This is a genomic window from Luteimonas saliphila, assembly GCF_016774335.1.
In the GTDB taxonomy this organism is placed as follows: domain Bacteria; phylum Pseudomonadota; class Gammaproteobacteria; order Xanthomonadales; family Xanthomonadaceae; genus Luteimonas; species Luteimonas saliphila.
In genome coordinates this window covers 1-57,671 of sequence record NZ_JAETWA010000019.1, presented here as the reverse complement: position 1 = coordinate 57,671, position 57,671 = coordinate 1, and the positions used below count along the sequence as shown (strand labels likewise).

At 70.7% G+C, this 57,671-nt stretch carries 45 protein-coding genes and 1 pseudogene (1 of these 46 running past the window's edge); 25 read left to right on the top strand and 21 right to left on the bottom strand.

Annotated elements, in window-relative coordinates:
• A protein-coding gene (locus JMO03_RS05050) for a M23 family metallopeptidase (protein ID WP_202840988.1) crosses the window boundary here: on the top strand, positions 1-416 show its 3' end. 730 nt of this gene lie to the left of the window's left edge; 416 of the gene's 1,146 nt are visible here — the last part of the coding sequence; its start codon lies beyond the left edge, outside the window; the stop codon is at positions 414-416.
• A gap of 18 nt (positions 417-434) precedes the next feature.
• Here JMO03_RS05050 and JMO03_RS05045 read toward each other — a convergent pair whose 3' ends face one another.
• The 7 genes from JMO03_RS05045 to JMO03_RS05015 all read right to left on the bottom strand — a co-directional run bounded on the left by JMO03_RS05045 (position 435) and on the right by JMO03_RS05015 (position 6,368).
• Positions 435-1,523 carry an MlaA family lipoprotein gene (locus tag JMO03_RS05045; RefSeq protein ID WP_202840986.1) on the bottom strand — a complete coding sequence of 363 codons (1,089 nt, stop codon included), beginning with the start codon at positions 1,521-1,523 and terminating at the stop codon, positions 435-437.
• Positions 1,524-1,558: 35 nt separating this feature from the next.
• A complete protein-coding gene (locus JMO03_RS05040) occupies positions 1,559-1,846 on the bottom strand; it encodes an STAS domain-containing protein (RefSeq protein WP_202840977.1) in 288 nt (95 codons plus the stop codon).
• The gene (locus JMO03_RS05035; protein WP_202840975.1) at positions 1,846-2,520 is read right to left on the bottom strand and encodes an MlaC/ttg2D family ABC transporter substrate-binding protein; all 675 of its coding nucleotides are present in this window, start codon (positions 2,518-2,520) and stop codon (positions 1,846-1,848) included. Before JMO03_RS05035 ends, JMO03_RS05040 begins: the two co-directional genes overlap by 1 nt.
• A complete protein-coding gene (gene mlaD, locus JMO03_RS05030) occupies positions 2,517-3,074 on the bottom strand; it encodes an outer membrane lipid asymmetry maintenance protein MlaD (protein WP_202840974.1) in 558 nt (185 codons plus the stop codon). Before mlaD ends, JMO03_RS05035 begins: the two co-directional genes overlap by 4 nt.
• Positions 3,075-3,308: 234 nt before the next feature.
• A complete protein-coding gene (locus JMO03_RS05025) occupies positions 3,309-4,058 on the bottom strand; it encodes an MlaE family lipid ABC transporter permease subunit (RefSeq protein ID WP_202840972.1) in 750 nt (249 codons plus the stop codon).
• Complete coding sequence (locus JMO03_RS05020; RefSeq protein WP_238345904.1) at positions 4,058-4,852, bottom strand: ABC transporter ATP-binding protein; 795 nt, start codon at positions 4,850-4,852, stop codon at positions 4,058-4,060. The genes JMO03_RS05025 and JMO03_RS05020 overlap by 1 nt, the downstream gene beginning before the upstream one ends.
• Positions 4,853-5,123: 271 nt before the next feature.
• The gene (locus JMO03_RS05015) at positions 5,124-6,368 is read right to left on the bottom strand and encodes a citrate synthase family protein (protein ID WP_202840970.1); all 1,245 of its coding nucleotides are present in this window, start codon (positions 6,366-6,368) and stop codon (positions 5,124-5,126) included.
• 111 nt (positions 6,369-6,479) lie between these two features.
• Here JMO03_RS05015 and prpB point away from each other — a divergent pair, with 111 nt between their 5' ends.
• The 6 genes from prpB (at position 6,480) to prpF (ending at position 14,222) form a co-directional block, all read left to right on the top strand.
• Positions 6,480-7,379 carry a methylisocitrate lyase gene (gene prpB, locus JMO03_RS05010; protein ID WP_202840968.1) on the top strand — a complete coding sequence of 300 codons (900 nt, stop codon included), beginning with the start codon at positions 6,480-6,482 and terminating at the stop codon, positions 7,377-7,379.
• 193 nt (positions 7,380-7,572) lie between these two features.
• Positions 7,573-8,727, top strand: coding sequence for a bifunctional 2-methylcitrate synthase/citrate synthase (prpC, locus tag JMO03_RS05005; protein WP_202840966.1), 1,155 nt, complete (start codon positions 7,573-7,575; stop codon positions 8,725-8,727).
• Between the two features lie 162 nt (positions 8,728-8,889).
• Positions 8,890-11,508: a Fe/S-dependent 2-methylisocitrate dehydratase AcnD gene (gene acnD / locus JMO03_RS05000; protein WP_202840964.1), complete on the top strand. Its 2,619-nt coding sequence runs from the start codon at positions 8,890-8,892 to the stop codon at positions 11,506-11,508.
• 277 nt (positions 11,509-11,785) lie between these two features.
• Entirely contained in the window at positions 11,786-12,238 is a 453-nt protein-coding gene (locus JMO03_RS04995) for an SRPBCC family protein (protein ID WP_337926363.1), read from the top strand.
• Between the two features lie 287 nt (positions 12,239-12,525).
• A complete protein-coding gene (locus tag JMO03_RS04990) occupies positions 12,526-12,927 on the top strand; it encodes a rhodanese-like domain-containing protein (RefSeq protein WP_202840960.1) in 402 nt (133 codons plus the stop codon).
• Between the two features lie 119 nt (positions 12,928-13,046).
• Positions 13,047-14,222 carry a 2-methylaconitate cis-trans isomerase PrpF gene (gene prpF, locus JMO03_RS04985; RefSeq protein WP_202840957.1) on the top strand — a complete coding sequence of 392 codons (1,176 nt, stop codon included), beginning with the start codon at positions 13,047-13,049 and terminating at the stop codon, positions 14,220-14,222.
• A gap of 119 nt (positions 14,223-14,341) precedes the next feature.
• On the opposite strand, the gene JMO03_RS04980 is transcribed toward prpF, so the two are convergent.
• Positions 14,342-16,042: a M28 family metallopeptidase gene (locus JMO03_RS04980; protein ID WP_202840955.1), complete on the bottom strand. Its 1,701-nt coding sequence runs from the start codon at positions 16,040-16,042 to the stop codon at positions 14,342-14,344.
• Positions 16,043-16,329: 287 nt separating this feature from the next.
• Between JMO03_RS04980 and JMO03_RS04975 the strand changes: the two genes are divergently transcribed.
• The 10 genes from JMO03_RS04975 (at position 16,330) to JMO03_RS04930 (ending at position 30,514) form a co-directional block, all read left to right on the top strand.
• Positions 16,330-16,992, top strand: a complete 663-nt coding sequence (locus JMO03_RS04975) for a phasin family protein (protein ID WP_238345903.1) — start codon at positions 16,330-16,332, stop codon at positions 16,990-16,992.
• Positions 16,982-19,756 (top strand): HAD-IC family P-type ATPase, encoded by a 2,775-nt coding sequence (locus JMO03_RS04970; RefSeq protein WP_202840952.1) that lies wholly within the window; start codon positions 16,982-16,984, stop codon positions 19,754-19,756. Before JMO03_RS04975 ends, JMO03_RS04970 begins: the two co-directional genes overlap by 11 nt.
• Positions 19,753-20,610 (top strand): universal stress protein, encoded by an 858-nt coding sequence (locus tag JMO03_RS04965; protein WP_202840950.1) that lies wholly within the window; start codon positions 19,753-19,755, stop codon positions 20,608-20,610. The genes JMO03_RS04970 and JMO03_RS04965 overlap by 4 nt, the downstream gene beginning before the upstream one ends.
• 133 nt (positions 20,611-20,743) lie before the next feature.
• Entirely contained in the window at positions 20,744-22,159 is a 1,416-nt protein-coding gene (locus JMO03_RS04960) for a bifunctional enoyl-CoA hydratase/phosphate acetyltransferase (RefSeq protein WP_202840948.1), read from the top strand.
• Positions 22,160-22,787: 628 nt separating this feature from the next.
• Entirely contained in the window at positions 22,788-23,288 is a 501-nt protein-coding gene (locus JMO03_RS04955; RefSeq protein WP_425491781.1) for a heavy metal-responsive transcriptional regulator, read from the top strand.
• Positions 23,285-25,684, top strand: coding sequence for a heavy metal translocating P-type ATPase (locus JMO03_RS04950; RefSeq protein ID WP_202840944.1), 2,400 nt, complete (start codon positions 23,285-23,287; stop codon positions 25,682-25,684). Before JMO03_RS04955 ends, JMO03_RS04950 begins: the two co-directional genes overlap by 4 nt.
• Positions 25,681-26,910 carry an acetate/propionate family kinase gene (locus tag JMO03_RS04945; RefSeq protein WP_202840942.1) on the top strand — a complete coding sequence of 410 codons (1,230 nt, stop codon included), beginning with the start codon at positions 25,681-25,683 and terminating at the stop codon, positions 26,908-26,910. Before JMO03_RS04950 ends, JMO03_RS04945 begins: the two co-directional genes overlap by 4 nt.
• Before the next feature lie 134 nt (positions 26,911-27,044).
• On the top strand, positions 27,045-27,239 hold the full coding sequence (locus JMO03_RS04940) for a hypothetical protein (RefSeq protein WP_202840934.1): 195 nt from the start codon (positions 27,045-27,047) through the stop codon (positions 27,237-27,239).
• 327 nt (positions 27,240-27,566) lie between these two features.
• Positions 27,567-29,741, top strand: a complete 2,175-nt coding sequence (locus JMO03_RS04935; protein ID WP_425491780.1) for a phosphoketolase family protein — start codon at positions 27,567-27,569, stop codon at positions 29,739-29,741.
• 227 nt (positions 29,742-29,968) lie between these two features.
• Positions 29,969-30,514: a hypothetical protein gene (locus JMO03_RS04930; RefSeq protein WP_202840930.1), complete on the top strand. Its 546-nt coding sequence runs from the start codon at positions 29,969-29,971 to the stop codon at positions 30,512-30,514.
• 303 nt (positions 30,515-30,817) lie between these two features.
• Here JMO03_RS04930 and JMO03_RS04925 read toward each other — a convergent pair whose 3' ends face one another.
• The 6 genes from JMO03_RS04925 to JMO03_RS04900 form a co-directional block, all read right to left on the bottom strand.
• A complete protein-coding gene (locus JMO03_RS04925; RefSeq protein ID WP_202840928.1) occupies positions 30,818-31,978 on the bottom strand; it encodes a serine hydrolase domain-containing protein in 1,161 nt (386 codons plus the stop codon).
• Positions 31,979-32,252: 274 nt separating this feature from the next.
• Positions 32,253-33,092, bottom strand: a complete 840-nt coding sequence (locus JMO03_RS04920; protein ID WP_202840926.1) for an XAC0095 family protein — start codon at positions 33,090-33,092, stop codon at positions 32,253-32,255.
• 609 nt (positions 33,093-33,701) lie between these two features.
• Positions 33,702-34,613, bottom strand: a complete 912-nt coding sequence (locus JMO03_RS04915; protein ID WP_202840924.1) for an SDR family oxidoreductase — start codon at positions 34,611-34,613, stop codon at positions 33,702-33,704.
• Between the two features lie 265 nt (positions 34,614-34,878).
• Positions 34,879-35,958 carry a serine hydrolase domain-containing protein gene (locus JMO03_RS04910; protein WP_202840922.1) on the bottom strand — a complete coding sequence of 360 codons (1,080 nt, stop codon included), beginning with the start codon at positions 35,956-35,958 and terminating at the stop codon, positions 34,879-34,881.
• Between the two features lie 68 nt (positions 35,959-36,026).
• Positions 36,027-36,824 (bottom strand): SDR family NAD(P)-dependent oxidoreductase, encoded by a 798-nt coding sequence (locus tag JMO03_RS04905; RefSeq protein WP_202840921.1) that lies wholly within the window; start codon positions 36,822-36,824, stop codon positions 36,027-36,029.
• A 581-nt stretch (positions 36,825-37,405) separates the two neighbouring features.
• Complete coding sequence (locus JMO03_RS04900; protein ID WP_202840919.1) at positions 37,406-38,197, bottom strand: rhomboid family intramembrane serine protease; 792 nt, start codon at positions 38,195-38,197, stop codon at positions 37,406-37,408.
• Between the two features lie 249 nt (positions 38,198-38,446).
• Here JMO03_RS04900 and JMO03_RS04895 point away from each other — a divergent pair, with 249 nt between their 5' ends.
• From JMO03_RS04895 to JMO03_RS04885, 3 genes are all read left to right on the top strand, one after another.
• On the top strand, positions 38,447-39,616 hold the full coding sequence (locus JMO03_RS04895) for a class I SAM-dependent rRNA methyltransferase (RefSeq protein WP_202840912.1): 1,170 nt from the start codon (positions 38,447-38,449) through the stop codon (positions 39,614-39,616).
• Positions 39,613-41,772: an NHL repeat-containing protein gene (locus tag JMO03_RS04890; RefSeq protein WP_238345902.1), complete on the top strand. Its 2,160-nt coding sequence runs from the start codon at positions 39,613-39,615 to the stop codon at positions 41,770-41,772. Before JMO03_RS04895 ends, JMO03_RS04890 begins: the two co-directional genes overlap by 4 nt.
• Positions 41,773-42,214: 442 nt before the next feature.
• Positions 42,215-43,291 (top strand): DUF5694 domain-containing protein, encoded by a 1,077-nt coding sequence (locus JMO03_RS04885; RefSeq protein WP_202840910.1) that lies wholly within the window; start codon positions 42,215-42,217, stop codon positions 43,289-43,291.
• Positions 43,292-43,724: 433 nt separating this feature from the next.
• Here the strand turns inward: JMO03_RS04885 and JMO03_RS04880 are convergent, their stop codons facing one another.
• The 5 genes from JMO03_RS04880 to JMO03_RS04860 form a co-directional block, all read right to left on the bottom strand.
• Positions 43,725-44,594: a DUF6265 family protein gene (locus tag JMO03_RS04880; protein ID WP_202840908.1), complete on the bottom strand. Its 870-nt coding sequence runs from the start codon at positions 44,592-44,594 to the stop codon at positions 43,725-43,727.
• Between the two features lie 76 nt (positions 44,595-44,670).
• Positions 44,671-45,486, bottom strand: coding sequence for a DUF6597 domain-containing transcriptional factor (locus JMO03_RS21465; RefSeq protein ID WP_202840900.1), 816 nt, complete (start codon positions 45,484-45,486; stop codon positions 44,671-44,673).
• A gap of 49 nt (positions 45,487-45,535) precedes the next feature.
• A complete protein-coding gene (gene putP / locus JMO03_RS04870) occupies positions 45,536-47,023 on the bottom strand; it encodes a sodium/proline symporter PutP (protein ID WP_202840898.1) in 1,488 nt (495 codons plus the stop codon).
• A gap of 177 nt (positions 47,024-47,200) precedes the next feature.
• Complete coding sequence (locus JMO03_RS04865) at positions 47,201-47,632, bottom strand: DUF1801 domain-containing protein (RefSeq protein ID WP_202840896.1); 432 nt, start codon at positions 47,630-47,632, stop codon at positions 47,201-47,203.
• A 70-nt stretch (positions 47,633-47,702) separates the two neighbouring features.
• Positions 47,703-48,092 (bottom strand): YciI family protein, encoded by a 390-nt coding sequence (locus JMO03_RS04860; protein WP_202840894.1) that lies wholly within the window; start codon positions 48,090-48,092, stop codon positions 47,703-47,705.
• Between the two features lie 538 nt (positions 48,093-48,630).
• Here JMO03_RS04860 and JMO03_RS04855 point away from each other — a divergent pair.
• From JMO03_RS04855 to JMO03_RS04835, 5 genes and pseudogenes are all read left to right on the top strand, one after another.
• Positions 48,631-49,626 carry a ligase-associated DNA damage response exonuclease gene (locus tag JMO03_RS04855; protein ID WP_425491778.1) on the top strand — a complete coding sequence of 332 codons (996 nt, stop codon included), beginning with the start codon at positions 48,631-48,633 and terminating at the stop codon, positions 49,624-49,626.
• Between the two features lie 3 nt (positions 49,627-49,629).
• A complete protein-coding gene (locus tag JMO03_RS04850; RefSeq protein WP_202840892.1) occupies positions 49,630-51,354 on the top strand; it encodes a cisplatin damage response ATP-dependent DNA ligase in 1,725 nt (574 codons plus the stop codon).
• Positions 51,355-51,452: 98 nt separating this feature from the next.
• Positions 51,453-54,149, top strand: a pseudogene (locus tag JMO03_RS04845) (ligase-associated DNA damage response DEXH box helicase); the annotation flags it as partial.
• Between the two features lie 109 nt (positions 54,150-54,258).
• Positions 54,259-54,897: a ligase-associated DNA damage response endonuclease PdeM gene (gene pdeM, locus JMO03_RS04840; RefSeq protein WP_202840888.1), complete on the top strand. Its 639-nt coding sequence runs from the start codon at positions 54,259-54,261 to the stop codon at positions 54,895-54,897.
• Positions 54,898-55,162: 265 nt separating this feature from the next.
• Positions 55,163-55,696 carry an outer membrane beta-barrel protein gene (locus JMO03_RS04835; protein WP_202840886.1) on the top strand — a complete coding sequence of 178 codons (534 nt, stop codon included), beginning with the start codon at positions 55,163-55,165 and terminating at the stop codon, positions 55,694-55,696.
• Between the two features lie 291 nt (positions 55,697-55,987).
• Here JMO03_RS04835 and JMO03_RS04830 read toward each other — a convergent pair whose 3' ends face one another.
• Both JMO03_RS04830 and JMO03_RS04825 read right to left on the bottom strand, forming a co-directional pair.
• Positions 55,988-57,388: an NAD(P)(+) transhydrogenase (Re/Si-specific) subunit beta gene (locus JMO03_RS04830; protein WP_202840732.1), complete on the bottom strand. Its 1,401-nt coding sequence runs from the start codon at positions 57,386-57,388 to the stop codon at positions 55,988-55,990.
• Positions 57,385-57,671, bottom strand: a 287-nt coding sequence (locus JMO03_RS04825; RefSeq protein ID WP_202840734.1) for an NAD(P) transhydrogenase subunit alpha part 2, incomplete at its 5' end; no start/stop codon positions are given. The genes JMO03_RS04825 and JMO03_RS04830, both read right to left, overlap by 4 nt.

Genomic DNA, 57,671 nt, shown 5'->3' with positions numbered 1-57,671 from the left:
ACTATCCGGAGGCGGCACGCATCTCGCAGAACGGCCGGCACCCGCTGACGGCGGGCAGCGGGAACTACGTGGTGCTGGCGCTGGGCGAGGGACGCCACGCGATCTACGAACATCTGCGCCCGGGCAGCGTGCGGGTCGCGGCCGGACAGCGGGTGCGGCGCGGCGAGGTGATCGGCGAGGTCGGCTACAGCGGCAGCGGCAACTGGCCGCACCTGCATTTCCACGTGGCCGACGATGCCTCGCTGCTCGGCGGCGATGGCCTGCCGTTCGCGTTCGAAGGCTTCAGCGTGCTCGGCCGCTACACCGACATCGAAGCGCTGGGCGCGCGACCGTGGACGCCGCACGCCGATCCCGACACCGTGGTGCGCCGGCACGAGCGCCCGGCCGACAACAGCGTGCTGCGCTTTCCCGACTGATCGCCCCCGGCCCGCCCGTCAGGGCGTCGGCGACAGCGGCACCACCGGCATCACGTCGACCGGGACGGTGGGCGTGGTGTCGTCCTCGCGCAGGTAGTCCGGCAGCTCGTCGTCTTCCGGGCGACGGCGGTCGGCCTGGATCTGGTAGTTGCGGCGCTGCAGCCAGGCATCGCGCACCAGCGCGTACTCGTCGGTGGCGCCCTCGCGCATGCCGTCGAGCGCGAACAGCTGGGTGCGCAAGTCGACCAGTTGCAGGCCCTGCAGGAAAATGCGGGTGCCGTCGTCTTCGACCTGGCGGATCGGCGAAAGCGGTGCGTCGCCGACCAGGCCGAAGGTGTCGCGCAGCGTGCGCGGACCGAACAGCGGCAGCTCGAGGTAGCGCGAGCTCTTCCAGCCCCACACCCCGAGCGTCTGGCCGAAATCCTCGCTGCGGTAGGGGATGTTCGCGGCCGAGGCCGGGTCGAACAGGCCGCCGATGCCGACCGTGCTGTTGAGCAGGAAGCGGCCGAGCGACTGCCCCGCCTGTCCCGGCCGGCCCTGCAGCAGCGCGTTGAGCGCGCTCACCGGCTGGCCGAGGTTGTTGAAGAAATTGCCCACGCCCAGCCGCACGGGACGCGGCACGACCGTGACGTAGGCGCGCGCCAGCGGCGTGGCGATGGTGCGGTCGACGGCGTTGTTGAAGCGGTGGACCTTGCGGTTCCAGTTTTCCCACGGGTCGTAGCTGGCGGGCAGCTGCGCCGGCGCAGGCAGGGTGGGATCGGCGACCGGGTCGTAGGGCGTCGGGCCGTAGATCGCCGCGTAGTCGTACTCGGCCTGGGTAGGAGGCTCGCCGGCAGGCGCGACGGCGTTCGCGGCATCGGCGGCAGGCATCGCTTCGCCGGGGGGCGGCGCCGGCGTGGCGGCCATCCCGTCCGCAGCAGGCGGCGCGGATACCGTCGCGCTCGCTGAGGCGGGTCCGCCGGTCGCGCCTGCGTCGGTGAACGCGCTTTCGGGTGCGATCGTCACCGGATCGGTCGCGGTATCGCGCGTGCCGCCGCTGCCGGCGCAGGCGGCGAACAGCAACGGCAGCAGCAGGACAGACAGGCGCAGGCGGGGGGTCGGCGTCATCGTGGCGATCCGTCGGACGTATCGGCGCGCAGGCGTCATGCCTGCGCGAAGGACAGGGCGGGAGAGAGGCGGTAGGCGCGCCGCAGGCCGTCGAGTCCCGGTGGGTCGCCGGCAACGGACACGCCGCCGCTACGTTGCGCGAGTTCCACCAGCAGCGCAAGACCGGCACTGTCGACAGACGACACTGCCGACAGATCGAAGCGTTGCGCCTGCGGCAACAGCGCCAGCGCCTGCGGCCACAGCACGGCTGCCGCCTCGCGGGTCAGCGCGCCGGCGAATGCCAGCGCGTCGCCCTCGCGGCGCACGGTGGCCGGCGTCGCCATCAGTCGGTACTCGCGTCCACCGCGAGCTGGCCGCTGCGCAGCTCCTGCGTCACCTGCGCGATCGACTTGCGCTGCAGCTCGGGGTCGAACTGCTGGCGGAAGGTCTGCACGAACGACACGCCCTCGACCATCACGTCGAATACGCGCCAGCCGCTGCCGGCGCGGCGCATCAGGTAGTCGACCGGGATCGGCTCGCCGCCCTGGCGCACCAGCTCGCTCGATACCTTCACCCCGAGCCCGCGCGGCAGCGCCGTCTCGGACTTGATGCGGACCTGCAGGCGGGTGTTGAAGTCGATCAGCGAGGAGCCGTAGCGGCGCATCAGGTTGTCGGCGAGCGCGTCGCCGAACGCCTTGACGTCGGCGTCGGAGGCGCCGCGCCCATGGCGACCGAGCACCTGGCGCGCGGCGTAGTCGCGGTCGAACATGGTGGTGAATTCGCCGCTGACGAAGCGCTGCAGCGCGGCGCGGTCGCGGGCGAATTCGGTGCGGCGCGCCTCGATCGTCTCCAGCACGCGCCGGGTATTCTCGAGCACCAGTTCGCTCGGCGAGCCCTGCATGTTGGCGGGTGCCGGCGCAGCCGCGGGCGCGGTCTGCGCGAACGACACGACCGGCGCGGCGACGGACAGGCTCGCGGCGAGCGAGAGCACGAGGAACTTGCGGGTGGGGGTGTTCATGGGGTCGTTCCTTCTTCGGGAGCGGGTGTCGCGGGGGGCGCGGCGGCGGGCTGCGCAGCATCGCCGGGCGGGGGGGGCGGAGGCGGCGCGTCGTCGCCGCCGCCGCTGAACATGTACTTGCCGACCATCTGCATCAGGTCGACGGCGGGCGTGGTGAATGCGATCTCCTCGCCGGGTTGCAACGACTCCATGTCGCCGCCGGGCTGCAGGCCGACGTAGCTCTCGCCGAGCAGGCCGCCGGTGAGGATGCCGGCCGAGGTGTCGAGCGGGATCTCGGCGAAGCGGCTGTCGATGGCCAGGGTGACGATGGAATCGAACTTCAGCGGATCGAGGTCGATCCGCGCCACCCGGCCGACGGTCACGCCGCCGATCTTGACCGGCGCGTTCGGTCGCAGCTGGCCGACCTGGGTGAAACGCGCGACCAGCTCGTAACTGTCGCGGGCGAAACCGAACTTGCCGTTGGTGGAGGCGATCGCCAGTACCAGCAGCGAGCCCAGCGCCAGCACCAGGAAGGCGCCGACGGCGAATTCGAGACGGGGTCCGCGGGTGCTCATGAGTGGATCTCCGGATCCTTGCGGTCGTCCCGCACGGACCTGTCATCCCGGGCGCAGCGAGGGATCTGCCCATGCTGTTGCGGAAAACCAGATCCCTCGCTGCGCTCGGGATGACAGCGGCAGGTGGCGAGGTGGCGGCGAATTGGCATTGTCTGGGGGCTCGTCTGAATGAACCGCGATGGGTGTGAACGAATCAAGATGGGCATGAATGAACCGGGATGGGCCGCTCTCCGGCTATCGGAACAGGAACGCCGACAGCACGAAGTTGAACATCAGCACCAGCAGCGAGGCGTTGACCACTGCGCGCGTGGTGGCGACCGAAGTGCCTTCGATCGTCGGCTCGGCGTGATAGCCCACGTACGAGGCCACCAGCGCCGCGGTGCCGCCGAACACGGCCGCCTTGACGAACGCGGGCACGAAGTCGTCGCGGAAGTCGACCGAGTCCTTCATCGTCTGCCAGAACATGCCGTTGTCGATGCCCAGCACCTGCACCGCCTGGAACCAGCTGGCGGCGATCGCGAAGCTGGCGAAGAAGCCGACCAGCAGCGGCACGGTCAGCACCGCCGCCCAGAAGCGCGGCGCGACCGCCTTGGCCACCGGGTCGATGCCCATCAGCCCGAGCGCGGTGATCTGGTCGGTGGCGCGCATCAGGCCCAGCTCGGCGGCGATCGACGAGCCGGCGCGGCCGACGAACAGCAGCGCGGTCAGCACCGGCGCCAGTTCGCGGTACAGGCCCAGCCCGATCAGCACGCTGACCTGGTTGCTGGCCCCGTAGGTCTCGAGGGCGCGGAACCCGAGCAGTGTCAGCGACAGGCCGACGAAGGCGCCGCCGACCGCGATGATCGGCAGCGAGCGCGCGCCCACCTTGTAGATCTCGCGGACGAGCTCGGCGAAGAAGTCGGCCGTGGGCTTCGACGCGCGCAGCACCGACAGCGAGAACAGTCCGCCGCGCCCGACCGAGCGGATGGATTCGGCGAGCGCCATCACGCCGCCTCCCGGTGCGGGCTGCTGTCGAACGCGATCGGACCATCCGGCTTGCCCTGCAGGAACTGCTGCACCAGCGGATCGTCGCTGGCCCGGAGTTCGTCGGGCGTGCCGGAGTAGACCACGCCGCCGTTGGCCATCACCACCGCGCGGTCGGCGATCGGCAGGGTCTCGTGCACGTGGTGGGTGACGATGATGCTGGTCAGGCCGAGGCGGTCGTTGAGTTCGGATATCAGGTTGATGATCACGCCCGTGGCGATCGGGTCGAGGCCGGTCAGCGGTTCGTCGTAGATCATCAGCGGCGGGTCGAGCGCGATCGCGCGCGCCAGCGCGACCCGGCGCGCCATGCCGCCGGACAGCTCGCGCGGATAGGCGTCGCCGGCGGCGCGCAGGCCCACCGCATGCAGCTTCATCTCCACCAGCCGGTCGATCACCGCGCGCGGCAGCCGGGTGTGGGTGCGCAGCGGCAGGGCGATGTTCTCGGCGGCGGTGAGGTCGGTGAGCAGGCCGTTGCCCTGCAGCAGCACGCCGATGGACTTGCGCAGTTCCAGCAGCTCGCGCTGGCGCCTGGGCACCGGCCGTCCCAGCACCTCGACGGTCCCCGCGGCCGGCACCAGTTCGCCGGTCAGCGCGGCGAGCAGGGTCGACTTGCCGCAGCCCGAGGGCCCGAGCACCGCGGTCACGCTGCCGCGCGGCACCTCGAGGTCGAGGCCGGACAGGATGGTGCGCGTACCGCGGTCCAGGCGGACCCCGGCAAGGCGCACGGCGGGAGCGTCGTTGGCGTCGATGGACATGGGGGACAACGAGGAGGCCGGTCGGGACCGGCAAGCGCGACAGGATCGCCAATGGCGGCTGAACCGGGCCGGAGTCACTGAACCGGAAGGTACAGGAATGCCGGCGCGGGTAAGTGTGCCGATGGTGGGGGTGTGCGGGGCCCGGGTGATACGCGGCAACCGGCCCAGGTGGGGTCCGCCGATGGCCCAGGACGGCGCCGAGCTCGGGCGGGGGCTGGTTGCAGAGCGACGAGGCGACCAGGCTGGAAGTCTCGGCCCGCCGGCCTCCCGGTCAGCCCGGCGGCGGGTCGTCCGCCGGCTCCGGCACCACCCCGACATACTGCGCGCGAGGCCGGATCAGGCGGCCGCGGTCCTGCTGCTCCTGGGCGTGGGCGAGCCAACCCGCCAGGCGGCCGGCGGCGAACAGGACCAGGGCCGGCGCCGGGCCGAGTCCGTGCACATGGCAGAGCGCGGCGAGCATGCCGTCGATGTTGGGCAGCCGGCCACTGGTGTCGGCCGCGGCGGCGACCAGGGCCTCGACCTCGGCCATGCGCGGGTTGCCCGCGCAGCGCGCTCGCAGCATCGCCAGCAGTTCCGCGCCACGCGGGTCGCCATCGGGATAGAGCACGTGGTGGAAGCCGGGGAGTTCGTCGCCGCGCTGCCAGCGTTCGTGGACCAGGGCCCCGGGCGAGCGTGCCTCGGCGCCATCTGCGAGCAGGGCGTACGCGCGCGCGGTGGCGCCGCCATGGCGTGGTCCGGACAGCGCGGCCAGGCCGGCGCAGACGGTGGCGTGCAGGTGCGCGCCGGTGGACGCGACCACGCGCGCGGCGAAGGCGGAGACGTTGAGTTCATGGTCGGCGCACAGCACCAGCGCGGCGCGGACGAGCTCGACGAATCCGGCATCGCCCGGTCGCCAGGCATCGGCCAGCAGCTGGTGCACCGGGCGCGCATCGGGCGTGCCGGCCACCAGCAGCGCGGCGTTCTGGCGCAGCAGGGTGGCGGCGATGCGGCGCTTGATCGCCGGCGCGGCGTTGAGGGTGTGGCGCTGGTCGACGGCCAGCAGCGGGATCGCCGCCATCGCGCGTTCCAGCGGCGGCAGCGTCGCGTCGGTGGCCAGCGGCGCCACCCGCGCCGGCCAGCCGATCGCTGGCGGCGGGTCGAAGGGATCGAGCTCGCCGCAGTCCCACAGCAGGCGCGCGGCATCCTCCAGCGTGGCCCCGGCGCGGACCAGCGCCACCGCGGGGCGGCCGCGGTAGCAGGGCCCGTCGGGGCGGATCAGCGAGATCGCGGTTTCCATTACCGGCAGCCCGCGGTCGAGGCTCTGCGCCGCCCCGCGCGCCGCCCCGCGCCCGGCCTGCTTGCGCTGGGCCAGGCGCTCGACGTCGCGGCGCAGGTAGACCCGGCTGCGATGGTCGGGGCCCGGCCGCGATTCGATCAGGCCGCGGCTGACGTAGGCGTACAGCGTCGACGCGCTGATCCCGAGCAGGGCGCAGGCCTCGGGGGCGGGGATCAGCTCGGCGTCGGCAGGCGTGTGCATCGGCAGGCTCGTCGGAAGACAGGTTGATCTGTCCGATCAAGATTGATCAACCCGAGGAAGAGTGCCACATTGCGTGGCATCCGGGAATCCCCGCCGCCAGACGCCACGCCGATGAGCCACGATCCCGCCGCCGTCCCCGCGTCACCGGGCGCCCGGTTCCGCGCCGCCCTCGCCGCCGAGTCGCCGCTGCAGGTGGTCGGCGCGATCAACGCCAACCACGCCCTGCTCGCGCAGCGGGCCGGTTATCGCGCCATCTACCTGTCCGGCGGTGGTGTCGCCGCGGGTTCGCTGGGCCTGCCCGACCTGGGCATCAACACGCTCGAGGATGTGCTGATCGATGTGCGCCGCATCACCGATGTCTGCGCGCTGCCGCTGCTGGTCGACATCGACACCGGCTTCGGCCCCAGCGCCTTCAACATCGAGCGCACCGTCAAGTCGCTGATCAAGGCCGGTGCGGCCGCCTGCCACATCGAGGACCAGGTCGGCGCCAAGCGCTGCGGCCATCGCCCGGGCAAGGAGATCGTGTCGCAGGGCGAGATGGTCGACCGGGTCAAGGCCGCAGCCGATGCGAAGACCGATGCGGACTTCTTCCTGATCGCGCGCACCGATGCGATCCAGGTCGACGGCGTGGACGCCGCGATCGAACGCGCCATCGCCTGTGTGGAAGCGGGCGCCGACGGCATCTTCGCCGAGGCTGCGTACGACCTCGAGACCTACCGCCGGTTCGTGGATGCGGTCGAGGTGCCGGTGCTGGCCAACATCACCGAGTTCGGCGCGACGCCGCTGTTCACGCGCGAGGAACTGGCCTCGGCCGGCGTGGCGATCCAGCTCTACCCGCTGTCGGCGTTCCGCGCCATGAACAAGGCCGCCGAGACGGTGTACGAGGCGATCCGCCGCGACGGCCACCAGCAGGCCGTGGTCGGGATGATGCAGACGCGCGAGGAGCTGTACGAGCGCATCGGCTACCACGCCTTCGAACGCAAGCTCGACGCGCTGTTCCGGAAGCAATGAGCGCCACGCGAACGACGCGCGAGGGCGAATGGTCGGCCGGCGGGCCGGACACGACGGGGGCCGTGCCCGGTGCCCTCCGGCACGTTGCGGCGCGGCCCGCGGGCCGCTTCCTCCATTCCAACGCAGCGCCCCGCGGCAAGCGGACATCGCCGCCACCGAACACAACGCACACAGGCCGTCCCAGGAGCATCCCATGAGCCAAGCCCATCCCGCCACGCCGTTCAAGCCGAAGAAGTCGGTGGCCCTGTCCGGCACCGCCGCCGGCAACACCGCGCTGTGCACGGTCGGCCGCACCGGCAACGACCTGGCCTATCGCGGCTACGACATCCTCGACTTCGCGCAGACCGCCGAGTTCGAGGAGATCGCCTACCTGCTGGTGCACGGCAAGCTACCGAGCGCGGCCGAGCTGCGCGGCTACAAGGCGAAGCTGAAGTCGCTGCGCGGGCTGCCGGCCGCGGTCAAGGCCGCGCTGGAGGAGCTGCCGGCCTCGGCGCACCCGATGGACGTGATGCGCACCGGCGTGTCGGTGCTGGGCTGCGTGCTGCCGGAAAAGGACGACCACAACCATCCGGGCGCGCGCGACATCGCCGACAGGCTGATGGCCTCGCTCGGCTCGATGCTGCTGTACTGGTACCACTGGAGCCACAACGGCCGCGTCATCGACGTCGAGACCGACGACGATTCCATCGGCGGCCACTTCCTGCACCTGTTGCACGGCCATCCGCCGAAGGACAGCTGGGTGCGGGCGATGCACACCTCGCTGATCCTGTACGCCGAGCACGAGTTCAACGCCTCGACCTTCGCCGGACGCGTCATCGCCGGCACCGGCAGCGACATGTACAGCGCGATCTGCGGCGCGATCGGCGCGCTGCGCGGGCCGAAGCACGGCGGGGCCAACGAGGTCGCGTTCGAGATCCAGAAGCGCTACGACACGCCCGACGAGGCCGAGGCCGACATCCGCGCGCGGGTCGAGCGCAAGGAAGTGGTGATCGGCTTCGGCCATCCGGTCTACACCGTGTCCGATCCGCGCAACCAGGTGATCAAGCAGGTGGCGAAGGACCTGTCCGAGGAAGCCGGCAGCACGAAGATGTACGACATCGCCGAGCGCCTGGAGACGGTGATGTGGGACATCAAGAAGATGTTCCCGAACCTCGACTGGTTCAGCGCGGTGAGCTACCACATGATGGGCGTGCCGACGGCGATGTTCACGCCGCTGTTCGTGATCTCGCGCACCAGCGGCTGGAGCGCGCACGTGATCGAACAGCGCATCGACGGCAAGATCATCCGCCCGAGCGCGAACTACACCGGTCCGGAAGACCGGACCTACGTGCCGATCGGCGAGCGCTGAGCGCTCGCAGGGAATCGGGAATGGGGAATCGGGAATAGCAGGAATGCGCCGGATTCCCCACGCAAGTCCGCACTGGAGCCGAGGTGCATGTCCAGCGGAGCATCACGCTTCCCGCTCTCCATTCCCTATTCCCCATTCCCTATTCCCCGCATCAAGCCAGCCATGAACAGCCAGCACCGAAAATCCCTTCCCGGTACCACGCTCGACTGGTTCGACGCGCGCGAAGCCGTCGAGGCCGTCCGCCCGGGCGCCTGGGCCACGCTGCCGTATACCGCGCGCGTGCACGCCGAGAACATCGTGCGGCGCGCGGATCCCGAACGCATCGACGACTATCTCGTGCAGCTGGTCGAACGCCGCCGCGACCTCGACTTCCCCTGGTTCCCGGCGCGCGTGGTGTGCCACGACATCCTCGGCCAGACCGCACTGGTCGACCTGGCCGGCCTGCGCGATGCGATCGCCGACCAAGGCGGCGATCCGGCCCGGGTCAATCCCGTGGTGCCGGTGCAGCTGATCGTCGACCACTCGCTGTCGGTGGAATGCGGCGGCAGCGATCCGGACGCGTTCGCCGGCAACCGCGCGATCGAGGATCGCCGCAACGCCGACCGCTTCCACTTCATCGACTGGACGAAGCGCGCGTTCCGCAACGTCGACGTGATCCCGCCGGGCAACGGGATCATGCACCAGATCAACCTGGAGAAGATGTCGCCGGTGGTGTACGTGCAGGACGGCGTCGCCTTCCCCGACACCTGCGTCGGCACCGACAGCCACACCCCGCACGTGGATGCGCTGGGCGTGATCGCGATCGGCGTCGGCGGGCTCGAGGCCGAGAACGTGATGCTCGGCCGCGCCTCTTGGATGCGCACGCCGGACATGATCGGCGTCGAACTCACCGGCAGGCCCGCGCCGGGCATCACCGCCACCGACGTGGTGCTGGCGCTGACTGAATTCCTGCGCCAGCAGAAGGTGGTCGGCGCCTATCTCGAATTCCGCGGTCCGGGCGCGGCGGCGCTGACCGTCGGCGACCGCGCCACGATCTCGAACATGGCGCCCGAGTACGGCGCGACCGCGGCGATGTTCTTCATCGACGACAACACCCTCGACTACTTGCGCCTGACCGGCCGCGAGGACGCGCAGGTGGCGCTGGTGGAAACCTACGCGAAGGCTGCCGGACTGTGGGCCGACGACCTCGCGCACGCGCGCTACGAGCGCACCCTGCACTTCGATCTCTCGACGGTCGTGCGCAACATGGCCGGTCCGTCGAACCCGCACCGGCGGCTGCCGACCAGCGCGCTGGCCGAGCGCGGCATCGCCGACGCCGCCAAGCGCGACGCCGGCGTGGCCGGCGAAGCGCAGGGCCTGATGCCCGACGGCGCGGTGATCATCGCCGCGATCACCTCCTGCACCAATACCTCCAATCCGCGCAACGTGATCGCCGCCGGCCTGCTTGCGCGCAACGCCAACGCGAAAGGGCTGGTTCGCAAGCCCTGGGTCAAGAGCTCGCTCGCGCCGGGTTCGAAGGCGGTGCAGCTGTACCTGGAGGAAGCCGGCCTGCTCGGCGAGCTCGAACGGCTCGGCTTCGGCATCGTCGGCTTCGCCTGCACCACCTGCAACGGCATGAGCGGTGCGCTGGACCCGGCGATCCAGAAGGAGATCATCGAGCGCGACCTGTACTCGGTGGCGGTGCTCTCGGGCAACCGCAACTTCGATGGCCGCATCCACCCCTATGCGAAGCAGGCCTTTCTCGCCTCGCCGCCGCTGGTGATCGCATACGCCATCGCCGGCACCATCCGCTTCGACATCGAGAAGGACGCGCTGGGGTTCGACGCGGACGGCAACCCGGTCACGCTCAAGGACCTGTGGCCGGACGACGCCGAGATCGACGCGGTGGTCAAGGCCAGCGTCAAGCCGGAACAGTACCGTCAGGTGTACGGGCCGATGTTCAAGCTGCAGGTCGACAGCGGCGAGCGGGTGAGCCCGCTGTACGACTGGCGCCCGCAGAGCACCTACATCCGCCGCCCGCCGTACTGGGAAGGCGCGCTCGCCGGCGAACGCACGCTGCGCGGCATGCGCGCGCTGGCGGTGCTCGGCGACAACATCACCACCGACCACCTCTCGCCCTCGAATGCGATCCAGGCCGGCAGCGCGGCCGGCGAGTACCTGGCGAAGATGGGCCTGCCGGAGGAGGACTTCAATTCCTACGCCACCCATCGCGGCGACCATCTCACCGCGCAACGCGCGACCTTCGCCAACCCGAAGCTGCTCAACGAGATGGTGCGCGACGCCGGGGGCAACGTGGTGCAGGGCTCGCTCGCGCGGATCGAGCCGGAGGGCGAGGTGGTGCGGATGTGGGAGGCGATCGAGACCTACATGCAGCGACACCAGCCGCTGCTGATCGTCGCCGGCGCCGACTACGGCCAGGGCAGTTCGCGCGACTGGGCGGCCAAGGGCGTGCGCCTGGCGGGCGTGGAGGCGATCGTCGCCGAGGGCTTCGAGCGCATCCACCGCACCAACCTGGTGGGGATGGGCGTGCTGCCGCTGGAATTCGAACCGGGCACCACGCGGCTGACCCTCGGCATCGACGGCAGCGAGACCTTCGACGTGGTCGGCGAGCGCTCGCCGGGCTCGTCGATGACGCTGGTGATCCACCGCAAGGATGGCGAGACGGTCGAGGTCCCGGTGACCTGCCGCCTGGATTCGGACGAGGAGCAGTCGATCTTTGAGGCCGGCGGCGTGCTGCAGCGCTTCGCCCAGGATTTCCTGGCCCAGACAAAGGCGGCGTAACCGTAGCCCGGATAAGCGCAGCGCATCCGGGACCCCGCGCATGCGTCCGGTGCCGCATGTGGGATCGCGGGAACACGAGGACGGCGCGTTCGCGGCCGGGGCCGCGGAGGCTGGCCTGCAGCGCTGGGTTATCCCCGGATGCGCTGCGCTTATCCGGGCTACGGGGGAAGGAGACGACCCGCAACGGGGCAACACACGGAGGATGTCGAAGGCGGGTACGGAGGTTCGTCGTGGGAAGACATCCACTCGCAAGGAGACAAGCGTGAGCGAATCCACCATCACCACCGGCACCGTCCGCCTGCACCGCGTGCTGCGCGCGCCGCCCGAGCGCGTCTACCGCGCCTTCCTCGACGCCGACGCGATGGTGAAATGGCTGCCGCCGAACGGCTTCACCGGGACCATGCACGCGTTCGACCCGCGCGTCGGCGGCGGCTACCGGATGTCGTTCACCAATTTCGGCACCGGGTCCAGCCACTCCTTCCGCGTGACCTACGACGAGCTGGTGCCCAACGAACGCATCCGCCAGACCGATACCTTCGACAATCCCGGGTTGCCCGGCGAGATGCAGGTGACGGTGACGCTGAAGAAGAGCATCGCCGGCACCGAACTGCAGGTCGAGCAGGCGGGCATCCCGGCCGCGATCCCGGTGGACTTCTGCTACATGGGCTGGCAGGAATCGCTGGACATGCTGGCGAAGCTGGTCGAACCCGAGATCCCCGATGGCGCGTGAACAGGCGCCCGCAGAAGCAGCCGGTGCTGGTCCCCGGCGTCGCCCCCAGGCAGGGCGAGGGCCCGCCGCATGAGAATGCAGCGGCGGCTCATGTGCAGGATGTCACCCCGAGCGCAGCGAGGGGTCTGGCTGGGCCGTAGCAGATCCCTCGCTACGCTCGGGATGACAGGGGTCTTGATGGTGCGGCCACCGGCGGGATTCACATCGACCAAACCCTGGAGCCGGCGGAGTATTCGCACAATTGGAAGACCCGCACCAATGGACCACCAGCAAAGGGAGACAACGACATGGCACTGAAGTACGGCGTCAAACAACTGGTCGCAGCGGCCAACGCGCGCATCACCACCCTGCCGGTGGAGGATGCGAAGGCGTTGCTCGGCGATCCGGGCGTCGTGTTCGTCGACCTCCGCGACGTGCGCGAGCTCGAGCGCGAGGGCATGGTGCCCGGCGCCTTCCACGCGCCACGCGGCATGCTCGAGTTCTGGGTCGATCCGGACAGCCCCTACTTCAAGCCGGTATTCGGCGAGCAGCGGCGGTTCGTGCTGTATTGCCAGTCGGGCTGGCGTTCGGCGCTGGCGACCGCGACGCTGCAGGACATGGGGCTGCCCGACGTGGCCCATGTCGCCGGCGGCTTCCATGCCTGGAAGGACGCGGGCGGCGAGGTCGCGCCGCGTCCGTCGCGTGACTGAATCCAGGAACGACCTTCGGCGCGCCCCGGAGCGGATCGCCGCCGCGGCGCAGGACGCGTCGCATCCCGCAAGCTGCTCCCGCCCGCTGCATCTCTGAACTTCCCTCGGAACGCCTCGCCATGACAGACCAGCTCCGCATCCCCGCCACCTACATGCGTGGCGGCACGTCCAAGGGCGTGTTCTTCCGCCTCGAGGACCTGCCGGAGGCGGCACGCGTGCCCGGCCCCGCGCGCGATGCGCTGCTGATGCGGGTGATCGGCTCGCCCGATCCCTACGGCAAGCACACCGACGGCATGGGCGGCGCGACGTCCAGCACCAGCAAGTGCGTGATCGTCTCGAAGGCCTCGGTGCCGGACCACGATGTCGACTATCTCTACGGCCAGGTGTCGATCGACTCCGCCTTCGTCGACTGGAGCGGCAACTGCGGCAACCTGTCCTCGGCGGTCGGACCTTTCGCGATCGCGGGCGGCCTGCTCGACCCAGCACGCGTGCCGCAGAACGGTACCTGCACGGTGCGCATCTGGCAGGCCAACATCGGCAAGACCATCCTCGCCCGGGTGCCGGTGGTCGACGGGCATGTGCGCGAGCTCGGCGATTTCGAACTCGACGGCGTGGCCTTCCCCGCGGCGGAGATCGTGCTGGAGTTCCTCGATCCGTCCGACGAAGGCGAGGATGGTGGCGCGATGTTCCCCACCGGCCAGCTGGTCGACACGCTGGACGTGCCCGGCGTCGGCCCGTTGCGGGCGACGATGATCAGCGCCGGCATCCCTACCGTGTTCATCGACGCGGCCGACCTCGGGTTCGAGGGCACCGAGCTGCAGCCGGCGATCAACGAAGCCCCGGCGGCGCTTGCCAGGCTGGAGGCGATCCGCGTCGCGGGCGCGCTGCGCATGGGCCTGATCCGTACGCCGGAGGAAGCGCTCAGGCGCCAGCACACGCCGAAGGTCGCGTTCGTCGCGCCGCCGAAGGACTACGTGTCGAGCAGCGGAAAACGCGTGGCCGCCAGCGACATCGACCTCAACGTACGCGCGCTGTCGATGGGCAAGCTGCACCACGCGATGATGGGCACCGCTTCGGTCGCGATCGCCACGGCCGCCGCGATCCCCGGCACGCTGGTGAACCTCGCCGCCGGCGGCGGGCCGCGCGACGTGGTGCGCTTCGGCCACCCCTCCGGCACCCTGCGCGTGGGTGCGGCGGTGGCGCAGGTGGACGGCCGCTGGACGGTGACGAAGGCGGTCATGTCGCGTTCGGCGCGGGTGCTGATGGAGGGTGCGGTGCGCGTGCCTGGCGGGTGATCTCACGTATGTCACCCCGAGCGCAGCCAGGGGTCTGGCTCCGGGCTGCTGCAGATCCTTCGCTGCGCTCGGGATGACAGGGGGAAATACCAACGCCGCCCCCGCCACGCCACTACCCACTACGGATCCCGCTGCCCGAACCGCTCGCCGAAGAAGTCGCCGTCGTTCCAGCGCGGCCGCTGCGCCACGTCGCCGACGATGCGGCCGATGCGCGCGTTGAGCGTGGCCAGGCGCGCGGCGTCGCCGTACTGGATCGGCAGGTCCACCTGGTCGCAGGGCTGGTGGTAGCAGTGGCGCAGGAACCAGGTGGCCGCCAGCTTGGGATCCTGGTCCGGACGCGCGCCGACCACGCCGCCCATCAGGTACACCGCCGGCACGCCGCTGCGGACGAAGGCGTACTGGTCGCTGCGCACGAACACGGTTTCCTCGGGGAACGGATCGGGCGAGAGCGCGACGCCCACGTCTTTCGCCGCGGCGTCCAGCGCATCCTTCAGGGAAGAATGCTCGACCCCGATCGGCACGACGTCGGTGGTCGGCGCGGTCAGCATCGGCATGTCCATGTTGATGTTGGCCACCAGAGCGCCGTCGACCGAAGGCCGGCGCGCGAACCACTCCGCGCCCAGCAGCCCCTTCTCTTCCGCGGTCAGCGCCACGAACACCATCGAGCGCTTCGGCGCCGGGCCGGCCGCCAGTTCGCGGGCGGCCTCGAGCAGGATCGCCACGCCCAGCGCGTTGTCGATCGCGCCGTTGTGGATGCCATCGCCCTCGACCTCGGCGCCGACGCCGATATGGTCCAGGTGCGCGGTGTAGACCACGTGCTCCGGCGCCAGCCCGGGATCGCTGCCGGGGATGCGCGCGACCACGTTGCGCGAGTCCAGCGGTTCGATCCGGGTGCGCGCGCCCAGGCGCAACGTGCCCGCCAGCGGGAAGCCTTTCAGCGTACCCTCGCGCGCGGCATCGAACAGCTGCGCCGCGGTGCGGTCGCCGCCCGCGAACAGTTCGTCGGCCGCCGCGGCGCTGACCACCGCGCCGGCCTGCAGTTGCGGCCAGGTGTCGATGCCGCGGCCATCGGCGTCGCGCAGCCGCATCGAGGGCTTGTCCGCGTTCTGCACCGTGCGTGCCCAAGGCTGGCGCACCTCGTCGTCGGCGGTGTTGACGTAGACCACGCCGACCGCGCCGCGCTCCACCACGTTGCGCAGCTTCTCGCGCGTGGACGAATGGAAGGCGCGCCGGGTGTGGTCGAAGCGCGCCGGCGCGCCGCCGAACATCACCGCGATCGCGCCGCGCAGGTCGAGCCCGGCGAAGTCGTCGTGGCCCAGCTCCGGCGCGTGCACCGCCTGGCCGACGAACACCGCCGGCGCTTCGAGCACGGCCTGCGGCGCGTTGTAGTTCGGCATCGGCAGGAACTGCCCGCGATAGGCCAGCGCGCTGCGCCTGCCGTCGCGCACGATCTCCATCCGCGCGCCGTCCTCGACCAGGGTCGCCCGCAGCAGCGGCACCGACTGGAAGAACGTGCCGTCGTCGCCGGCGGGCGCCAGGCCGATCTGCGCATAGCGCTTCGCCACGTACTCCGCCGCGCGGTCGTAGCCGGGCGTGCCGGTTTCGCGGCCTTCCATCGCGTCGTCGGCCAGCGCGCGCACGTCGGCTTCGATGCGCTGGCCCGCGGGTGTGTCGTTGGTCGGCGGCGGGGTGGCGGGCAACGCGGCGCCGTCCGCGGGCGCGGCGGCGGGCTGCGCTGCGCCGGCAGGCGTGGCGTCGCGCTGGCAGGCCGCGAGCGGCAGGCACAGCAGCAGGAGGGCGGTGGCGGGGTGCAGGCGCATCGGCGTTGAACGGGTGCGGGAGTGCCCGGACGCTAGCATCGGCACCGGCGTGCGACAACACGTCCGCCGCCGCGAAAAACACGCTGCGGCAACATCCCCTGCCTATGATGGCGGGAGCGCCCATCGCGCGCCGGCTTGATCATGGTCAATGCCGCCACAGCGGATGTGCGCGAACCTGGCGCCGACGCGCCGCTTCGGGGAAAGTCCGAAGCGATGCCGGCCGATGCGGACACCGCAGGCGCGGCCTGCGACCACCTTCCCGATGACCCGACGCACGAGGTGACGACATGGGCAATGCCTCCGATCTGCCGATGCAGCTGTGGAAAGCCAATCTCGACCTGCAGCTGCGGCTCGGCCGCCTGCTCCAGGACAGCGGGCGCGAATGGATGGAACTGGGCACGCGCGCCGCCGGCGAAGGCGCAGCGGAGCTCGATGCCGAGTTCCGCAAGCTGCTGGGCGGCGGCGACTGGCAGGGCCTGGCCGCACTGCCGGTGGAGGCGTTCTGGCGCCAGGCCGAGCAACGCGTCGGCGACGGCCAGGCCATCAACCAGCTCGCGCTGCAGGTGCAGGACGGTTTCGTCCGCGGCGTGGTCGAGGCGCTGCAGGACTGGCAGGCGCAGCTCGCCGACGCCTGGTCCGGCGCGGGCGTCGCCGTGGGCGCGACCCCGGACCTGGCGCAGGCATGGGAGGGGCTGGTCGCGAACTGGGAATCCGGCCTGGCGAGTCTGGTGCCGGTCCCCGCGCGCGCGGCCACGGCGCGCAGGACGCCGGCCGCCGCCGCGGGCAAGCCTGCCGCGAAGCGCACTTCCGCCGGGAAGCCTGCCGCGAAGGGCCCGGCCGCGAAGAAGGCCGTCGCCGCGAGATCCGCCGCGAAGAAGCCGGCCGCGAACAGGTCCGCATCCCGCAAGACCGCCCCGGCGAAGAAGGGATCGCGCAAGCGTGGCGGTTGACCCCGCGGCGATCGCAGCGCCGGCGGTGGCCGAATCCACCCCCTCCTGGCATGCGATCGAAGCGGACGAGGCCCTGCGGCGACTCGCCGCGAGCCCGGAGGGGCTGGCGCCGGACGCCGCCGCGCGGCGGCTGCACGAACACGGCGCCAACGCGCTGCCGCCGCCGGCGCACACGCCCGGCTGGTGCCGCCTGCTGCGCCAGTTCAACGATCCGCTGATCCTGTTCCTGCTCGCCGCCGCGGTGGTCGCGGCGGTGCTGGCGCACTATGTCGACGCCGGCGTGATCGCCGCGGTGGTGCTGGTCAACGCCATCGTCGGCTTCGTGCAGGAGGGGCGCGCCGAGCAGGCGCTGTCGGCGTTGCGCTCGATGCTGGCGCCGTCGGCGCGGGTGCTGCGCGGCGGCGCCCGGATGCAGGTGGCGGTGGAGAGCCTGGTGCCCGGCGACGTGCTGCTGCTGGAGGCCGGCGATCGCATCGCCGCCGACGCGCGCCTGCTGCGCGGGCGCGGCCTGCGCGTGGACGAATCGGTGCTCACCGGGGAATCGGTGCCGGTGGAGAAGTCGGTCGAGCCGGTCGCTGCCGGCGCCGATCTCGGCGGCCGCACCTCGATGCTCTACTCCGGCACCCTGGTCGCCGCGGGCCAGGCGACGGCGCTGGTGGTGGCCACCGGTCCGCAGACCCAGATCGGCCACATCGGCACCCTGCTCGGCCAGGTCGAGTCGCTGACCACGCCGCTGCTGCAGCAGATCGCGCGCTTCGGCAAGATGTTCACCACGGTCGCGCTGGTCGCGGCCGCCGCCCTGCTGCTGTTCGCGGTCGGCGTCCGCGGTTACGGCTGGCTCGATGCGCTGATGATCGTGGTCGCGCTCGCCGTCGGCGCCATCCCCGAAGGCCTGCCCGCGGTCATCACCATCACCCTGGCCATCGGCGTGCGGCGCATGGCCGCGCGCAACGCGATCGTGCGCCGGCTGCCGGCGGTGGAGACGCTGGGCGCGACCACCGTGATCTGTTCGGACAAGACCGGCACCCTGACCCGCAACGAGATGACCGCGCGCAGCATCGCCACCGTCGCCGGGCGGGTGGAAGCCGAAGGCGGCGGCTACGCGCCGAACGGGGCGTTGGCGGCCCGCGAAGGCGGGGACGCCGCGCTGGCCGCGGCGCAGCGCGTGGCGCGGATCGGCCTGCTGTGCAACGACGCGCAGCTGCATGCCGCGGACGATGGCCACTGGCGCATCGACGGCGATCCGATGGAGGCGGCGCTGCTGGCGCTGGCCGGCAAGGCCGGCTTCGACGGCGCGGCGATGCGCAACACGCATCCGCGGCTGGACGAAGTGCCGTTCGACGCCGCGCACCGGTTCATGGCGACGCTGCACGCCGATGCCGAGGGCGCGGGCGCGCTGGTGTGCGTCAAGGGCGCGCCGGAGCAGGTGTTGGCGCTGTGCACGGCGCAGGCCGGTCGCGACGGTGCCGCCGCGCGGCTCGAACCCGCGTTCTGGCAGCAGGCGATCGATGCCGCCGGCGCCGAGGGGCAGCGCGTGCTCGGCTTCGCCTGGCGCCGGGTCGAGCCGGTGCCGGAGCGCTTCGCGCTCGATGACATCGGCGAGCTGGTGTTCGCCGGCCTCGTCGGCTTCATCGACCCGCCGCGCGAGGAGGCGGTCCGCGCGGTCGCCGACTGCCGCGCCGCCGGCATCGCGGTGAAGATGATCACCGGCGACCACGCCGCCACCGCCGCCGCGATCGCCGCGCAGCTGCGGCTCGCCGACGACATCCGCGTGGTCACCGGGCAGGAGCTCGAGGGCGTGGCGGACGCCGACCTGCCCGCACTGGCCGAGCGCGCCAGCGTGTTCGCCCGCACCACGCCCGAGCACAAATTGCGGATCGTGCGCGCGCTGCAGTCGCGCGGCCACACCGTGGCGATGACCGGCGACGGGGTCAACGACGCGCCTTCGCTCAAGCAGGCCGACATCGGCGTGGCGATGGGCCACAAGGGCACCGAGGCGGCGAAGGAGGCCAGCGGCATGGTCCTGGCCGACGACAACTTCGCCTCGATCGCGGCCGCCGTGCACGAAGGCCGCGCGGTCTACGACAACATCCGCAAGGTCATCGCCTTCACCCTGCCCACCAATGGCGGCGAGGCGCTGGCGGTGATCCTGGCGATCATGTTCGGCTGGGTGCTGCCGATGACGCCGCCGCAGATCCTGTGGATCAACATGGTGCTGGCCATCACCCTGGGCCTGGCGCTCGCGTTCGAACCGCCGGAACGCGGGGTGATGGCGCGCCCGCCGCGCCGTCGCGACGCGCCGCTGGTCTCGGCCTTCATGCTGTGGCGGATCGTGCTGGTGTCGATCCTGTTCAGCGTCGGCGCCTTCGGCATCTTCGCCTGGGCACAGGCGCGCGGGCACGACGTCGCCACCACGCGCACGATGGTGGTGAACATGTTCTGCGCGATGGAGATCTTCTACCTGTTCAGCGTGCGCTACCTGTACGGCACCTCGTTCTCGCTGCGCGGGCTGCGCGGCACGCCCGCGGTGCTGTGGGCGATCGTGGCGGTGGTGCTGGCGCAACTCGCCTTCACCTACCTGCCGTGGATGCACCTGCTGTTCGACAGCCGGCCGGTGCCGCTGTTCGAGGGCATCGTGATCGTGGCATCCGGGGCGGCGCTGATGGGTCTGCTGGAACTGGAGAAGGCGCTGCTGCGGCGGCTCGGCGTGTTCGAGGAACTGAGGCCGCTGGCGGTCCCGCCGGCGGCGAGGGAAGCGGCATGAGCCATATCCGCGGCATCCTGCTCGCCACCGACCTCGGCGCGCGCTGCGACCGTGCGACCGAACGCGCACTGCGGCTTGCCCGCCAGTTCGGCGGTCCGGCGCTGGCCGCCACCGTGGTCGAGCCCTCCGCGCAGCTGGCCCGACGCGTGCCGCGCTACGAGCTGCCGTCCTGGTACCGCGAACCGGCGCCGTTGCTGCAGGCCGAGCGCCGGCTGCGCCGCGACCTCGATGGCGGGGCGCAGCCGTGGGAGGTGTGGGTCGGCGAAGGCCGCGCCGGCGAACAGGTCGCGGGCCTGCTCGACGCGATGCCGGCGGACACGCTGCTGCTCACCGGACCGGTGCGCGAGGGTGTGCTCGGGCCGACCGCGCTGGGTTCGACGGTGGATCGGCTGCTGCGTCGCGAGTGCGCGGCCCTGCTGATGGTGCGCGCGCGCGTCCACGCCGACTACCGGCACCTGCTGGTCGCCAGCGATTTCTCTGCGCCGTCGGCACAGGCGCTGCGGCGCGCGCGGGCCCTGTTTCCCGCGGCGCGGATCACCGTGCTGCACGGGGTGACCGTGCCGATGCTGGGCCTGCTCGACTCGACCCGCGACGAGGCGGTCGCGCAGGCGCTGGCCGAGGCGCGTTCGCAGGGCGAGACGTTCCTGGGCGAGGCCGGATTCGAAGGCGCGGAGCTGCTGGTGGAGTACGGCGATGCGGCGCGGCTGGCGCAGCAGTACCTCGAGACCTTCGCGGCGGACCTGGTGGTGCTCGGCACGCACGGCCACGGCGCGCTGTACGAACTGGTGGTGGGCAGCGTCGCGCGACGCCTGCTGGCCACCCTCGATGCCGATACGCTGGTGGTGCGCGGATGATGCCGCTGTACGGGGCCGGCACAGTGGCCGCGCGTGCGCGCACCGGTCGGAAAGCGCAATCGCCGTGGGCAGCGGCAGGCCACGCCGGGCGCGCGATCCAGCCGAGCCCATCACCAGGACCTGAAACGACCGCATGAACGGCCACGACGACGACCTGCGCATCCTGCGCAACCGCACCTTCGACGAACTCGCGGTCGGCGACACCGCGCGCATCGAACGCACGCTCACCGCGGACGACGTCGCGCTGTTCGCGGTGCTGTCGGGCGACGCCGGCCCGCAGCCCCCGGTCGACGCGGCCGCCGCCACCGGCGCCAGCGCGGTGATCGCGCACGGCATGTGGGGCGGCGCGATGATCGCGGCGGTGCTGGGCACGCGCCTGCCCGGCCCGGGCACGATCTACCTGCGGCAGGCGCTGCGCTTCCTGGCGCCGCTGAAGCCGGGCGAGCGCCTGGCCATCCAGGTCACCGTGGCCGCGCTGGATCCTGCGACCCGCGGCGTGACCCTGGCCTGCGCCTGCACCCGCCAGGACGGCACCGTCGCGATCGAGGGCGAGGCCGAAGCGATCGCGCCGGACCAGCGCATCGAACGTCCGCGCGCGACCCTGCCCGGGATCCGCCTCGACGCCGCCGGCAACGATGGCCTGGCGCGCCTACTCGCGCATGTCGCGCCGCTGGACGCGATCCGGGTCGCGGTGGTGCATCCCTGCGATGCGCTGAGCCTGGCCGGCGCGCTGGATGCGCGCGATGCCGGCCTGATCGTGCCGGTGCTGGTGGGCCCGCGCACGCGGATCGAGGCCGCGGCGGCCGAAGCCGGCGTCGACCTCGCCGGGCTAGAGATCGAGGACGCGCCGCACAGCCATGCCGCCGCCACGCGCGCCGCCGAGCTCGCGCGCGAGGGCAAGGTCGAGGCACTGATGAAGGGCAGCCTGCATACCGACGAGCTGATGGGCGCGGTGGTTTCCCCGGCCTCCGGTCTGCGCACCAAGCGCCGGGTCAGCCACTGCTTCGTGCTGCAGACGCCGCACTACCCGCGGCCGTTCATCGTCACCGATGCCGCGATCAACCTCGCGCCGGACCTCGCGCAGAAGGCCGACATCGTGCGCAATGCGATCGACCTGGCGCACGTGATCGGCGTGCAGACGCCGAAGGTCGCGATCCTGGCCGCGGTGGAGACCGTGACGCCGTCGATGCCGGCTACCCTCGACGCCGCCGCGCTGTGCAAGATGGCCGACCGCGGGCAGATCGAGGGCGGCGTGCTCGACGGCCCGCTGGCCTTCGACAACGCGGTTTCGATCGCCGCCGCGCGCACCAAGGGCATCGTCTCCGAGGTCGCCGGCCAGGCCGACATCCTGGTGGTGCCCGACCTGGAAAGCGGCAACATGCTCGCCAAGCAGGTGATGTTCATGGGCGATGCCGCCAGCGCCGGCATCGTGCTCGGCGCCAAAGTGCCGGTGGTGCTCACCAGCCGCGCCGACTCCAGCCAATCGCGCATGGCCTCCTGCGCCATCGCCCTGATGCTCGCCCACCGCTACCGCACCGCCCCCCCCTGACCCGTAGCCCGGATAAGCGCAGCGCATCCGGGGTGGCGCGGGTTTCCCGGATGCGCTGCGCTTATCCGGGCTACGTCTCTGGCCAAGCAGGTGATGTTCATGGGCGATGCCGCCAGCGCCGGCCTCGTGCTCGGCGCCAGGGTGTCGGTGGTGCTCACCAGCCGCGCCGACTCCAGCCAATCGCGCATGGCCTCGTGCGCCATCGCCCTAATGCTCGCCCACCGCTACCGCACCGCCCCCCTGACCCGCCCCGTCCCCGCCGTAGCCCGGATAAGCGCAGCGCATCCGGGACAAGCCGCCACGCACCGCCCATCTCCTTCGCATGCAAGCCGCCGTAGCCCGGACAAGCGAAGCGCCTCCGGGACCGTGCCGCCGCGCGCACCCGCGCCTCCGGCGCGTTCTCATCCGCCCTCGGGACCTCCTCCCGCAAGCGCGAGAAGGAACACCCGGAACCTCGACTCTGTACCCGTCCCGTAGCCCGGATAAGCGCAGCGCCTCCGGGGTCGCGCGGGCTTTCCCGGATGCGCTGCGCTTATCCGGGCTACGGCTCCTGACGCGGCCTTGACTCTGGACCTGGGTCCAGGGTGCAGACTGGCCGTCCTCCCCACCGGAGACCGCCATGTCCAGCATGAGCATCGGACAACTCGCGCAGCAGGCCGGCGTCGCCATCGACACCGTGCGCTACTACGAGCGCAGCGCGTTGCTGGCGCCGGCCGGCCGGCTGGCCTCGGGCTACCGGCGCTACGGCAGCGCCGAGGTGAAGCGGCTGCGTTTCATCCGCCGCGCCAAGGCGCTCGGCTTCTCGCTGGAGGATATCCGCGAATTGTTGTCCCTGGGCGAAGGCTGCACCGATCCCTCGTCGCCCGATACCCACCTGTCATCTCGACCGAAGGGAGAGATCCCCGCCCGGACCCGAAGATCTCTCCCTGCGGTCGAGATGACAACGTGGAGCGACGTCGCCGCCGTCAAGCGCGCCGCGCAGCGCCGGCTGGCTGACGTCGAGGCCCGCATTGCCGAACTCGAACGCATGCGCGACGGCCTCAGGACCCTGGTCGCCGCCTGCCCCGGGCACGGCCGCGCCGAGGCCTGCCCGATCCTCAACGCGCTGGCCGGGGAGGACGCCGAATGACCACGTCGCACCCGCACGCGCCACACGAACCGGGCCCGACGCCCGCGCCGCGCGACCCCGTCTGCGGCATGACCGTCAAGCCCGACTTGCCGCACCGCGTCGAACATGCCGGCCGCACCTGGCGCTTCTGCTCCGCGCGCTGCGCGGAAAAGTTCGCCGCCGATCCGTCCCGCTACGCGGCGGCCACCGCGCCCGCATCGTGCTGCGGCAACTACGCCAGCCACGCCAGCGCGCCGCAACCGCCGCCCGAATCGCTCCCCGCAGGCACGATGTACACCTGCCCGATGCACCCGGAGATCCGCCAGGACCATCCCGGCACCTGTCCGCTGTGCGGCATGGCGCTCGAGCCGGAGATGCCCAGCCTGGACGAAGGCGACAACCCCGAGTTGCGCGACTTCTCGCGCCGCTTCTGGTGGACCCTGCCGCTGACCGCCGTGGTGTTCGTGCTGGCCATGTTCGGCCACCGCCTGCATCTGTTCGGCATGTCTACCCAGAGCTGGATCGAACTGGTGCTGGCCACGCCGGTGGTGCTGTGGGCCGGCGCGCCGTTCTTCGTGCGCGGCTGGCAGTCGATCCGCAACCGCAGTCCGAACATGTGGACGCTGATCTCGCTCGGCGTCGGCGCGGCGTATCTCTACAGCGTGGTCGCCACGGTCGCGCCGGGCGTGTTCCCGGCCGCGTTCGCGTCGATGGGGCGCGTGTCGGTGTACTTCGAGGCCGCGGCGGTGATCATCTCGCTCACCCTGCTGGGCCAGCTGCTGGAACTCAAGGCGCGCGCGCAGACCTCCGCCGCGATCCGTTCGCTGCTCCAGCTCGCGCCGAAGACCGCGCGCCGCCTGCGCGACGACGGCACCGAGGAGGACATCCCGCTCGAACACGTGCACGTCGGCGACCGCCTGCGCGTGCGTCCGGGCGAGAAGGTGCCGGTCGACGGCGTGGTGGTCGAAGGCGGCAGCAGCATCGACGAATCCATGCTCACCGGCGAACCACTGCCGGTGCGCAAGGCCGAAGGCGACCGCGTGATCGGCGCCACCCTCAACACCGCCGGCGCGCTGGTGATCCGCGCCGAGCGCGTCGGCGCGGCGACCCTGCTGTCGCAGATCGTGCAGATGGTGGCGCAGGCGCAGCGCTCGAAGGCGCCGATGCAGCGGCTGGCCGACGTGGTCGCCGGACGCTTCGTGCTGGGCGTGGTGACGGTCGCGATCGTCGCGTTCTTCGCCTGGGGCCTGTTCGGCCCGGAACCGGGCTGGGTCTTCGGCCTGATCGCCGCGGTCTCGGTGCTGATCATCGCCTGTCCTTGCGCGCTGGGGCTGGCGACGCCGATGTCGATCATGGTCGCCACCGGGCGCGGCGCCACCCGCGGCGTGCTGTTCCGCGATGCCGCGGCGATCGAGCGGCTGCGCGAGGTCGACACCCTGGTCGTGGACAAGACCGGCACCCTCACCGAGGGCCGCCCGGCATTCGGCGAGGCGCACGCCGCCGACGGCTTCGATGCCGACCAGGTACTGCACCTGGCCGCCAGCCTCGACCAGGGCAGCGAACACCCGCTGGCCGACGCGATCGTCGCCGCCGCACGCGAACGCGGCATGGCGCTGGCGCCGGTGGAAGATTTCGAATCGAGCTCCGGCATCGGCGTGCGCGGCCGCGTCGAAGGCCAACCGCTGGCGCTCGGCAACACCGCGCTGATGCGCGAGGTCGGGATCGATCCGGCGCCGCTGTCCGCGCGTGCGGAGGCGCTGCGCGGCGAGGGCGCCAGCGTGATGTTCCTCGCCGTCGACGGCGCGCTGGCCGGGCTGCTGTCGATCTCGGATCCGGTCAAGGCCAGCACGCCCGACGCCCTGGCCGCGCTGCGCGATTCCGGGCTGCGCATCGTCATGGCCACCGGCGACGGCCTGACCACGGCCCACGCCGTGGCCGCGCGCTTGGGCATCGACGAGGTGCACGGCGAGGTACGCCCCGAAGACAAGCTCAAGCTCATCGAACGCCTGCAATCGGAAGGACGCGTGGTGGCGATGGCCGGCGACGGCATCAACGACGCGCCGGCGCTGGCGCGCGCCGACGTCGGCATCGCCATGGGCACCGGCACCGACGTGGCGATGGACAGCGCCCAGGTCACCCTGGTCAAGGGCGACCTGCGCGGCATCGCGACGGCACGCGCGCTGTCGCAGGCCACCGTGCGCAACATGCGCCAGAACCTGTGGTTCGCGCTGGCCTACAACGGCCTGGGCGTGCCGATCGCGGCGGGCGTGCTGTATCCGTTCACCGGCCTGCTGCTGTCGCCGATGATCGCGGCGTTGGCGATGAGCCTGAGCTCGGCCTCGGTGGTCGGCAACGCGTTGCGGTTGCGCGGGCAGCGGCTTGCAATCGCGGATGTGCCGCGGGAGGCTGGGGCATGAGTTCGAAGACGGACGACCGCGACGCCACCGGCGGGGATCTCGTGCTGGTTCTCAACTGCGGCTCGTCCAGCATCAAGTTCGCGCTGTTCGATGCTGGCCAGGAGCCATTGCCGCGCACGCCCGCGTGGAACGGCAAGGTGCAGGGCATCGGCGGCCCGTCGCCGACCTATGGCGAGACCGGCATCGATCCCGCGCCGGTGGACCTCGCCGGCGAACACCCGCACCTCGCCGCGTTGCAGCGCATCCGCGAAGGCGTGGTCGCGCGGCTGGACGGCCGTCGCCTGGCCGCCGTCGCGCATCGCGTGGTGCACGGCGGCAGCCGCTACTTCGACCCCGTGCGCGTCGACGCCGGCGTGCTGCAGGACCTCGAGGGCTACATCCCGCTCGCGCCGCTGCACCAGCCCTTCGCGCTGGAGGCCATCGACATCCTGCTGCGCGAGAACCCGGACCTGCCGCAGGTCGCCTGCTTCGATACCGGCTTCCACCACACCCTGCCCGACGTTGAGAAGATCCTGCCGCTGCCCTGGGACGCCTGGCGGCGCGGCCTGCGTCGCTACGGCTTCCACGGCCTGTCGTACGAGTACATGGCCACCGCCTTGCCCGAGCGCCATGGCGAACTCGCGGAGGGTCGTGTGGTGGTCGCGCACCTGGGCAGCGGCGCCAGCCTGTGCGCGATGCGGGGCCTGGAGAGCGTCGCCACCACCATGGGTTTCTCCGCGCTCGACGGGCTGATGATGGGCACCCGCACCGGCGCGCTCGATCCCGGCGCGCTGCTGTACCTGATGGAGATCGAGAAGCTCTCGCTGGAGGAGGTGGCGCAGACGCTCTACCACCGCTCCGGCCTGCTCGGCGTGTCGGGGATTTCGTCCGAACCGCGCGTGATCGTGCGCCACGAAGGCGACGACGGCGAGCCCGGCGAACGCGCGCGCCTGGCGCTGGCGCTGTACGTGCGCCGCATCGTGCGCGAGATCGGCGCCATGGCCGCGGTGCTCGGCGGACTCGACCTGCTGGTGTTCACCGCCGGCGTGGGCGAGCACAACGCCTTCGTGCGCGAGCGCATCTGCCGCGACCTGGCGTTCCTGGGTGTTGAGCTGGATCAAGGCGCCAACGCCGCCGATGCGGCGATCATCTCCAGCGACGACAGCCGCGTCCGGGTCGGCGTGGAACCGACCAACGAAGAATGGATCGCGGCGCGCGACGCCATCGCCGTGGTGCGCGGACAATGACATGACGCGGCCAGGGAAAACCGGGGTCAGAGTCGAATTTCCCCCAGTAAGTCGACAGCCGTACCGACGTTTGGGGAAATTCGACTCTGACCCCTGTTTTCACCCCGGTTCACACGCGACGGGAGACACCCGCAATGCTGCTCGGCCTCGAAGTCGAACTCTGGAAACTGCTGCTGGCCCTGGTGCTGGTGCCGCTGGCAGCGATCGCGCTGCTGAACCTCGCGCTGCGCCGCCGCGGCGGCGTGGCCATGGTCTGGGGCGGCGTGATCTTCGTGTTGATGGCCGCGCTGGTCGCGGTGCTGGTCATCCTGGACAAGGTGCGCCTGTGAGCGCATGACGCACCGGCGCAATGCATCGCGCGAACACGCGCGCCGCAGGGGTCAGATTCGAATTTCCCCCGTTCTGTCGACAGCTGTATCGATGCCCAGGGAAATTCGACTCTGACCCTGGTTTTCCCGAAGGAGGCAAGACCCATGGCCCACCCCGACACCCCACGCGCCCGCTGGCTCGCCGGCCACGGCCCGATCGCGCACCGCGTCGCCACCGTCGAACGGGTCGACGCGCTGCTCGCGCGCCTGGTCGCCGGTGGCCGCATCGCCGATGAGGACACGGGCTGGGCCCTGTTCGCCGCCGCCGACCGCATCGCCTGCGTGGCGATGAGCGTGGTCGCGCACATGACCTACGCACGCCGCTTCGATCCGGAAGGCACACCGCTGGAAGCCGACGACTTCAAACCCGTGCCCGAAGGCCACACCGGCGGCTCGCTCAACATGGTGCCGGCCTTCGTCGCCTACCTGCTGGCCAACGCGCTCACCGCCACCACCCGCGGCTGGATCATGGGCCAGGGCCACTGCGTGGCCGCGATCGAGGCGGTGAACGCGCTCACCGGCGACGTCTCCCCGAACCAGCGTGGCCGCTACGACCGCAGCGCCGAAGGCCTCTCGCGCCTGTGCGCGGACTTCTATTCCTACGCCATCGACGCCAACGGCCGTCCCGCCGTGCCGCTGGGCAGCCACGCCGGCGCCAATACCGCGGGTGCGGTGTCGGAAGGCGGCTACCTGGGCTTCGCCGGCCTGCAGTACGTGCACATGCCGCTGCCCGGCGAATCGCTGGTGGCCTTCCTCAGCGACGGCGCGTTCGAGGAGCAGCGCGGCGCGGACTGGGCGCCGCGCTGGTGGCGCGCGAGCGACAGCGGCTTCGCGATCCCGGTGATGATCCTCAACGGCCGCCGCATCGAGCAGCGCACCCAGATCGTGCAGGAAGGCGGCGCCGACTGGCTGGCCGAGGACGTGCGCCACAACGGCTTCGAGCCGGTGATCGTCGATGGCCGCGACCCGGCCGCCATCGCCTGCGCCATCGTCGAGAGCGAGGACGCGCTGCGCGCCTTCGCCGCCGATCCCGCCCGCACCTATCCCGCGCCGCTGCCCTACGTGATCGCCGAGACCGAGAAGGGCTTCGGCTTCCCCGGCGCCGGCACCAATGCCGCGCACAACCTGCCGCTGCGCGGCAACCCGCACCACGATGCCGGAACGCGCGCCGTGTTCAACGACAGCGCCGCGCTACTGCACGTGCCGCCGGCGGACCTCGACGCGGCGCTCGCCGCCTTCGCCACCCACGCCGCGCAGGGCCGCCCGCCGGAAAGCGCGCATCCCATGGCGCGCCGCAACCCGCCCGCGCCCACCCTGCCCGAACCGGAATGGGCCGAGCCCGGCAGCACCGGCAGCGCCATGACCGCGCTCGACGACTGGTTCGTCGACTGCGTGCGCGCCAACCCCGGCCTGCGCATCCGAGTGGGCAATCCCGACGAACTGGCCAGCAACAAGATGGGCGGCACCCTGGCGCTGCTGCGGCACCGGGTGAACGAACCCGAGCCCGGTGTGGCCGAGGACCTGCACGGCGCGGTGATCACCGCGCTCAACGAGGAAGCCGTCGCCGCCGCCGCGCTCGGCAACAAGGGCGGACTCAACCTGATCGTCAGCTATGAGGCCTTCGCCATGAAGATGCTCGGGCTGATGCGCCAGGAGATCATCTTCGCCCGCCACCAGCGCGAGGCCGGCCACCCGCCCGGCTGGCTGCCGGTGCCGCTGATCGTCACCTCGCACACCTGGGAAAACTCGAAGAACGAACAGTCGCACCAGGACCCCACCATCGGCGAGGCCCTGCTGGGCGAGATGTCCGACACCGCGCGCGTGCTGTTCCCGGTCGACGGCAACACCGCCGTCGCCGCGTTGCGTGACGTCTACGCCGGCCGCGGCCAGCTCGCCTGCCTGGTGGTCTCCAAGCGCGAGGTGGGGCAGCACTTCGATGCGCAGGCTGCGCAGGCGCTGGTGCGTGATGGTGCGGCGCATGTGGCGGGGGATCCGGCGACGGCGAAGGTGCAGCTGGTGGCGATTGGTGCGTACCAGCTGGAGGAAGCACTGAAGGCGCGGGCGCACCTGGCCGAGCGTGGGTTGGAGGCGTGCGTCAGCGTGATCATCGAGCCGGGGCGGTTGCGGATTCCGCGCGACGAGCTGGAAGAAGCGTTCGTGCTGGACGAGGCGCGACTGCAGGCGCTGTTTCCGCCGGGGCTGCCGCGGGTGCTGCTGACCCACACGCGGCCCGAGGCGATGCTGGGGCTGCTGCGGCGGATCGATGATGGGCCGGCGAAGACGCGGGCGCTGGGATACATCAGTCGGGGTGGAACGCTGGACGTGGCGGGGATGTTGCTCGCCAACCGGTGCACTTGGGCGCATGCGGTGGATTCGGCGGCGGTGGCTGCCGGTTGGTCACGTGAGACGATGCTGGATGCACCGCTGCGTGACGCAGTCGATGGTAGCGGAATCCTAGGCTAGTGCGCGACTTAGAGACTGCTCGCTGCCTCGATAGACGGTCTACTTGCCGACGTATCGACCTCATCGGCCTCCATGCCGGGCGTCGCCGAATGTGCCGGGAGTAGCGGGCAGTCCACGATGCGGGCAACCCCTTGGTTGCCGTAGAAGAATCGGATTGACCCTCCTTGCTCCGGGGAGCATATTCCGCAATACACCCCGGAAAAGGTCCAAACGCTGTTTGGAGGCTTATGGAGAGATTGCTCAAGGCCGTGGATTTCCTGAGCGGCGAGTGGATGCTAAAGAACAGATCGAACGGAGGTGCTCTGATCTTCCTAAGATCCGCCTTAGTTTCTACACTGATCTTTGCTGCTGGCGTCTCCATAAAGTGCGCAGTAGACCCTACAAGCGGCAGCGATCTCTCCTTCTTTCAATTCAGGCTAGAGATCAGAGATCATCTCGGCTGGTTAGGAGCAACCTTTGCGGCAACTTATGCAGGGTTCTACGCGAGGTACGCGAGTCAATGGAGCTACCTAGCGAGCCTGTACAACCAAATCATGGCAACAGCTTCCGGCCTCACTGACGAGCAAAGAAAAAGCAGTAGCTTCCTCAACTGGCAGGCGGCTTTCATTGAAGATAGCTACTTTCTTCATCTAGACAGAAAGAAGGTCTTCTCTGTCATCATTGAGCAGATGCTTGCAGATCAAACGATCCTGAAATGCTTTGTAGAGTCGGCCCCGAGCGATGTTGTGGATGATGTACTCACTCGTTACAAGGTTGAACGACCAGCCGCCTGACAACTCATTTAAGCCAATGCTGCTTCGCGGCGCGGCTTAGCTCTGGGGTAAGGTCGCACAAGGAGCGATGATGGCTATCAAGAAGATCCGTCCTCCCAAGCCCCCAAAACCCCCAGACCGTTTGCAAAACATGCAGACCATACGTCCGCTCGGTAAAACGAAGTGGGTGCGGGCTCATTGGCGTTGGGACTATGAAAGACATGCATGGGAGTGGGTGCTAGGTCACTGGAGCAAGTGACGGGATCAATGGGGGCCGAGGGAATTGATCCTGTTTAGTTCACTCCGTTCCCGTGGGGCCAGTCTTCAGTCCCCAAGTTCTCGCTTGTCCACTGCCACTGCACGCGTTTGCCAAGCGCGGTAGCGCGGGAGATACGGCGACCTTGCGTCCAGGATGGCCATCAGGTCGGCCATGGCTGCCGTGCCCTGGCGGTTGGGTGCGTTGAGGAAGATGATCAGCCCGTCGCCCGAGGGCTGGTAGACATAGCTGATCGTCACTTCCGCCCAGTCGCTGCCGCCGTGGCCGATGACCGAATGGTTCGCGAAGTGCGCGACTTCGAATCCCAGGCCGTAGCCCTGGGCCGTGGGACAAGGCGAGTCCGGGTGGGTGGCACAGTCGATCATCTGGTCCTTGCCGCGTTCGATCTGCACCCGGTCCCGCTCCTGGGCCAGCGTCGGGTCGTAGCCCGCGCCTGAGTGCACGGCATCGAGGAACCTAGCCATGTCCGACACCGTCACGACAAGGTCGTCGGCCGCCGAGTAGTCGCCGTCCGGCCTGCACCAGCCTTCGGGACGACAGTAGGGTTCATGGGCCCTGCCTTCGGCATCGATCGGGCGAGCGATGTTGTCCAGCCGATCCTTGTCCACCGCAATCGATGCACTCGTCATGCCGACGGGATCGAAGACAGTGCGCTGCACGATCCCGGCGTAGGGCTCGCCCAGCTTCCTTTCGATCGCCCTGGCAAGCCACTCGAAGCCTTCCCCGGAGTAGCCGTAGTGCGTGCCCGGGTCATGTTCGAAGGTGAGCTTCCGGTCCTGCCGGAAGAAGCGCCAGTTCGGGAAACCGGTGCTGTGGGTCAGCACCATGCGCGTCGTCAGGTCGTGGTGGCGCGGATCGGTGGCCACGTCGGGGTCTACCCAGTACGGGGACAGCGGGGCGTCCAGGTCCAGATCTCCGGTGGCCACCAGGCGCAGTGCAGTTTCAGCCGCAATGAGCTTGGTGATGGAGGCGACGTTGAAGCGCGTGTTGGCGTCGGCCTTCTTGCCGGGCGATTGGTCGCCGTAGTAGTGCGACCACACGAGTTCGCCGTCCTGCATGACCCCGAAGCCCGCGGTCGCGATGCCGTTGTCGCGCAGCACGGCGTCGATGGCCGCTGCGGATTCGGGTGGTGGGAGCGGCACGCGGTGGTCCGCGTCCTGCTTGATGTCCGTGACTCGCACGGGCGCACAAGCCGCCAGCAAGGCCATCGTCGCAGCAAGCAATATCCGCACGGTTCGGCTCCGGTCGTGTTGTATCGGTCCGTTGACCGATGCCGAAAGCGCCGTCAGGGTTTAACGCCATCGCGTCGAACCGTGCGCGCCGACCTGCAGGAGGCCGGCGGCCAGATTCTCGTCGTGCGGCAAGTGAGTTCTTCGGGGCGACGAAGTCCCGTCATCGCCCCCGTGGCGCCGCTCGAATCTGCAGTCGCGTTCCTGCCGGGAGCGAACGGATCGCTCCCGGCATGGGATCGGAATTGACCGGTCAGTGAAGTCGCTGTCCGGGCGACGCACTCGGCTCCGTCAGCACCAGGCGGGCAGTGCCTGGCAGCGCTGGCCGGGACACACGGCCCGACACCAGCGGTGCCGCCCTTGCGCCATATCCCGCCCGCGCCTCGCGAACGCGGCGCGTCCCCCTCGCGACCTCGGGCAGGCGCTGACCCGCCACCTTGTCCATAAGCTCACTCGCGGCGTCGGCCTCCTCGAAGATCACGTCGCCCAGGGCCGTGAGCGTGCCGTCGGCCAGGTCGATCCGTTCGGCACCGAAGACCAGATCGCCGAAGGCGTAGAGCCGGCCGTGCAGGCGGTTGAGCGTGTCCAGCTGATCCAGGGTCATGCCGAAGACGAGGGGGTCTTTGGTGTCCTTCGCGGTCGCCACGGTGTCCGCCTCGCCAGGTTCGTCGTCCTGGAGCCCGGTGTCCGGCGCCTCGTCGACATCGTCGTCCTGCGAGCCGGCGGCCAATGCCTCCCCAGCCTCCTCGTCCTGTTCACCGGCGGCCAAAGGCTCATTGGCCTGGGTCATTTCTTCCGACGCGCCGTCCTCGTCGCGTGCCTGCGACTGCTCATCATCCACCACCCGCTCGGCCGGCCACGTCACCTCGTCCAGCACGCGTTCGGCCTGCTCGGCCAGCAGTTCCAGGCACACGGCCAGTTCGTCCCCGCTGATCTCGGGACCAAAGCCCGTCTCCTCCTCGTCGTGCCGGCGCGGCTGCGCCAGCTGCGACAGGAACTCCATGTGGCCGTGCAGCTTCTTCAGCCGGAAGTGGCTCTCCTCGGGCAGGAAGTAGCCGGTGGTGTCCATCTCGTCCAGTTCGTACTTCGACATCGTCGCCTCCTCGTTCCATGAAGTGCCCGTCCACCGCGACGCGGCCGACGGGAAGTCGGGAGGTTCGAAACCGCACGTAGCCGGCGGGCGTATTTCCCCGAAGGGTGTTGTATTAGCCGCCCTCCCGACGCAGGCATCGCGTCGGTCTGTGCCCGCAAGAGATGCAGGCACAAAAAACCCACCGGTTTGACGGAGGTGGGGACCGCTACGTGAGGAGTTTCGACGCTCCTTGGATGGGAGTCTGCAATAGCATCGAAGGCCAGGTCAAGACGTTAATCGCGACTCTGTACTCAATTCGGAAAACGCTGCTCTGCGAAGGGTGAGAAGGCGTATCTGCGGCTCGTCATAGATTCGCTTGGCTACTCTGCTGCCGCTGATTACCCGATAGTTACCTTTCAGTTGGCCCGTAATCTCTTGATGATTGTCAGGAAATTACCGCCTAATCAAGCAATAATTTTCAGGAAGTAGATCAAGCCGGGCGCGCTGATCCGACTGCATTACACTGCATGAAAGGCGGTGAGCCATCGGCGCCGCACCACGTACCGCCGGATCAAAGGGGACGGGAATCAAACGGAACGAATTCCCTCTGAGCCTGCCCCGTCTGTGACGTTACCCATTTTCTCTCGCCATCACGTGGCCATCGAGGTCTTCCGGTCGCGCCGTGAAGGTCTCCGCATGATCGGCAGCCCATTCGCGAAACGTGCGGGGCGGCCTTCCGGCGAGTTGTTCGACGGTATGCGTCACTGGCTCTGGCTGGTCGGCCAGGCCTGCCCAGTACGCGAGCGCGCCATCCACGAAGCCTGGATCGCCCAGTTCAGCCAGCAACTGCTGCCTTGCGGCCTCTGCCGGAATCTCTTCCCAGCGGGTGGGCCGACCGATCGCTTCACCGATGATCCGCACCTGATCGGCGAAGGTCAGCTGTTCCGGCCCAGTCAGGACGTACTTCGCGCCCGCATGGCCCGGCTCGGTCAAAACCCTTGCTGCAACGGCCGCAATGTCAGCTTCATGAATGGAGGAGCGAACCGCTCCGCCGTAGGGCCGCCGTACGACGCCGGTGCCGCGGATCTGAGCCGCCCACTCCAGCGCATTCCCCGCAAAGCCTCCGGCCCGCAGGAAGGTCCATTCCAGACCGGACTGCACGATCATGTGCTCGAGCTCGCCCCAGACTCCATTTTGTTCAGGGCTGAGATCATCGCGGACCCCCATGGACGACAGATACACCACGTGCCGCGCATGCTTGGCAATTGCCTCCACCACACGCGGCGCATCCGTGGCGCTGAAGAACGGCCACAACAGGAAGACGCCGCCCACCCCCTGCAGCGCAGGCTCGAGCGTATCCGGCTCTGCCAGATCTCCGCAGACGAGTTCGACGCCCTCCGGCAGCCCTGCCTTTGCCGGGTTGCGGACAAGCGCCCGCACCGCCACGCCCGCCGTCAGCAGCTCATCGACCAGATGCCGGCCGACCTTTCCGGTCGCACCAATGACCAGGACACGATTCGTCCGGGTAATGCTTCCCGTCATAGCGACCTCCTCGCGAGATGTTGGTGGTTCGAAACAGGGCGGGCCGGGCCGCGACTTCCTCCGCCGTCGCGAAGAGGCTAATACCTCAACCAATCTCGAGGTCAAGCATCGCCTATGGGTTCCGGTCAGGCGGTAGCCCGCTCAGGACAGAGAACGCGTGCGTACTTCGGGAGCGTTGGTCGGGCATGAAGGAGTCGTCGCGGCAGCGACGGGTGCCCGTACAGAGAAATGGTCGAAGGCCCGCACGGGCGCCGGGCACCTGCCCTCAGCGTTGGGACTCGGCCGACAGGAACACCTCCGCAATCCGCCGCGCCAGCGCATACGGCTCCGGATCATTGCGGTTCGTGAGCAGCACCACGGTCAGGCCCCGCTCCGGCCAGCGCAGGATCACATTGCGGAAGCCGATGGTTTCGCCCGAGTGCCACAGCAGCCGGTCGGCGCCTTCGCCGTGGATGCGCCAGCCGTAGCCGTAGCCGTCCACGTCGGCCTCGTCGGTGGCGGTGTGCGCGGTGAACGCCAGCGCGCGCGAGGCGTCGGCGAGCAGACGGTCGTCGCGCAGCGCGGCGTCCCATTTCGCCAGGTCGTCGATCGACGAGTAGATGCCGCCGTCACCGAGCACCGCGCTGGTGCCGCTCTGGTCGGTGCGGGTCCAGCCGTCGCCGGCCGCGCTGTGGCCGTAGGCGCGGTGCGGCACGGTGGAGACGCCGTCCTCGAACGCGAGCGTGCTCTCCATGCCAAGCGGCCGGAAGATGCGTTCGCGCAGGAAACTTGCGAAGTCCTGCCCCGAGGCCTGGCCGACGACGAGCGCGAGCAGGGCATAGCCGCTGTTGCTGTAGCGGTAGTCGCTGCCGGGGGCGAAGTACAGGCGGTCCTGCGTCTCCAGCAGGCGCAGCACGTCGGCGTCGCGCAGTTGGCCTTCGATCGCGTCCGGCATCACGTCCTCGTAGTCGACCAGGCCCGAGGTGTGGCTGAGCAGGTGGTGCAGGGTGATGCCGTCGGCTGCGGCGGGCAGCGACGGCAGCCAGCGACGCACGGGATCGTCCAGCGACAGCGCGCCGTCCTGCGCCAACAGCAGGATGGCGGCGGCGGTGAACTGCTTGCTGATCGAGGCCAGGCGGAAGTTCGTCGCGGGGTCGACCGCACTGCCGCGTTCCAGGTCGGCCAGGCCGTAGCCCTTGCGCACCGCCGGCATGCCGTCGTGCACGACCAGCAGCGCCGCGCCGGGCACCTGCCCGTCGTACGCGGCCATCATCGAATCGACCTGTCGGGCCGTGGACTGCATCGTGTCGCCTCCGCTGGCGCAGGCCGCGAGCAGGCAGGAGAGCAGCAGGGCGGCGGTGCGCATGGGCCGATTGTAGCGGCGCGCTTGCCGATCTCCGGATCAGTGACTGGTGCCCGTCCCGGCGTTGGCGCTCACGCCCGCATCTGCCGCGCCAGCATGCGGGCCTGGCCGGCGCGCGACGAGAGCGGCGAGAGCAGCGCCATCAGGCGGTTCAAGCGCCCCGACACCACGCTGGACTTGCGCGCGAACAGGGCTTCGAGCCCGATCTCCGCGGCCGCGTCAGGCGAAATGACCGTCGCCCGTGCCCAGCCGGGCGCCTCGTAGCCGCCGGCCGCCGCGCCGAAGCCCGTGTCCATCAGACCCGGCATCAGCGTGGTGACGGTCACCACGGGCGCGAGTTCGGCATGCAACGCCTCGCCGAACGAACGCACGAAGGCCTTGGACGCGCCGTAGACGGCGAGGCCCGGCGTGGGTCCGAGGGCTGCCATGCTGGCCACCTGCAGGATGTGGCCCTCGCCCCGCTGGCGCATGGCGCGCCCGGCGAGCTGGCTCAGCTCCATCAGCGAGACGATGTTGAGCTCGATCATGTCGCGCAGGTCGGACGCGGACTGGTCGAGCAGCGGGCCCGACAGGCCGCGGCCGGCGTTGTTGATCAGCACGGCCGGGGCGATGCCGGCGGCATCCAGCGCGTCCATCAGCGCTGGCGCCGCTCCGGGCCGGCTGAGGTCCATCGGTTCGACGTGGATCGCGATGCCGGGATGCGCGGTGGTGAGGGTCGTGGCCAGCTCGCGCATCGGCGCCCAGGATCGCGCCACCAGCACCAGCGAATGGCCGCGCCGCGCGAGCGACCTGGCGAAGGACTGTCCCAGGCCGCTGGATGCGCCGGTGACGATGGCCCAGCGGGTGGTACCCAGGTTGCGGGATGGCATGTGTGGTCCTTTTCGGGGCCCGGGGAATCCGGGCGAAGAGGCAGCAGACCATGGTGGGGTTAAGTCCGTTTTAAGCGCGGCGTGCCCGGTTGGGCGCCGCCTCCGCCCTGGATTCCTCGCTGCGCTCGGAATGACAGGTGTTGCTGCATTCCGAACAGGCTTGCTGCCATCTCGAACAGGGCTTCTGTCGTTCAGAACTGGCCTTCTGTCGTTTCCAACAGGCCTGCTGTCATTCCGAACGAAGTGAGGAATCTGCGTTCGCCGCAAGCCGTGCGGTGCCGCTCCGCCCTGGATTCCTCGCTGCGCTCGGAATGACAGGTGTTGGTGCATTCCGAACAGGCTTGTTGCTATTTCGAACAGGGCTTCTGTCGTTTGGAACAGGCCTTCTGTCATTCCGAACAGGCCTGTTGTCATTCCGAACGAAGTGAGGAATCTGCGTTTTCCGCAAGCCGTGCGGTGCCGCTCCGCTCTGGATTCCTCGCTGCGCTCGGAATGACAAGACAAGGTGCGGGGGGACAAGGCAAGGCGGGGGGGACAAGACAAGGTGCGGGGAGACAAGACTAAGGTGCGGGCGCGATGGGTTACCGGTCGCGCGGCGGGAAGCGCAGCACCACGCCGCGTTCTTCCTCGCGTGTCTTCTCCTGGGCGTCGCGATGCCACAGCACCGGCACGTCCTCGGGCGAACCCGGCTCGTAGGTGTCGCGCTCGGCCTGCGCGGCGCGCTCGGCCTCTTCCTCTTCGACTTCCCAGCTGTAGCGCCGGCGCGGTGGCAGCGGATCGGCGTGCCGCAACACGAATGCGGCGACGATCCCGCCCAGGGCGCCGCCCAGGTGCGACTGCCACGACACGCCCGGTTCCTGCGGCAGCACGGTGAGCAGCATGCCGCCGTAGAACAGGAAGGCGATCATGCCGGCGGCGATCGAGGGCCGGTCGCGGCGCAGCAGGCCGAGCACGAACACCAGGAACATCAGGCCGTGGGTCAGGCCGCTGGCGCCGAGGTGGAACGAGCCCGCATCGCCCAGCGCCCAGGCGCCGAGTCCGGAGCCCAGCCACATCAGCGGCAGCGCGCGCAGCGTGGCGCGCGGGTACACCGCCAGCGCCAGGGTGCCGAGCAGCAGCAGGGCGGTGGCGTTCGCGATCAGGTGCTCGGGCGAGCCGTGCAGCAGCGGCGCGGTGAACAGGCCCAGCAGGCCGTCCAGCGCGCGCGGCGCGACCGCGAACGCGCGGTAGTCGCCCAGCCCCTGCAGGCCGAACACGATCACCAGCAACAGCACGAACGCCAGGCTGCCCTTGAGCGCGGCGCCGAGCCGGCGCTTGTCGGCCGCGCGCTGGGCTTCGGGGTCGAGCGGGTCGTCGGGCGTGGGCAGGTGCATGGGGCAAGGGTGGCGGCGGATTGCGGGGATGCAAGGGTTCGGCGGCTGGCGGGGCCCCGCTCCAACCCTCCCCCGGGAACGGGGGAGGGGGCCAGAGCGATTGCGGGAATCAGGCCCCCCTCCCCGCTTGCGGGGGTGAGGGAGGGCCGATTGCACGGCATTGCCGTGCGGCCCTGTCGAACGGCCGGCGCGCTGCGCCGGGCTGGGCGGGCTGGGGTGGGGGCAGCCGCAGCCACGTAAACTGCCGCGATGACCGATGCCCTCCCCACCGTCCACCTGAAGAACGCCTGGCGTTCGAACCACCCCTGGATCTTCCAGAAACTGGTCGAAAAGCCCACGCCGCGTCCGAAGCCCGGCAGCATCGTCGACATCGTCGGCGTCGACGGCGCGTGGATCGGCCGCGGCTTCTACAACGGCCATTCGCGCATCGCGCTGCGGATCCTCGAGACCGACCCCGACGTCGCGGTCGACGCCGCCTGGTTCGCGGCGAAGATCGCCAAGGCGGTGCAGCTGCGTCGCGAAGTGCTCGACCTCGACGCCACCACCAACGCCTGGCGCGTGGTGCACAGCGAGGGCGACGGCCTGTCGGGCCTGGTGGTCGACCGCTACGACGACCTGCTGGTGGTCGAGTTCTTCAGCGCCGGCATGTACCGCCATCGCGAATGGATCCAGGCAGCGCTGCGCGAGCAGTTCCCCGGCTGCCGCTTCCACAGCTTCGCCGACGAGCACGTGCAGAAGCAGGAATCGTTCGACTATGGCGGCAGCCAGCCGGCGTCACCGGCGATCATCGTCGAGAACGGCATCCGCTTCCGCGCCGACCCGGCGGGCGCGCACAAGACCGGCTTCTTCGCCGACCAGCGCGACAACCGCGAGTGGCTCTCGCACCGTTGCGCGGGCAAGCGCGTGCTCGACCTGTGCTGCAACACCGGTGGCTTCGGCGTGTACGCGGCCGCGCGCGGCGCCAGCGAAGTGGTGGGCATCGACATCGACGAGGCGGTGCTCGAGATCGCCAAGGGCAACGCGAAGCTCAACAACGTGCGCCCGCGCTTCGTCCAGGCCGACATCTTCCCCTGGCTGCGCGATGCGGCGAACGCCGGCGAGCGGTTCGACGTGGTGATCCTCGACCCGGCGAAGATGACCCGCGACCGCGACCAGGTGATCAACGCGCTGAAGAAGTACCTCGACATGAACAAGCTGGCGCTGGGTGTGGTGAAGCCCGGCGGGCTGCTGGCCACGTTCTCCTGCACAGGACTGGTGAGCGAGGAGCAGTTCCTCGACATGCTGCGCCGCGCGGCGTTCTACGCCGGCCGCACGGTGCAGGTGCTCAAGGTCTCCGGCGCCGGCGCCGACCATCCGTTCCTGGCCCACGTGCAGGAATCGCGCTACCTCAAGGCGGTGTTCTGCCGCGTGCTGGATTGAACCGGAGAATCGCGCGGACTGCGTCGAACCGGACGCGTCGCGCGCTGGTCGCGGTCGCGGCGCTCACCGCGCTGGCGCTGGCGGCCACGTTCTTCTGGCAACCGCTGCGCGACTGGCTGCGCCCGCCGCCGCCGCCGCTGGCGCCCACCGCGTTCGACTGGCAGCCGCGCATCGAGCCGATCGCCGGCGACGGCCACCGCGGCGCGCGCGACGGCCACGTGCTGGGCGCGCGCTTCGACGAGCCCTGGGGGCTGGTGCGCGGCCCCGACGGCAGCCTGTTCGTGGCCGACGGCGGCGAGGCCAACCGCATCCGCCGGATCGCGCCGGACGGGCGCGTGAGCACGTTCGCCGGATCGACCGAAGGCTTCGCCGACGGCATCGGCGTGGCGGCGAAGTTCCACACCCCTTCCGCGCTCGCGGTCGACCGGCTGGGCAATCTCTATGTCGCAGACACCGGCAACCACGCGATCCGCAAGGTCACGCCGCAGGGGCGCGTCACCACGCTGGCCGGCACCGGCATCGCCGGCTTCCGCGACGGCGACCGCGCGCTGGCGCAGTTCCGCGCGCCGATGGGCGTGGCGGTGGACGCGGCCGGTCGGGTGTACGTCGCCGATACCTGGAACGACCGCATCCGCGTGATCGAACGCGATGGCCGCGTGCGCACGCTGGGCGGCGGCGGCGGCGGCGACGGGCCGGGCTTCGCCGGCGGCGCGGGCAACCCCTCGCGGTTCGACACGCCGACGGCGCTGGCGCTGGCCGGCGACGGCACGCTGTGGATCGCCGACACCGGCAACCGCGCGCTGCGCTGGATCGACCGCGACGGCGCCGCGCATACCTGGCGTGCCTCGTCCTGGAACGCGGAGGCGTTGCAGGGACGGCCGCTGTCGCTGGCCGCCACCCACGACGGACAGGTCTATGTCGGCGAACTCTCGCCGGGGCGGATCGTGCAGGTTGCGCGCGACGGCAACGCGCGCGTGGTTTCCGGCGGCGTGCCGCGGCAATGGTTCGCGCGGCCGGCGGCGCTGTGGCTGGACGCCGACGGCAGCCTGCTGGTGGCCGATGCCGCGGGCCATCGCCTGCACCGGCTGTCGCGCCGCGAGACGGGCGATGCGATGTCGATGTCGCTCGCCGACGGCCCGGTCGGTCCCTCGCCGGCACGCGCGCTGCCGCAGACGCGCCAGCGCTGGCCGTTCGCGCCACAGGACGGCTGGCACGAGGTGGTCGGCACCCTGGGCGAGGTGCGCGGCAACTTCAGCGGCGAAAGCCGCAGCCACCTGCACAACGGTCTCGACGTGCGCGGCGACGTTGGCGCACGCGTGCTGTCGATCGCCGACGGCAAGGTGACCAGCCCGCTGGCGACATGGAGTTTCGGCGGCCAGTCCGAAGGCATCTCGATCGACGAACTGTCCTACGTGCATCTGCGTGCCGGCCGCACGCCGCAGGGCCGCAACCTCGATCCGGCGCGATTCCTGTTCGACCACGACGAGGACGGCAAGCCGGCCCGGGTGCGGATCATGCGCGGCACGCGCTTTCGCGCCGGCGATGCGCTGGGCACGGTCAACGCACAGGCGCACACGCACCTGATCGTCGGCCCCTACGGCCACCAGCACAATGCGATCCGGCTCGGTTTCCACGGCTACCGCGACAGCGTGCCGCCACGCATCGACGGCGTGTCGCTGCTGGACGATGCGGGCCAGCCGCTCACCGCGCGCGAGGATGGCCGCGTGCTGGTGCCGCGCGAAGGCGGCGGGGTGCAGGTGGTGGTCGATGCCTGGGACCAGGTCGACGGCAACCTGCCGCGGCGGCGGCTCGGCCTGCACCGCATCGGCTACCAGGTGCTGCGCGCGGACGGCACGCCGGCGCCGGGTTTCGAAACGCCGTGGATGAATCTCGACTTCTCGCGCATGCCCGCGCACCCGGATGCGGTGCGCATCGCCTACGCCGCCGACAGCGGCATCACCGTGCACGGCGCTTCGCGCACGCGCTTCCTGTACGTGGCGAGCAACGTGGTGCGCGGCGACGAGATCGCCGAGGCGCGCTGGGAGCCGGCGGCGCTGCCCGCAGGCGACTACCTCGTGCGTGCGATCGGCGTGGACGCGGCCGGCAATCGCGCGATCGGCGCCACCGACCTGCCGGTGCGGCTGCTGGCGCACTGACTGCGGTGGCGCCGCGTCGTGCCCGAAGCGACACGCTGCCTCGCGCCCCGACCGCGTCGCCTGCTCCTCTCCCGGAGAAGCTTCCTCCCCCGCTTGCGGGGGAGGGTCGGGGTCGGGGAAAGCAGCGACTGATCCAACACGCCTGCGGCGCGCCCCCATCCGCCTTCGGCACCTTCCACCCGTTAAGGGCGCAATGCCCCGCAGAGCGGAGAAAGGAAGAACCGTAGCCCGGATAAGGCCGCAGGCCGCATCCGGGGAGCCGCGATCCTCGATCGCGCACGCGAACGATCAACCGCGCCCCGAACGATCGGATCCCCGCACGAAACCCGATCACGCCTCGATCGCCACCATGACCATCCGGACATGCCTTCGCCACGAGGATCGCGTGTGATGGCGCGGCCGCGCGGACGCCTCCGCGCCGCGCCATCGCCCGGAGGCCGTGATGCATCGTTCGCTGTTGCCCGCCCTGCTGCTTGCCGTCGCGCCCGCGTGCGCGGCGCTGGCGCAGGCCTCCCCGACGCCGAAGCCCGCTGCGCGCATTTCCGGTGAGCCCACCCGCGTGCTGGTGCTCGGCACGGTGCACCTTGCCCAGGGCGAGCCCGGCGAACTCGCGCCGGGTGCACTGGAATCGCTGCTGCAGCGGCTCGAGGCGTTCGCCCCGCAGATCATCACCATCGAGGCGATGCCCGGCGAGACCTGCGACCTGATGGCGCGGCACCCGGCCGTCTACGATCCGGAGGGCGGCGCGCGCTACTGCCCCGACATCGCCGCGGCACGCGCGGTCACCGGCCTCGACGTGCCAGCCGCGATCGCCGCCGCGCAGGCGCAGCTCGACGCCTGGCCCGACGCGCCCACGCCCGCGCAGCGCCGCCGCCTGGCCGCGACCTTACTCGCTGCAGGCGATCCCCCTTCGGCCGTGGTGCAATGGCTGCATCTGCCCGCGGCGGAGCGCGTGGTCGGCGACGGCCTCGACGCCGCGCTGGTCGACATGCTGGACAAGCGCGCCGCGTCCATCAACGAGGACACCTCGATCGGCGCGGCGCTGGCCGTGCGCCTGGGCCTGCAGCGCGTGTTCCCGACCGACGACCACACCGGCGACAACCTGCGCATCGACGACATGGACGGCTTCGCGAGCGCGATCCGCGGCGCCTGGGACAGCGCGCCCCCGGAGTGCAAGGCGCTGCGCGCGCGCGACCAGGCGCTGCGCGAGGCCCCGGACCTGCTGCCGCTGTACCGGCACACCAACAGCGCCGACTACCAGCGCATGCCCATGGCCTGCGATTTCGCGCTGGCATTGAAGGAGGAATCGCCGCAGCACTTCGGCCGCCAGTACGTCGGCGGCTGGGACCTGTGCAACCTGCGCATGGTCGCCAACATCGGCGCCACCTTCCGCGAACGCCCCGGCGCGCGCGTGCTGTCGATCGTCGGCGCCTCGCACAAGGCCTGGTTCGATCGGCTCCTGGGACAGTTGCAGGGCGTGGAGGTGGTGGACGCTGCGGAGATCCTTGGCGAGGAGTGAGTGGCGGGCGTCGGCGGACGCAGTGATGGAGTCCCGGATGCGCTTCGCTTATCCGGGCTACGGGGGGCGGATTCCTGGCGTAGCCCGGATAAGGCCGAAGGCCGCATCCGGGATGCCCGCAATCGCCAGCGCCCCGGACATGCATCGCCAGCCCTCCGACGACACGCCGCAAGTCGGCGGACGCAGTGATGGAGTCCCGGATGCGCTTCGCTTATCCGGGCTACGGGGGTCCGGATTCCTGCCGTAGCCCGGATAAGGCCGAAGGCCGCATCCGGGACGCCCGCAATCGCCAGCGGCCCGGATATGCATCGCCAGCCCCCCCGGCGACACGCCGCAAGGTGTGGCCGTCGTGGAGGTCATGCGCCCCGGGGATCAAGCGCCGGCGTCGGCCAGCGGGTTGATGGAACTGGTCGCGGTCGCCGGCAGCCCCGGATCAGTTCGGCGAATGCAGGCCGACGCGGTTGCCCTCGCTGTCGAGGAACAGGGCGAAGTAACCGAACTCCGGCGAGATCTGCGTCTTCGGCACGATCACCTTGCCGCCCGCGGCGGCGACCCGTGCCAGCGCCGGGGCCAGGTCCCCGCCCCCGGACAGGTAGACCAGGGCGCCGGTGGTCCCCGGCACGTAGTCCTCGCCGTGCACGATGGCGCCGGAGACGTTGCGGCCGTCGCTGGGGAACATGCCCATGCGGACGCCGTCCATGTCCATCGCCTCCAGCGGCGCGTCCAGCACCGCGCCGTAGAAGCGCAGCGCGCGGTCGAAGTCGGCAACGGGAATCTCGAACCAGTTGATCATGTGCTGCATGGCGGGTCTCGTCGTTGGGTCATGGGGATCGGCTCCGGGGGGCGCGGCGCGCTCGAAGGCGAAGCTCGCCTCGCGGCCGTCGCCGGAAATGGTGGCGCGCAGGCGCTCGCCGTCGCGGCGATAGGCGATGCGCTGCGGGAAATCGTGGCCGGGGTTCTCGAAGGCGACCGCGGACTCCGATTGTTCGACCAGCCGGAACCGCACCGGCGCGGCGTTGCCCGGCACGTCGGCGACGTAGAACACCTCGCGACCGTCCGCCTCGATGCGCAGCTGCTCCTCGAACACCGTCGCGCCGTCCCGCTGCAGCGCGCCGACGCCTGCCAGCCCGCTGCCCGCGGGTTCCCAGCGCTCGTGCCCGGTCCTGCCTTCGGGCAGTCCGGTGCGCCGCCACTGGCCGAGCAGCCAGCCGAGCGCTTCGATGCGGGCGTCGGTATTCGCGACGGCGGACGGTGGAACGAGGGACGCGAGCAGGATGCAGGCGAGCAGCAGGATCGTGCGCATGTGGCCTCCGTTGCGATGGCCGCATCACACCGCGTCCCGCCGGAGGATGTCTTGTACGGAACCGACAGGGCCGGGATCAGGCCCGGTTGAGGAACAGGTTGGCCATGTTCGGCTGCGCGAACGGATACTTCGACGGGGCCTCGCCGGTGAACGCCTTGAACTCCCGGTGGAAGTGCGGCTGGTCGTAGTAGCCGGCGTGGAACGACAGGTCGCTCAGGTTGCCTGCCTCGCCGCTGGCGGCCCTGAAGATCGTGCTGAGGCGGATCACGCGCGAGTAGAGCTTCGGCGTCAGTCCGATCCATCGCGCGAACGCGCGTTCGAGGCTGCGCGGATGGGTGCCGAGGCGGGCGTTGATCTCCGTCACCGGCAGGCGTCCCTGCGTCGCGACGATCAGCGCGATCGCAGACGTCACCATTTCCGGCGGCGCGCCGGCCGGGCAGATTTCGAGCAGGGCACGGGACAATGCCGCGATCCGCGCGCCCGTGTCCGGGCAGCCACCGGCGGCCGTTTCCAGCACGTTGGCACGCTCGCAAACCGCGTCCAGCGCCGGCACTCGGTCCGTCAGCGCGGCCATCGGCCGGGCGCAGAGCTGCGCGAGCGCCCAGGGCCGCAACTTGACCCCGGTGATGTCGGTGCGGCCGGTATTGCGCAGGAAGAAGTAGCGCGAGAGCTGGCCCGCCGCCAGCGCGCGCGGTTGCCGGATCCATGCGCCGTCCGCCAGCCGGATCTCGTAGGGGTCGCCATGGTGGAAGACCAGCTCGGGAAAGCCGTCCGGCACGATCTTGCGTTCGCCGGGCGTGGCGTCGTCGTCCGTCACCACCCAGAAGCAGTCGACCAGGTGGGCCACGCTGGTCTCCGGCGGGATCAACGCATAGGTCGCGGTCGCGCTCACGGCGGTGCGACCGGCTTGCCGACTGCGAACGCGTGCAGGCGATCCACCATCAGTAGCCGTTCTCGCGCAGCGTCAGCCGCACCTGCTCGTGCTGCGTCTGCAGGGCCTGCGACGGCGCCTTGTCGAGCAGGCTGGCGATGACGATGGCGGTCGTCGCCAGTACCACCCCGGGCACCATCTCGTACAGCGGGCTGCCGGTCTGCTTCCACGCGATCACAGTGGCGGCGCCGACGATCATGCCGGCCAGCGCGCCGTTGCGGGTCATCCGCTTCCAGGTGAGCGACAGCACCACCACCGGCCCGAACGCCGCGCCGAACCCGGCCCAGGCATAGGCGACCAGGCCGAGCACGCGGCTGTCGGGGTCGCGCGCGATCCAGATCGCCAGCAGCGCCACCGCCAGCACCATCGCGCGGCCGAACCACACCAGCTCGCGATGGCCCGCCCGCGGGCGCACGAAGCCGCGGTAGAAATCCTCGGTCAGCGCGCTCGAGCACACCAGCAGCTGCGCCGAGAGCGTGCTCATGATCGCGGCGAGGATCGCCGACAGCAGCACGCCGGCGATCCACGGGTTGAACAGCAACCCGGACAGGGCGATGAACACGCGCTCGGGATTGGCGTCGACCGGCCCGGCGGCCTCGGGATGCGCGGCGAACCAGGCGATGCCGAAGAAACCGGTCGCCATCGCCCCGGCCAGGCACAGCATCATCCAGCCCATCGCGATGCGGCGGGCGCGCGGGATCGTGGCCAGGTTGTCGGCGGCCATGAACCGCGCCAGCACGTGCGGCTGGCCGAAGTAGCCCAGCCCCCAGGCCAGCGCGGAGACGATCGCCACCGCGCCGCCGGCGCCGACCCACTGCAGGCGCGACGGATCGACCTGCTCCACCAGCGCCAGCGCCTGCGCCGGTCCGCCGACGCCGAGGATCGCGAACACCGGCACCAGCAGCAGGGCGAAGATCATCAGCGTCGCCTGCACGGTGTCGGTCCAGCTCACCGCCAGGAAACCGCCGATGAAGGTGTAGGCGATCGTCACCGCCGCGCCCCAGAACATCGCCTGCGCGTACGGCAGGCCGAACATGCTCTCGAACAGGCGCGCGCCGGCGACGATGCCCGAGGCGCAGTAGATCGCGAAGAACACCAGGATCACCAGCGCGGCGAGGATCCGCAGCAGGCGGCTGCGATCCTCGAAGCGGTGGGTGAAGTAGTCCGGCAGGGTCAGCGCGTTGCGAGTGCGTTCGGTGTACACGCGCAGCGGGCCGGCGACGTACTTCCAGTTGCACCATGTACCGATCACCAGGCCGATCGCGATCCATACCTCCGACGCGCCGCCGAGGTACAGGGCGCCGGGCAGGCCCATCATCAGCCAACCGCTCATGTCCGAGGCGCCGGCCGCCAGCGCGGTGACGTAGCTGCCCAGCGAGCGCCCGCCGAGGATGTAGTCGTCGAAGGTGCGGGTGCGCCGCCAGGCCACGAAGCCGATCCCGACCATCAGCAGCAGGTAGGCGGCGAAGGTGATGAACAGCGGCGAGCTGAAGGCCATGAGGGCGTCCGGTGGCGTGGCAGCGGCAGAGTGTGGACGAAAGCAGCGACGACCGAAAACCGCACCCGGGCCCGGAGCCGGCATCGGCGCCGCCCCCGGGGAATTCGGGACAGGGCGACCATGCGGGCGGAACGTCGGCCGGGCTCGTGCGTCAGCCCTCCGGCGTCGGCGGGGGGGTCAGACCGCGCGGATCCACTGTCGCAGCACCGCCTGCAGCGCGGGGATGCGCCTGCGAGCGTCGGCCTCGTCGGCGAACACGACCTGCGCCCGGTCCTTGCCGAGCCATGCCAGCAGTCCGTCGGGATCGTCGATGTCGAGGCCGCCTTCGGGCAACGCCCGCGCCTTCGCGCCCAGGTGCAGGATCAGCGCGATCCCGGCCCTCGCGCGCAGGTGGAAGGTGGCGAAGTACTCGCCGGTACGGAAGCTGGGCGCATTCCACTTCACGCCTTCGGCGATCGCGGGATCGACCGCGAGGATCGCCGCGCGCAACGCCTCGATGCCGGGCTTGTGCGGATGCGCAAGCGCGGCGATGAGCGCGTCGACCGCTGCGGTGGTATCGGCGGCGGTGGCGTGGCGGGTGGGCGCCGGACGGGCGGCTTTGCGGGTCATGTCCGCAGGCTCGGAGACTTCGGGTGCGGCGTGGAGGACGGAGTTTCCTCGAAGGTCCGCTGGGCGGCCCTCAGTCGGGCGTCTCGCTGGTGCGCGCATAGGCGCTCGCACCTTCGAGTTCCAGCGGCCGCAGTTCGTAGAACAGGCCGTGCGCCAGGGTCGGGCTGGTCGCGAGCAGGGCCGCGGCTTCCTCCAGCGTGGGCGCGACCACGAACCAGTAGCCGCCGACCAGTTCCTTGGTCTCGCCGAACGGACCGTCGAGGGCGACGCCCTTGCGCGACACCGTCGCACCCGCGCGCGCCAGCCGCTCGCCGGTCTTCATCCGCCCGGCGGCGATGTGGGCTTCGAGCCAGGGATAGAACGCGTCGATCGAGGCCTGGATGGCCTCGGGTTCGGCGTCTCGGTTCCACTGTCCGCGCGAGAGTACGAGGAACTCCTGGCGGTCGCTGTCCTTGGTCATGCGGGCGGTCTCGAAGGCGGAGCGCGGACGCTAACGCGATCCGTGTGCGTGGGGAAGTGCGGGACATGGCGTGATGGCCGGGGTCGCCTGCGCCGGACGGGGAGGAGCGAGGTTGTCCCGGGTGCGCTGCGCTTGCCCGGGCTACATAGGCGTGGCGGGCATCGGGTGGTCGTAGCCCGGATAGGGCCAAAGGCCGCATCCGGGTCGCGGGCGTGGCGGGCGATGAGAGACGGAGACTGCCCCCCGGGTGCGCTGCGCTTACCCGGGCTACGGGGCGTGGTGGCGGATCCGGGGGGGCGAGCCGTGCGAGGTCGACGTCTCGATCTGCGAGACGCAGTCGCGCCAATGATGAACACCCGGCCCCGTCTTCGGGCCACGGCGCGTTCGCCCGGCCTGCACGCGCGCTGGTCCAGTCTCGACGCCCTCACGACCGCGCAAACCGCCCGATGCCCGCCCGCCACGCCTGTCCGCTTTCCAGCGGCGTCTCCATCCTCGCGCCGCCCCCGCACGGCGCACCGGTCGGCGCCTGAGCGCGGAGGTGCGCGTGCGCGAGCTGGTCGAACTGCGTCCCGAAGGCCTGTACTGTCCGGCGGGCGACTTCCACATCGATCCGTGGCGGCCGGTGCCGCGCGCGGTGATCACCCACGGCCATGGCGACCATGCGCGCGCCGGCATGGGCGAATACCACTGCACGCGCGAAAGCCTGCCGATCCTGGAATGGCGGCTGGGCCCGCAGCGCTACCACGCGCGCGAACACGGCGAGCCGTTCGAAGTCGGTGGCGCGCGGGTCTCGCTGCATCCGGCCGGGCACGTGCTCGGCTCGGCGCAGGTGCGGATCGAGGCGCAGGGCCGGGTGTGGGTGGCCTCGGGCGACTACAAGCGCCAGCCCGATCCCACCTGCGCGCCGTTCGAGGTCGTGCCCTGCGACACCTTCATCACCGAGGCGACGTTCGGCCTGCCGGTGTACCGCTGGCCGGACACGGGCGAGGTGGCGCGCGAGATCGCGCAGTGGCGCGAGGACTGCGAGGCCGAGGGCGTGGCCGCGGTGCTGTTCTGCTACGCGCTGGGCAAGGCGCAGCGGGTGCTGGCCGAGCTGGCGCCGCATGTGGATGCGCCGGTGCTGCTGCATGGCGCGATCGCCGCCGGCGTCGAGGTCTACCGGCGCGCGGGCGTGGCCCTGCCGCCGACCGAGCCGGTCTCCGAACTCGCCAAGGGTGCGGACTTCGCCGGGAAACTGGTGCTGGCGCCGCCTTCGGCCGCGGGCAGCGCGTGGATGCGCCGCTTCCGCCGCGCGCAGACCGGCTTCGCCTCCGGCTGGATGCGGATCCGCGGCAACCGCCGCCGCCGCAACTACGACCGCGGCTTCGTGGTCTCCGACCACGCCGACTGGCCCGACCTGATCCGCACCGTGCGCGAAACCGGCGCCACCCGCGTGATCGCCACCCACGGCAACACCGACGCCATCGTGCGCAAGCTGTGCGAGGACGGGCTCGATGCAGGCGCCTTCCGCACCGGCTATGGGGACGAGGACTGAGGCATGCGCCGCTTCGCCAGCCTCTACCGCGACCTCGACCGCAGCACCGCCACGCTCGACAAGCGCGCGGCGCTGGCGCGGTATTTCCGCGAGGCGCCGCCGCGCGACGCGGCATGGGCATTGCACCTGCTGGCCGGCGGCAAGGTCGCGGGCGCGAAGCAGCGCATCGCCAACACGCGCGAGCTGCGCAGCTGGATCGCCGCCGAGGCGGGCCTGCCCGACTGGCTGGTCGACGACAGCTACGACCAGGTCGGAGACCTCGCCGAAACGCTCGCCCTGCTGCTCGACGATCCCGCGCAGGACGCGCAGGACGTGACCCTGGCCGACTGGATCGAGCGCCGGCTGCTGCCGGTCGCCAACCGCGACGAGGACGTGCGGCGCGCGGTGGTGGTCGAGGCCTGGCGCATGCTCGCCTTCGACGAGCGGCTGCTGTTCAACAAGCTGCTCACCGGCGCGCTGCGGGTGGGCGTGTCGCAGCGGCTGGTGCAGCAGGCGCTGGCCGAGATGAGTGGCATCGACATCGCCCGCATCGCCCAGCGCATGCTCGGCGAATGGGCGCCGACGCCCGCGTTCCTGGAGATGCTGCTCTCGCCGGGCGAGCTCGCCAGCGACCGCCAGCAACCCTATCCGTTTTTCCTGGCGACACCGCTGGAAGCGGTGTTGCGCGGGGATCCGGAGGCGGCGCACGAGGCGCCGATCGCTGAAGACGATGCCAAGGAGGCCCAACCTGAAGATGTCGATCCCGGCGCGCCGGTGCTCGCCAACGATCCGGCCGCGATCGAACGCGCGCTCGGCCCGCTGCGCGACTGGCTGCTGGAATGGAAATGGGACGGCATCCGCCTGCAGCTGATCCGCCGCGACGCCGCGGTGGCGCTGTGGTCGCGCGGCGAGGAACGCCTTGATGGCCGCTTTCCCGAGATCGAGGCCGCCGCGGCCTCGCTGCCGCGCGACTGCGTGCTCGACGGCGAACTGCTCGCCTGGCGCGCGGACGACGATGCGCCGCTGGCGTTCACCGCGCTGCAGACCCGGATCCAGCGGCGCAAGCCCGGCGCCAAGACGCTGGCCGACACGCCGGTGCGGGTGCAGGCGTACGACCTGCTCGAACTCGAGGGCGTCGACTGGCGGCAACGCCCGCAGCACGAACGTCGCGCGGCGCTGGAGGCGCTGCTGGCCGTGCACGACGATCCGCGCATCGTCGCCTCGCCCCTCGTCGCCGCGCGCGACTGGGCGCACGCCGCGGAGCTGCGCGCGCAGGCGCGTGAGCGGGGCGTCGAGGGCCTGATGCTCAAGCGCGCGGACGCCGCCTACCAGTCCGGCCGCAAGCGCGGCGACTGGTGGAAGTGGAAGATCGATCCGCTCACGGTGGATGCTGTTCTGATCTACGCGCAATCCGGCCACGGCCGCCGCAGCACGCTCTACACCGACTACACCTTCGGCCTGTGGGACGGCGACGCGCTGGTGCCGGTGGCCAAGGCCTACAGCGGCCTGGACGATGCGCAGATCCTGAAGCTCGACCGCTGGATCCGCGCCAATACGCTGGAAAGATTCGGCCCGGTGCGCTCGGTGCCGGGGCAGCACGTGTTCGAACTCGGCTTCGAGGCGGTGAACCGCTCGGCCCGGCACAAGTCGGGCATCGCGGTGCGGTTCCCGCGGATCCTGCGCTGGCGCCACGACAAGCCCGCGGCCGAGGCCGACCGGCTCGACACGCTCAAGGCGCTGGCGCGATGAAGCCGACCGCGACGCGCGCGTCGTTCGATGCGCCGCTCGCCGCCTGGTTCGCCTCGCAGGGCTGGAGTCCGGCGCCGTTCCAGCGCGAGGCCTGGCGACGCTGGCGGCGTGGCGAGTCCGGCCTGCTGGTCACGCCCACCGGCAGCGGCAAGACCCTGGCCGCGCTGGGCGGGCCGCTACTGGACGCCCTGGTGGAGGCGGCCCAGGCGAAAGCGGCAAGGGACGCTGCGCAGGCGAAGACTGCCAGGGCGCGATCGGCGCGCGCGTCGATCGCGCAGACAGCAAACGCATCGAACGCACAAACAGCACGTGCGTCGAAAGTACAAGCGGCAAACGCGTTGAAGAAGCAAACGGCAATCGCATCGAAGACGCAGACGGCAAGCGTGTTGACGGCACAGACGTCACGCCAACCAGAGTCACTGGCCGCAGACGCACCGAAGGCGCGACCCGATCCAACCCCGCGCCTCTCCCCCACTGTCATTCCGAGCGAAGCGAGGAATCTGGAGGTATCCGCAGAGCAGATTTCTCGCTTCGCTCGAAATGACAGGAGGGCAGCGGTGCCGTCGGTTGGCCGCACCCGCCTTCTCTGGATCACGCCGCTGCGTGCGCTGGCAAACGACACCGCGCGCGCCCTGCGCGAACCCATCGCCGCGCTCGACCTGGACTGGACCGTGGCGATGCGCACCGGCGACGCGACTGCGCGCGACAAGCGCCTGGCGCGCCAGGGCGGTGCCGATGCGCTGGTGATCACGCCCGAGTCGCTGGCGCTGCTGCTGAGCTATCCCGACACCGCCGCGCAACTCTCCGGCCTGCGCGCGATCGTGGTCGACGAATGGCACGAACTGCTCGGCAACAAGCGTGGCGTGCTGCTGCAACTGGCGCTGGCGCGGCTGCGCGCCTGGGCGCCGCAGGCGCGCACCTGGGGCCTGTCGGCGACGCTCGGCAACCTCGAACAGGCGCGAGACGTGCTGCTGCCGCACGCACCCGGCGCGGCGATCGTGCAGGCAGCCAGACCGCGCAGCCTGACCCTGGACACCCTGTTGCCCGAGGCCGGCGAACGCTTCCCGTGGGCCGGCCACCTCGGCCTGTCCCAGGTGCAGCGCGTGGCCGCGCGGCTGCAGGCCGCCGGCACGACGCTGCTGTTCGCCAACACGCGTGCGCAGGCCGAACTCTGGCATCGCGCGCTGGCCGCCACCTGGCTGGACGCGCCGGAAACCCTGGCCCTGCACCACGGCTCGCTCGACCCGAAGCTGCGCGCCGCGGTGGAGCAGGGCCTGCGCGAGGGCAGCGTGCGCTGCGTGGTCGCCACGTCCAGCCTCGACCTCGGAGTCGATTTCCCCGCCGTCGACCAGGTGATCCAGCTCGGCAGCCCCAAGGGCATGGCGCGGCTGCTGCAGCGCGCCGGCCGCGCGCGCCATCGCCCGGGCGAAGCCGGGCACGTGGTCTGCGTGCCCACCCACGCGCTGGAACTGGCCGAATACGCCGCCGCGCGCAAGGCGCTGGCCGCGGGCGAAGTGGAATCGCGCGTGCCGCTGCGGCTCTCGCTCGACGTGCTCGCCCAGCACTGCGTCACCCTGGCGCTGGGTGGCGGCTTCGAGGCCGATGCGCTGCGCGACGAAGTGCGCGGCACGCATGCGTTCGCGGTGCTCAGCGACGTGCAGTGGAACGCGGTGCTCGCCTTCGTCGTCCAGGGCGGCCAGGCGCTGCAGCACTATCCCGAATACCGGCGCGTGGTGCGCGACGACGACGGCGTGTACCGCGTGCACGACCGCCGCATCGCGCTGCGCCACCGGCTGTCGATCGGCACCATCACCAGCGATGGCGCGCTGCAGGTGAAGCTGCTGCGCGGCGCCACCCTGGGCAGCGTGGAGGAAGGGTTCCTGGCGCGCCTGCGCCCGCGCGACCGCTTCCAGTTCGCCGGCCGCACCCTGGAGCTGGTGCGCCTGCAGGACATGGCCGCGTACGTGCGCATCGCGAGAAAGGGCGACGGCATCGTGCCGCGCTGGCAGGGCGGGCGCATGCCGATGTCGGGCGAGCTCGGCGCGCGGGTGGCGCAGGTGCTGGCCGGTCCGCGCGACGGACCGGAACTGCGCGCGCTGGCGCCGCTGCTCGCATTGCAGGAAACGCTGTCGGCGCTGCCGGCGCCGGGCACGCTGCTCGCCGAATTCGCGAAGACGCGCGAAGGCTGGCACCTGTTCGTCTATCCCTTCGCCGGGCGTGGGGTGCACGAGGGGCTGGCCGCGCTGCTCGCGCTGCGCTGGAGCCGGCTGGCGCCCAACACGTTCGCGTTCGCGGTCAACGACTACGGGCTGGCATTGACCGCGCAGGCGCAGCCGGCGATCGACGTCGATATCCTGCGCGCGCTGCTGTCGCCCGAAGGCCTGCACGACGACCTGCGGTCCGGCGCCAACCTCGCCGAACTCGCGCGCCGCCAGTTCCGCGAGATCGCGCGCGTGGCCGGACTGCTGCCGCCGTCGTTGCCCGGGCGCGCGCTGCGCAGCCTGCGCCAGCTGCAGGCCTCCAGCGGCCTGCTGTTCGACGTGCTGCAGCGACACGACCCCGGCCACCTGCTGCTGCAGCAGGCCGAGCGCGAGGTGTTCGAGGCCCAGCTCGAAGTGCGCGCCCTGCAGGCGACGCTGGCGCGCTGCCACGCGGCCACCCTCGACCTGCGCCGCCCGAAGTCGCTCACCCCGCTGTCGTTCCCGCTGTGGGCCGAAGCGATGCGCGGTACCCTCAGCAGCGAGGACTGGCGCACCCGCGTCCAGCGCGTCGCCGACCGCCTAGAACACCGCCACCGCCCCCGCACCGCCCGTAGCCCGGATAAGCGCAGCGCATCCGGGACCCCACGCCAACCCGAACGCACCCCGCCCCCCACACCCGCCACCGCAACACGCCCATCCCGCAATGCCTGACACCCTCGACCTGACCCTCGCCGGCGAACCCGTCCGCGTGCTCGCCGATCGCGCCCTGTACTGGCCCGCACGCGCGCGCCTGCTGATCGCCGACCTGCACCTGGGCAAGGGCGACACCTTTCGCGCTGCCGGCATCGCCGTGCCCAGCGGCGGCACCGCGCACGACCTCGCGCGGCTCGACGCGCTGCTCGCGCTCACGTCCGCGTCGTCGCTGTGGATCCTCGGCGACTTCCTGCACGCGCGGCGCCATGCCGCGGTCGATGCGGCGTGGCGCGCGTTCCGCGAAGCGCATCGCGAGGTGGCGATGGCGGTGGTGCCGGGCAACCACGACCGCGCGTTCGATGCGGCGGCCGCGGGCGTCGAACGCGTGCCGGAAGGTTTCCTCGAGGCGCCGTTCGAGTTCCGCCACGCTCCGCCCGCACGCGAAAGGCCGGATCGCCACGTGCTCTGCGGGCACCTGCACCCGGTGCTGCGCCTGCCCGGCACCGGCCGCCATCCCATGTTCTGGCTGCGTCCGTCGATCACCGTGCTGCCGGCGTTCTCCGCCTTCACCGGCGGCCATCCCGTGCCGCGCGCGGACAGCGGCAGCAGCGTGCTCTGCGATGGCAGGCAGTTGTTGCGGATGCCGTGAGCAGGTCGCGGCTGCTCCAGGCGTCGCCGGCTCCCCATCGGGCGCGGTGCAGTCGTGGCCTGCGCCTGGCAGCTCGCCGGCCGGCGACCCGGGGCGCGGCAGACAGCGGTAGTTATTGGCCACTCTCATGGGATAAAGAATCCAGAACAACGGACTTCGTTTCCGATCTGGAACACCCAACTTTTCTCCTGCACGGCGAACGGCGGCCCTTCGACACACGACGGGTCGAGCCGCTCCCGCAATTCCCCCACCCAGGAGATGTCCCATGCGTACCCCCAAGCTGCTCGCCACCACCCTCGCCGTCGCCCTGTTCGGTGCGGCATCCTTCGGCGCCCAGGCGCAGGATCCGGGCTTCTACGCCGGCGCCGGCGCCGGCCAGGCGCTCGTCGACGAGCGCGCCTACGACGACGAGGACACCGCGTTCTCGGTGTTCGGCGGCTACCAGTTCCACCGCAACTTCGCGCTCGAGGCCGGATACACCGACTTCGGACAATTGTCCCCGGGCGCGGCCGGCGCGGACCTCGAGCTCAGCTCGGCCTACCTCACGGCCGTCGGCATCCTGCCGTTCACCGAGAACTTCTCCGGCTACGTGAAGGGCGGCATCCAGCGTTGGGAGCTCGACACCGCGATCCCCGGGCTCACCGGCACCGGCAAGGACGACGGCAGCGACCCGGTCTACGGCGTCGGCGTGCAGTACCGCTTCAACGACCTGCTTTCGCTCCGCGGCGAAGTCACCCGCACCGAGGTCGAGGACATCGACGTCGACGCAGCGCAGGTCCAGGTCCGCTTCGACTTCTGAGCGCAGGCTCCGGCCGGCGGCCGCAAGGCTCGCCGGCCGGGGATGGCGCCGGGCCGGGGCATGAGCAGGTCGCACGCGATCGCTGCTCCATCGGCTCCGCATTGCCGGTCGCCGTCAGCCGGCAGGAGCAGACGGTCTGCCGGCGATTCCAGCTGGGCGGCGCCGGGCCCGATGATCGATCGCACACCCGTGGTCCACGCCGCCGAGGCGGTGACGGGTCCGTGGAAGCGCGGCCTCGGTCCATCCTGTCGCACGCCTCGGCCTTCAACCGATGCCGAATGACCAACGGGCTCAATGCCCGCCGTCGAGCGCCTTGAGTTCGCTCACCAGCGCGCTGGCCATCTCCGCGCCGTCGCCGTACAGCATGCGCGTGTTGTCGGCGTAGAACAGCGCGTTCTCGATGCCGGCGAACCCGGTGCCCCTGCCGCGCTTGATGACGATGGTGTTCTTCGAGTTCACCACGTCCAGGATCGGCATGCCGTAGATCGGGCTGGCCGGGTCGGTCTTGGCCACCGGGTTGACCACGTCGTTGGCGCCGATCACCAGCGAGACGTCGGTGTTGGCGAACTCCGGGTTGATGTCGTCCATGTCGGCGATCAGGTCGTAGGGCACGCCGGCCTCGGCCAGCAGCACGTTCATGTGCCCCGGCATGCGCCCGGCCACCGGGTGGATCGCGAACTTCACCTTGACCCCGCGCTCGAGCAGCCGCTGCGTCAGCTCCCAGATCTTGTGCTGCGCCTGGGCCACGGCCATGCCGTAGCCGGGCACGATCACCACGCGTTCGGCGAAGGCCATCATCGCCGCGACGTCGGCGGCCTCGATCGGCTTCTGAGAGCCGCTGATCTCGGCCGCCGAAGCCCCGCCGCCGCCGAAGTTGGAGAACAGCACGCTCTTGATCGAGCGGTTCATCGCCTTGGCCATCAGCCGCGTCAGCAGGATGCCCGCCGCGCCCACCATCATGCCGGCGATGATCAGCGCCTCGTTGCCCAGCACGTAGCCTTCGAACGCGACCGCCAGGCCGGTCAGCGCGTTGTACAGCGAGATCACCACCGGCATGTCGGCGCCGCCGATGGGCAGGGTCATCAGCACGCCCAGCGCCAGCGCCACCAGGAAGAACGCGACGATCCAGGGCGCGCCCAGCGACCACACCACCAGCCCGCCCAGCACGATGGCCGCGGCGAACACCAGGAAATTGAACGCCTGCATGCCCGGGAACGCGTAGCGCTTGTCCATGCGCCCGTCGAGCTTGGCCCAGGCGATGATCGAACCCGACAGCGCCACCGAACCGATCAGCCCGCCCAGCACCGCCAGCACCAGCGGGACCGGCCCGCTCGCCTGGCCCGCGGCCGACCAGCGCAGCAGTTCCACGCCGCCGATGGCCGCCGCCGAGCCGCCGCCGAGGCCGTTGTACAGCGCCACCATCTGCGGCATGTCGGTGATCGCGACCCGCTTGCCCGAGATCCACGCGATCGCGGTCCCGATCGCCGTGGCGGCCAGGATCAGCGGGATGTTGTGCAGGTCGGGCAGGAAGAACGTGGCGAGGGTGGCGATGACCATGCCCAGCCCGGCCCAGCGGATGCCGCTGCGCGCGGTCCTGGGTGAGGCCATGCGTTGCAGGCCGAGCAGGAACAACGTGGCCGCGATCAGGTAACTGGTCTTGACCAGCAGGTCGAGGAGGTCGGCGCCGCTCATGCCCCGGGCTCCCTGGACGGAGACGGCTTCGACGACTTGAACATCTCCAGCATCCGCTCGGTCACCACGTAGCCGCCGGCGGCGTTGCCCGCGCCCATCAGCACCGCGACGAAACCGATCGCCTTCTCCAGCGGGGTGTCGGCATGGCCCAGCACCACCATCGCCCCGATCAGCACGATGCCGTGGATGAAGTTGCTGCCCGACATCAGCGGCGTGTGCAGGATCACCGGTACCCGCGAGATGATCACGTGGCCGGCGATGGCCGCCAGCATGAAGATGTACA

Coding starts and splice junctions, on each gene's coding strand:
- JMO03_RS05045 (WP_202840986.1), bottom strand. CDS start 1,523: ATGACGCCGACCCCCCGCCTGCGCCTGTCTGTCCTGCTGCTGCCGTTG.
- JMO03_RS05040 (WP_202840977.1), bottom strand. CDS start 1,846: ATGGCGACGCCGGCCACCGTGCGCCGCGAGGGCGACGCGCTGGCATTC.
- JMO03_RS05035 (WP_202840975.1), bottom strand. CDS start 2,520: ATGAACACCCCCACCCGCAAGTTCCTCGTGCTCTCGCTCGCCGCGAGC.
- mlaD (WP_202840974.1), bottom strand. CDS start 3,074: ATGAGCACCCGCGGACCCCGTCTCGAATTCGCCGTCGGCGCCTTCCTG.
- JMO03_RS05025 (WP_202840972.1), bottom strand. CDS start 4,058: ATGGCGCTCGCCGAATCCATCCGCTCGGTCGGGCGCGGCGGACTGTTC.
- JMO03_RS05020 (WP_238345904.1), bottom strand. CDS start 4,852: ATGTCCATCGACGCCAACGACGCTCCCGCCGTGCGCCTTGCCGGGGTC.
- JMO03_RS05015 (WP_202840970.1), bottom strand. CDS start 6,368: ATGCACACGCCTGCCGACGCCGAGCTGATCCCCGCCCCCGAGGCCTGC.
- prpB (WP_202840968.1), top strand. CDS start 6,480: ATGAGCCACGATCCCGCCGCCGTCCCCGCGTCACCGGGCGCCCGGTTC.
- prpC (WP_202840966.1), top strand. CDS start 7,573: ATGAGCCAAGCCCATCCCGCCACGCCGTTCAAGCCGAAGAAGTCGGTG.
- acnD (WP_202840964.1), top strand. CDS start 8,890: ATGAACAGCCAGCACCGAAAATCCCTTCCCGGTACCACGCTCGACTGG.
- JMO03_RS04990 (WP_202840960.1), top strand. CDS start 12,526: ATGGCACTGAAGTACGGCGTCAAACAACTGGTCGCAGCGGCCAACGCG.
- prpF (WP_202840957.1), top strand. CDS start 13,047: ATGACAGACCAGCTCCGCATCCCCGCCACCTACATGCGTGGCGGCACG.
- JMO03_RS04980 (WP_202840955.1), bottom strand. CDS start 16,042: ATGCGCCTGCACCCCGCCACCGCCCTCCTGCTGCTGTGCCTGCCGCTC.
- JMO03_RS04975 (WP_238345903.1), top strand. CDS start 16,330: ATGGGCAATGCCTCCGATCTGCCGATGCAGCTGTGGAAAGCCAATCTC.
- JMO03_RS04965 (WP_202840950.1), top strand. CDS start 19,753: ATGAGCCATATCCGCGGCATCCTGCTCGCCACCGACCTCGGCGCGCGC.
- JMO03_RS04960 (WP_202840948.1), top strand. CDS start 20,744: ATGAACGGCCACGACGACGACCTGCGCATCCTGCGCAACCGCACCTTC.
- JMO03_RS04955 (WP_425491781.1), top strand. CDS start 22,788: ATGAGCATCGGACAACTCGCGCAGCAGGCCGGCGTCGCCATCGACACC.
- JMO03_RS04950 (WP_202840944.1), top strand. CDS start 23,285: ATGACCACGTCGCACCCGCACGCGCCACACGAACCGGGCCCGACGCCC.
- JMO03_RS04945 (WP_202840942.1), top strand. CDS start 25,681: ATGAGTTCGAAGACGGACGACCGCGACGCCACCGGCGGGGATCTCGTG.
- JMO03_RS04940 (WP_202840934.1), top strand. CDS start 27,045: ATGCTGCTCGGCCTCGAAGTCGAACTCTGGAAACTGCTGCTGGCCCTG.
- JMO03_RS04935 (WP_425491780.1), top strand. CDS start 27,567: ATGAGCGTGGTCGCGCACATGACCTACGCACGCCGCTTCGATCCGGAA.
- JMO03_RS04930 (WP_202840930.1), top strand. CDS start 29,969: ATGGAGAGATTGCTCAAGGCCGTGGATTTCCTGAGCGGCGAGTGGATG.
- JMO03_RS04925 (WP_202840928.1), bottom strand. CDS start 31,978: ATGGCCTTGCTGGCGGCTTGTGCGCCCGTGCGAGTCACGGACATCAAG.
- JMO03_RS04920 (WP_202840926.1), bottom strand. CDS start 33,092: ATGTCGAAGTACGAACTGGACGAGATGGACACCACCGGCTACTTCCTG.
- JMO03_RS04915 (WP_202840924.1), bottom strand. CDS start 34,613: ATGACGGGAAGCATTACCCGGACGAATCGTGTCCTGGTCATTGGTGCG.
- JMO03_RS04910 (WP_202840922.1), bottom strand. CDS start 35,958: ATGCGCACCGCCGCCCTGCTGCTCTCCTGCCTGCTCGCGGCCTGCGCC.
- JMO03_RS04905 (WP_202840921.1), bottom strand. CDS start 36,824: ATGCCATCCCGCAACCTGGGTACCACCCGCTGGGCCATCGTCACCGGC.
- JMO03_RS04900 (WP_202840919.1), bottom strand. CDS start 38,197: ATGCACCTGCCCACGCCCGACGACCCGCTCGACCCCGAAGCCCAGCGC.
- JMO03_RS04895 (WP_202840912.1), top strand. CDS start 38,447: ATGACCGATGCCCTCCCCACCGTCCACCTGAAGAACGCCTGGCGTTCG.
- JMO03_RS04885 (WP_202840910.1), top strand. CDS start 42,215: ATGCATCGTTCGCTGTTGCCCGCCCTGCTGCTTGCCGTCGCGCCCGCG.
- JMO03_RS04880 (WP_202840908.1), bottom strand. CDS start 44,594: ATGCGCACGATCCTGCTGCTCGCCTGCATCCTGCTCGCGTCCCTCGTT.
- putP (WP_202840898.1), bottom strand. CDS start 47,023: ATGGCCTTCAGCTCGCCGCTGTTCATCACCTTCGCCGCCTACCTGCTG.
- JMO03_RS04865 (WP_202840896.1), bottom strand. CDS start 47,632: ATGACCCGCAAAGCCGCCCGTCCGGCGCCCACCCGCCACGCCACCGCC.
- JMO03_RS04860 (WP_202840894.1), bottom strand. CDS start 48,092: ATGACCAAGGACAGCGACCGCCAGGAGTTCCTCGTACTCTCGCGCGGA.
- JMO03_RS04850 (WP_202840892.1), top strand. CDS start 49,630: ATGCGCCGCTTCGCCAGCCTCTACCGCGACCTCGACCGCAGCACCGCC.
- pdeM (WP_202840888.1), top strand. CDS start 54,259: ATGCCTGACACCCTCGACCTGACCCTCGCCGGCGAACCCGTCCGCGTG.
- JMO03_RS04835 (WP_202840886.1), top strand. CDS start 55,163: ATGCGTACCCCCAAGCTGCTCGCCACCACCCTCGCCGTCGCCCTGTTC.
- JMO03_RS04830 (WP_202840732.1), bottom strand. CDS start 57,388: ATGAGCGGCGCCGACCTCCTCGACCTGCTGGTCAAGACCAGTTACCTG.